Origin of the sequence: Streptomyces sp. NPDC012794, assembly GCF_042901085.1 — a bacterium.
GTDB lineage: Bacteria > Actinomycetota > Actinomycetes > Streptomycetales > Streptomycetaceae > Streptomyces.
Genome location: NZ_JBIBCI010000001.1, coordinates 447369 through 504545, shown reverse-complemented (window position 1 = coordinate 504545; position 57177 = coordinate 447369). Strand labels below are relative to the sequence as shown.

Annotated in this window: 48 protein-coding genes and 2 pseudogenes (1 of these 50 cut by a window edge); 35 read left to right on the top strand and 15 right to left on the bottom strand. The window is 72.0% G+C overall.

What is annotated here, in order from left to right; genetic code table 11:
* Positions 1-356 precede the first annotated feature (356 nt).
* Complete coding sequence (locus ACFY7H_RS02305) at positions 357-1721, bottom strand: APC family permease (protein WP_388931816.1); 1365 nt, start codon at positions 1719-1721, stop codon at positions 357-359.
* 699 nt (positions 1722-2420) lie between these two features.
* Between ACFY7H_RS02305 and ACFY7H_RS02300 the strand changes: the two genes are divergently transcribed.
* The 17 genes from ACFY7H_RS02300 (at position 2421) to ACFY7H_RS02220 (ending at position 23234) form a co-directional block, all read left to right on the top strand.
* A complete protein-coding gene (locus tag ACFY7H_RS02300; RefSeq protein WP_388931813.1) occupies positions 2421-3953 on the top strand; it encodes a flavin-containing monooxygenase in 1533 nt (510 codons plus the stop codon).
* Positions 3946-4881 carry an alpha/beta fold hydrolase gene (locus ACFY7H_RS02295; RefSeq protein ID WP_388931810.1) on the top strand — a complete coding sequence of 312 codons (936 nt, stop codon included), beginning with the start codon at positions 3946-3948 and terminating at the stop codon, positions 4879-4881. Before ACFY7H_RS02300 ends, ACFY7H_RS02295 begins: the two co-directional genes overlap by 8 nt.
* Positions 4865-6259, top strand: coding sequence for a flavin monoamine oxidase family protein (locus ACFY7H_RS02290; RefSeq protein ID WP_388931806.1), 1395 nt, complete (start codon positions 4865-4867; stop codon positions 6257-6259). Before ACFY7H_RS02295 ends, ACFY7H_RS02290 begins: the two co-directional genes overlap by 17 nt.
* Complete coding sequence (locus ACFY7H_RS02285; RefSeq protein ID WP_388931803.1) at positions 6256-6960, top strand: transporter; 705 nt, start codon at positions 6256-6258, stop codon at positions 6958-6960. Before ACFY7H_RS02290 ends, ACFY7H_RS02285 begins: the two co-directional genes overlap by 4 nt.
* Positions 6961-6986: 26 nt before the next feature.
* The gene (locus ACFY7H_RS02280) at positions 6987-8345 is read left to right on the top strand and encodes an NAD-dependent succinate-semialdehyde dehydrogenase (RefSeq protein WP_388931800.1); all 1359 of its coding nucleotides are present in this window, start codon (positions 6987-6989) and stop codon (positions 8343-8345) included.
* A 28-nt stretch (positions 8346-8373) separates the two neighbouring features.
* On the top strand, positions 8374-9489 hold the full coding sequence (locus ACFY7H_RS02275; protein ID WP_388931797.1) for a Zn-dependent alcohol dehydrogenase: 1116 nt from the start codon (positions 8374-8376) through the stop codon (positions 9487-9489).
* Between the two features lie 101 nt (positions 9490-9590).
* Positions 9591-10763, top strand: a complete 1173-nt coding sequence (locus ACFY7H_RS02270) for an aspartate aminotransferase family protein (RefSeq protein ID WP_388931794.1) — start codon at positions 9591-9593, stop codon at positions 10761-10763.
* A gap of 99 nt (positions 10764-10862) precedes the next feature.
* Positions 10863-12419, top strand: a complete 1557-nt coding sequence (locus ACFY7H_RS02265) for a long-chain fatty acid--CoA ligase (RefSeq protein ID WP_388931791.1) — start codon at positions 10863-10865, stop codon at positions 12417-12419.
* Positions 12420-12461: 42 nt separating this feature from the next.
* Positions 12462-14141, top strand: coding sequence for a class I adenylate-forming enzyme family protein (locus ACFY7H_RS02260; protein ID WP_388931788.1), 1680 nt, complete (start codon positions 12462-12464; stop codon positions 14139-14141).
* Positions 14142-14145: 4 nt separating this feature from the next.
* On the top strand, positions 14146-14928 hold the full coding sequence (locus ACFY7H_RS02255) for an SDR family oxidoreductase (RefSeq protein ID WP_388931786.1): 783 nt from the start codon (positions 14146-14148) through the stop codon (positions 14926-14928).
* 28 nt (positions 14929-14956) lie between these two features.
* Entirely contained in the window at positions 14957-16195 is a 1239-nt protein-coding gene (locus ACFY7H_RS02250) for an acyl-CoA dehydrogenase family protein (protein ID WP_388931784.1), read from the top strand.
* The gene (locus ACFY7H_RS02245; RefSeq protein WP_388931780.1) at positions 16195-17295 is read left to right on the top strand and encodes a phosphotransferase family protein; all 1101 of its coding nucleotides are present in this window, start codon (positions 16195-16197) and stop codon (positions 17293-17295) included. Before ACFY7H_RS02250 ends, ACFY7H_RS02245 begins: the two co-directional genes overlap by 1 nt.
* 96 nt (positions 17296-17391) lie before the next feature.
* Positions 17392-17667, top strand: a complete 276-nt coding sequence (locus tag ACFY7H_RS02240) for a hypothetical protein (RefSeq protein ID WP_388931778.1) — start codon at positions 17392-17394, stop codon at positions 17665-17667.
* The gene (locus ACFY7H_RS02235; RefSeq protein WP_388931776.1) at positions 17664-19268 is read left to right on the top strand and encodes a transporter; all 1605 of its coding nucleotides are present in this window, start codon (positions 17664-17666) and stop codon (positions 19266-19268) included. Before ACFY7H_RS02240 ends, ACFY7H_RS02235 begins: the two co-directional genes overlap by 4 nt.
* A 159-nt stretch (positions 19269-19427) precedes the next feature.
* Entirely contained in the window at positions 19428-20294 is an 867-nt protein-coding gene (locus tag ACFY7H_RS02230) for a phytanoyl-CoA dioxygenase family protein (protein WP_388931773.1), read from the top strand.
* Positions 20295-20342: 48 nt separating this feature from the next.
* Positions 20343-22556 carry a SpoIIE family protein phosphatase gene (locus tag ACFY7H_RS02225; RefSeq protein WP_388931770.1) on the top strand — a complete coding sequence of 738 codons (2214 nt, stop codon included), beginning with the start codon at positions 20343-20345 and terminating at the stop codon, positions 22554-22556.
* A gap of 51 nt (positions 22557-22607) precedes the next feature.
* A complete protein-coding gene (locus ACFY7H_RS02220) occupies positions 22608-23234 on the top strand; it encodes a TetR/AcrR family transcriptional regulator (protein WP_388931767.1) in 627 nt (208 codons plus the stop codon).
* A gap of 71 nt (positions 23235-23305) precedes the next feature.
* Here the strand turns inward: ACFY7H_RS02220 and ACFY7H_RS02215 are convergent, their stop codons facing one another.
* Positions 23306-26521, bottom strand: coding sequence for a bifunctional cytochrome P450/NADPH--P450 reductase (locus tag ACFY7H_RS02215; protein WP_388931764.1), 3216 nt, complete (start codon positions 26519-26521; stop codon positions 23306-23308).
* Positions 26522-26775: 254 nt separating this feature from the next.
* On the opposite strand from ACFY7H_RS02215, the gene ACFY7H_RS02210 reads away from it, so the two are divergent.
* On the top strand, positions 26776-27837 hold the full coding sequence (locus ACFY7H_RS02210; RefSeq protein ID WP_388931762.1) for a zinc-binding dehydrogenase: 1062 nt from the start codon (positions 26776-26778) through the stop codon (positions 27835-27837).
* A 546-nt stretch (positions 27838-28383) separates the two neighbouring features.
* Here ACFY7H_RS02210 and ACFY7H_RS02205 read toward each other — a convergent pair.
* Complete coding sequence (locus ACFY7H_RS02205) at positions 28384-29349, bottom strand: pirin family protein (RefSeq protein ID WP_388931759.1); 966 nt, start codon at positions 29347-29349, stop codon at positions 28384-28386.
* A 125-nt stretch (positions 29350-29474) separates the two neighbouring features.
* Between ACFY7H_RS02205 and ACFY7H_RS02200 the strand changes: the two genes are divergently transcribed.
* From ACFY7H_RS02200 to ACFY7H_RS02175, 6 genes are all read left to right on the top strand, one after another.
* A complete protein-coding gene (locus tag ACFY7H_RS02200; RefSeq protein WP_388932262.1) occupies positions 29475-30668 on the top strand; it encodes a methyltransferase in 1194 nt (397 codons plus the stop codon).
* Between the two features lie 40 nt (positions 30669-30708).
* The gene (locus ACFY7H_RS02195) at positions 30709-31491 is read left to right on the top strand and encodes a MerR family transcriptional regulator (RefSeq protein ID WP_388931756.1); all 783 of its coding nucleotides are present in this window, start codon (positions 30709-30711) and stop codon (positions 31489-31491) included.
* Positions 31492-31714: 223 nt separating this feature from the next.
* The gene (locus tag ACFY7H_RS02190; protein WP_388932260.1) at positions 31715-32272 is read left to right on the top strand and encodes a DUF6230 family protein; all 558 of its coding nucleotides are present in this window, start codon (positions 31715-31717) and stop codon (positions 32270-32272) included.
* Positions 32263-32700, top strand: a complete 438-nt coding sequence (locus ACFY7H_RS02185; RefSeq protein ID WP_388931754.1) for a DUF6114 domain-containing protein — start codon at positions 32263-32265, stop codon at positions 32698-32700. The genes ACFY7H_RS02190 and ACFY7H_RS02185 overlap by 10 nt, the downstream gene beginning before the upstream one ends.
* Positions 32697-33347 (top strand): hypothetical protein, encoded by a 651-nt coding sequence (locus ACFY7H_RS02180; RefSeq protein WP_388931751.1) that lies wholly within the window; start codon positions 32697-32699, stop codon positions 33345-33347. Before ACFY7H_RS02185 ends, ACFY7H_RS02180 begins: the two co-directional genes overlap by 4 nt.
* Before the next feature lie 104 nt (positions 33348-33451).
* Positions 33452-33784: a DUF2087 domain-containing protein gene (locus ACFY7H_RS02175; protein ID WP_388931749.1), complete on the top strand. Its 333-nt coding sequence runs from the start codon at positions 33452-33454 to the stop codon at positions 33782-33784.
* On the opposite strand, the gene ACFY7H_RS02170 is transcribed toward ACFY7H_RS02175, so the two are convergent.
* Entirely contained in the window at positions 33757-34521 is a 765-nt protein-coding gene (locus ACFY7H_RS02170; RefSeq protein ID WP_388931746.1) for a metallophosphoesterase, read from the bottom strand. The two genes, ACFY7H_RS02175 and ACFY7H_RS02170, sit on opposite strands and share 28 nt — an antisense overlap.
* Before the next feature lie 212 nt (positions 34522-34733).
* Between ACFY7H_RS02170 and ACFY7H_RS02165 the strand changes: the two are divergent.
* Positions 34734-35366, top strand: a pseudogene (locus ACFY7H_RS02165) (phosphoribosyltransferase); the annotation flags it as partial.
* A 190-nt stretch (positions 35367-35556) separates the two neighbouring features.
* Complete coding sequence (locus tag ACFY7H_RS02160) at positions 35557-36306, top strand: SDR family NAD(P)-dependent oxidoreductase (protein WP_388931743.1); 750 nt, start codon at positions 35557-35559, stop codon at positions 36304-36306.
* Between the two features lie 43 nt (positions 36307-36349).
* Here ACFY7H_RS02160 and ACFY7H_RS02155 read toward each other — a convergent pair whose 3' ends face one another.
* The 5 genes from ACFY7H_RS02155 to ACFY7H_RS02135 all read right to left on the bottom strand — a co-directional run bounded on the left by ACFY7H_RS02155 (position 36350) and on the right by ACFY7H_RS02135 (position 42269).
* Positions 36350-37786, bottom strand: coding sequence for a dihydrolipoyl dehydrogenase family protein (locus ACFY7H_RS02155; RefSeq protein ID WP_388931741.1), 1437 nt, complete (start codon positions 37784-37786; stop codon positions 36350-36352).
* 73 nt (positions 37787-37859) lie between these two features.
* Positions 37860-38240, bottom strand: coding sequence for a thioredoxin family protein (locus ACFY7H_RS02150; protein ID WP_388931739.1), 381 nt, complete (start codon positions 38238-38240; stop codon positions 37860-37862).
* Positions 38241-38365: 125 nt separating this feature from the next.
* Positions 38366-39805, bottom strand: coding sequence for an aldehyde dehydrogenase family protein (locus ACFY7H_RS02145; protein WP_388931737.1), 1440 nt, complete (start codon positions 39803-39805; stop codon positions 38366-38368).
* A gap of 156 nt (positions 39806-39961) precedes the next feature.
* The gene (locus ACFY7H_RS02140) at positions 39962-41161 is read right to left on the bottom strand and encodes a thiolase family protein (RefSeq protein ID WP_388931734.1); all 1200 of its coding nucleotides are present in this window, start codon (positions 41159-41161) and stop codon (positions 39962-39964) included.
* A gap of 445 nt (positions 41162-41606) precedes the next feature.
* On the bottom strand, positions 41607-42269 hold the full coding sequence (locus ACFY7H_RS02135) for a GPP34 family phosphoprotein (RefSeq protein WP_388931732.1): 663 nt from the start codon (positions 42267-42269) through the stop codon (positions 41607-41609).
* 291 nt (positions 42270-42560) lie between these two features.
* Here ACFY7H_RS02135 and ACFY7H_RS02130 point away from each other — a divergent pair, with 291 nt between their 5' ends.
* The gene (locus ACFY7H_RS02130) at positions 42561-43025 is read left to right on the top strand and encodes a type II toxin-antitoxin system PemK/MazF family toxin (protein ID WP_388931729.1); all 465 of its coding nucleotides are present in this window, start codon (positions 42561-42563) and stop codon (positions 43023-43025) included.
* A gap of 277 nt (positions 43026-43302) precedes the next feature.
* Here the strand turns inward: ACFY7H_RS02130 and ACFY7H_RS02125 are convergent, their stop codons facing one another.
* The gene (locus ACFY7H_RS02125) at positions 43303-44118 is read right to left on the bottom strand and encodes a TIGR02452 family protein (RefSeq protein WP_388931726.1); all 816 of its coding nucleotides are present in this window, start codon (positions 44116-44118) and stop codon (positions 43303-43305) included.
* A gap of 107 nt (positions 44119-44225) precedes the next feature.
* Here ACFY7H_RS02125 and egtA point away from each other — a divergent pair, with 107 nt between their 5' ends.
* The 4 genes from egtA to egtD are packed head-to-tail and all read left to right on the top strand — an operon-like array spanning position 44226 to position 48662.
* Positions 44226-45623 carry an ergothioneine biosynthesis glutamate--cysteine ligase EgtA gene (egtA, locus tag ACFY7H_RS02120; protein WP_388931723.1) on the top strand — a complete coding sequence of 466 codons (1398 nt, stop codon included), beginning with the start codon at positions 44226-44228 and terminating at the stop codon, positions 45621-45623.
* Positions 45620-46942: an ergothioneine biosynthesis protein EgtB gene (egtB, locus tag ACFY7H_RS02115; RefSeq protein WP_388931720.1), complete on the top strand. Its 1323-nt coding sequence runs from the start codon at positions 45620-45622 to the stop codon at positions 46940-46942. The genes egtA and egtB overlap by 4 nt, the downstream gene beginning before the upstream one ends.
* Positions 46942-47700 carry an ergothioneine biosynthesis protein EgtC gene (gene egtC / locus ACFY7H_RS02110; RefSeq protein WP_388931718.1) on the top strand — a complete coding sequence of 253 codons (759 nt, stop codon included), beginning with the start codon at positions 46942-46944 and terminating at the stop codon, positions 47698-47700. The genes egtB and egtC overlap by 1 nt, the downstream gene beginning before the upstream one ends.
* A complete protein-coding gene (gene egtD / locus ACFY7H_RS02105) occupies positions 47697-48662 on the top strand; it encodes an L-histidine N(alpha)-methyltransferase (RefSeq protein WP_388931716.1) in 966 nt (321 codons plus the stop codon). Before egtC ends, egtD begins: the two co-directional genes overlap by 4 nt.
* On the opposite strand, the gene ACFY7H_RS02100 is transcribed toward egtD, so the two are convergent.
* The 3 genes from ACFY7H_RS02100 to ACFY7H_RS02090 all read right to left on the bottom strand — a co-directional run bounded on the left by ACFY7H_RS02100 (position 48554) and on the right by ACFY7H_RS02090 (position 51899).
* On the bottom strand, positions 48554-49525 hold the full coding sequence (locus tag ACFY7H_RS02100; RefSeq protein WP_388931714.1) for a lysophospholipid acyltransferase family protein: 972 nt from the start codon (positions 49523-49525) through the stop codon (positions 48554-48556). The genes egtD and ACFY7H_RS02100 overlap by 109 nt on opposite strands.
* On the bottom strand, positions 49522-50379 hold the full coding sequence (locus tag ACFY7H_RS02095) for a GNAT family N-acetyltransferase (RefSeq protein WP_388931711.1): 858 nt from the start codon (positions 50377-50379) through the stop codon (positions 49522-49524). The genes ACFY7H_RS02100 and ACFY7H_RS02095 overlap by 4 nt, the downstream gene beginning before the upstream one ends.
* A 257-nt stretch (positions 50380-50636) precedes the next feature.
* Positions 50637-51899, bottom strand: coding sequence for an extracellular solute-binding protein (locus ACFY7H_RS02090; protein WP_388931708.1), 1263 nt, complete (start codon positions 51897-51899; stop codon positions 50637-50639).
* 162 nt (positions 51900-52061) lie between these two features.
* Here ACFY7H_RS02090 and ACFY7H_RS02085 point away from each other — a divergent pair, with 162 nt between their 5' ends.
* The gene (locus ACFY7H_RS02085) at positions 52062-52277 is read left to right on the top strand and encodes a dodecin (protein ID WP_388931705.1); all 216 of its coding nucleotides are present in this window, start codon (positions 52062-52064) and stop codon (positions 52275-52277) included.
* 31 nt (positions 52278-52308) lie between these two features.
* On the opposite strand, the gene ACFY7H_RS02080 is transcribed toward ACFY7H_RS02085, so the two are convergent.
* Positions 52309-52803, bottom strand: a complete 495-nt coding sequence (locus tag ACFY7H_RS02080) for a hypothetical protein (RefSeq protein ID WP_388931702.1) — start codon at positions 52801-52803, stop codon at positions 52309-52311.
* Between the two features lie 86 nt (positions 52804-52889).
* On the opposite strand from ACFY7H_RS02080, the gene ACFY7H_RS02075 reads away from it, so the two are divergent.
* The 3 genes and pseudogenes from ACFY7H_RS02075 (at position 52890) to ACFY7H_RS02065 (ending at position 55671) form a co-directional block, all read left to right on the top strand.
* A complete protein-coding gene (locus tag ACFY7H_RS02075; protein ID WP_388931699.1) occupies positions 52890-53882 on the top strand; it encodes an MsnO8 family LLM class oxidoreductase in 993 nt (330 codons plus the stop codon).
* Positions 53883-53931: 49 nt separating this feature from the next.
* Positions 53932-54524: pseudogene (locus ACFY7H_RS02070) on the top strand (transposase family protein); the annotation flags it as partial.
* Positions 54525-54597: 73 nt separating this feature from the next.
* Positions 54598-55671, top strand: a complete 1074-nt coding sequence (locus ACFY7H_RS02065; RefSeq protein WP_388931696.1) for an AraC family transcriptional regulator ligand-binding domain-containing protein — start codon at positions 54598-54600, stop codon at positions 55669-55671.
* A 162-nt stretch (positions 55672-55833) separates the two neighbouring features.
* Here ACFY7H_RS02065 and ACFY7H_RS02060 read toward each other — a convergent pair whose 3' ends face one another.
* Positions 55834-57177, bottom strand: partial view of a S1 family peptidase gene (locus ACFY7H_RS02060; RefSeq protein WP_388931694.1) — the 3' portion only. It continues 303 nt past the right edge of the window; 1344 of the gene's 1647 nt are visible here — the last part of the coding sequence; the start codon falls outside the window, past its right edge; its stop codon occupies positions 55834-55836.

Genomic DNA, 57177 nt, shown 5'->3' with positions numbered 1-57177 from the left:
CCCCTGGGGATGGTGCACGGCGCACAGGCCGATCGCGCCCCTGCGCTCGTACGCCGACCGAGCCAACGCCATGCCGACTGAGGTGTTGGACGCCGTCGAGGAGTTCGACGTGGTGACCATCGGAGCGGGAATCTCCGGGACCGGCGAGGCCACCCATCTCAGCCGAGAGCTCCCCGACAGGTCACCACGCCCTCTCGCTGAATGTCAGGCCCACATCAGCAGGTCGTCCAGCCGCTTCCGCCCGCGCAACGGCTCGGGCAACAACGGCCGGACGAACTCCCGCTCGGCATCAGACAGTTCATGGCGACATATCACTCCACTGTGATCCACCAAGCAAGATCATTTGAAGGCATCGCCTAGAGCCGCTCGTAGACGGCCGGGCGGCGCGCTCGCAGGACGAGGGCCTGCACCGCGCCGGCCACGGCCGAGAGGGCGACGAGCCCGCCGATCACCCAGGCGCCCGTGGTGGTGCCGACGAGGAGCGGGAAGTTGGCGACCATCAGGCAGACCACACAGGCCAGGCCGAGGAAGGCGCCGCCCGGGGCCACGACCGTACGCCACAACGACTGCCGCCCATCGGCGCGCCGGAAGAACCCGATGACCGCGAGGCTGGTGGCCGCCATCAGCAGGACGATGCCGAGGGTGGCGGCGCCGGAGAACCAGGCGTAGAGGTCCCCGATCGGGTCGAGGTCGAGCGCGGCGACGACGAGCGTGGTGACGAACGCGACCGTCGAGGCGACGGCCGAGGACGCTGACGGCGCGCGGTAGCGGGGGTGGACGACACCCAGCGGCGCCGGAAGCGCGCCGGCCCGGGACAGCGCGAACTGGTAGCGCGTCACGACGTTGTGGAAGGCCAGTACGCAAGCGAACTGGCTGGTGATCAGAAGTAGTTGCATGGTGTCGGCCCAGACGGACCCGACGTAGCTACGCGTCAGCGTGAGGACCAGGCCCTCGGGGTCGGCCTGCGCAGCTCCGACCACCGAGTCGACGCCGGCCCCCACCACGATCGCCCACACGGTGAACGAGTAGAAGGCCCCGATCACCAGGATCGCGACGTACGTCGCCCGCGGGACCGTGGCGTCGGGGTCCTTCGCCTCGTTGCGGAACACGGCCGTCGCCTCGAAGCCGATGAACCCGAAGATGGCGAACATGACGCCGAGGCCCAGGGAGCCGGTGCCCACGATCGAGGGCGACAGCGGCTCGGCCGTCAGGCCGTGGGCGCCGCCGCGGCCCACGATGCCGAGGTCCAGGACCAGGAGCAGCAGGGATTCCAGCACCAGCACGGCACCGAGCACTTTGGCGCTCAGTTCGATGTCTCGGTAGCCGAGGAAGGCGATGACGCCGAGCGAGACGAGCGCCCACGTCCACCACGGGGAGCCGGCATCGGCGTACCGCTCGATGACGTTGCTCGTCGCGACGCCGACGTAGGCGTTCACCCCGACGAGAAGCAGCGTGTAGGAGAAGAGCGCGAGGGTCGCGGCCGAGAGACCGGGGATCCGGCCCAGCCCCGCCTGGACATAGGCGTAGAAGGCCCCCGCGTTGCGTACCCGTCCAGCCATCAGCGTGAAGCCGACCGCGAAGACCAGCAGCAGCACGGTGGACAGCGCGAAGTACAGCGGCATCCCCGGGCTGCCGCTCACGGCGAAGGCGAGCGGCACCCCGCCAGCCACCAGCCCGAGCGGTGCCGCCGCGGCGACGACCATGAACACAATCTGCGACACACCGAGCCCACGGTTGAGCGGATTGCCCGATCCCGCTTCACCATCGGCTGCTTCGACGTGCCCTGTCTTGGAGAGGTCGGTCATCGCGACCACCTTTCGGCTCACGGGCCGGTACCGGCTCGTCATGGGTGGGTGAAGGGGTGCGTGAGGCGGTATGCCTGCGCGAAACGAACGGGTGCGGCTCCCTCGCGGCGGGCTGAGCCGGAGCGGGAAGAGGCGGAACCTCACGCGCGCGAAGACGTGGCCCCGTACGGGTTCCGGGTCGTCGGCCACTTCCGCTCGGCCGCGGTCGCGGGAGCGACGGCGGCGATCCCCCTGCGGCTCCATACACCCGGGGGCGCGACGCGCAGCGAGGTCGTGACGACAGCGGGTTCGGCCTCTGCGCACGACCGCGACGAGGCGTTCAGCACGACCAAACACCGGGGGCAAACCTCTATCACGCCGGTCTTGCTGCCGCAACGGTTGCGGCACGACCGGCCGCAGGACGGCTGTCTCCGGCTGCCCTGCTCCCAGAAGGGCCGGGCTGCGGGCTCGGCCGGGGCCTCCGCCCGAACGTCGGACACCGTCGGGGCGCGGCGGCCCGGCCCGCCTGTGCATCGTGCACCGAGCCCGGGCGAAGCAGGTGCCCGCTGTCGTTCTCGCAGGCGGTCGCGGCTCGCGACAGTGAGGTGACCGCCACAGGAACAGCGAGGAAACGCCATGACAGCTGAGGTGTTGGACGCCGTCGAGGAATTCGACGTAGTGATCGTCGGAGCCGGGATCTCCGGGATCGGCGCGGCCACCTATTTCAGCCGGGAGCTCCCCGAGAAGTCGCTCGCCGTGCTGGAAGCGCGCGACGACATCGGAGGCACTTGGGACCTGTTCCGCTATCCCGGCATCCGCTCGGACTCCGACCTCCACACCTTCGGATACGCGTTCAAGCCCTGGCGCCACGAAGCCGCGATCGCCGACGCTCCCCTGATCAAGGAGTACCTCCACGAGACCGTCGAGGAGAACGGCCTGGAGCGCGCCCTCAGGCTCGGCCACCGGGTCCTCCGCGCGGAGTGGTCCACGGCGGACTCACGGTGGACCCTCACCGTCCAGACGTCGGACCCCGCCACGGGAGCGACCCGGATCAAGACGATCCACGCGGGATGGGTCTTCGCCGCCACCGGCTACTACCGGTATGACGAGGGGTTCTCCCCCGAGTTCCCGGGGCGGGACGAGTTCGAGGGCCGGATCGTCCATCCACAGCACTGGCCCGAGGACCTCGACTACAGCGACAAGAAGGTCGTCGTCATCGGCAGCGGCGCGACCGCGATCACTCTGGTGCCGGCCATGACCACCGGGGCGGGCGCCGCCCGGCACGTGACGATGCTGCAGCGCACCCCCACCTATGTCATGGCGCTCCCCCGTGTCGACAGGGTCGCCCTGGCGCTCACGAAACTGCTCGGAGAAGAGCGCGGGTACGCCGTGACGCGGTTCAAGAACATCTGGACCGAACACGCCGTCGTGAAGGGCCTGCGGACCTTCCCCAAGGCCGGACGGGCCTTCATCCGGCGCGAGAACGTCAAGCGCCTGCCCAAGGGATTCGACGTCGACAAGCATTTCAACCCGCCGTACGACCCGTGGGACCAGCGGCTGTGCGTGGCGCCGGACGGGGACTTCTTCGACGCGATCAAGGACGGAAGGGCCTCAGTCGTCACCGACGCCGTGGCACGGTTCAGCAAGCGCGGCATCGTCCTGGCGTCGGGCGAGGAACTGGAAGCCGATGTCGTCGTCACCGCGACGGGACTGAACCTGCAGCTCTTCGACGGCATGCCCCTCGTGGTCGACGGACGCCAGGTCGACCTCGCGGACGCGCTCTGTTACCGCGGCATGCTGCTGAGCGGCATCCCGAACTGGGCGATGGCGATCGGCTACACCACCTCGTCGTGGACGCTCAAGGTGAGCCTGATGTGTCGCTACTTCATCGATCTGGTCAGGCACATGGACGCCCGCGGATACGACACGGTGGTTCCGGTGGCACCGTCGCGGACGGAGCGCAGGCCGGTCATGGACCTTCAGGCCGGGTACGCCAAGCGCGGCGAGAAGCTCATGCCCAAGCAGGGCTCCGAGAAGCCCTGGCGGATGGCGATGTCCTACCCCGAGGACTCCAGGGCCCTGCGCGGCCCGGTGGCGGACGAGCACCTGAAGTTCGGCGCCGCCCGGGCGGCCACGCGGCCCGACGGAAGGCGTGCGGCCCGTGCCTGAGACAAGCGCCGTCGAAAGCGTCGACCGGTACGCGACCCTGCCGTCCGGGATCACGATCTGCTTCCGGGACCACGGCGACAAGGACGACCCCGCGATGGTGCTCATCGCGGGACTGGGCGAGGACCTCACCTTCTGGTCCGACTCGTTCGTCGGCTCGCTCGTCGCCCGCGGCTTCCGGGTCGTCGCGATCGACAACCGGGACGTCGGCCAGTCGACGTTCGTCGCCACGCCCCCTCCCGCGCTCTGGCGTCAGATCGCCGCGCGTCCGCGCGGCGACGCGTACGCGCTGGCCGACATGGCCCGGGACGCCGTCGGCGTACTCGACCACCTCGGGATCGCGCGAGCGCACCTGGTCGGGCGGTCGATGGGCGGAATGATCGCGCAGACGATCGCGGCCACGGCGCCCGAGCGGGTCCTGTCGCTGGCCTCCCTCTACTCCACCACCGGAGGGCGCAAGGTCGGTCAGCCGGCTCTGTCGACGATCCGGCTCCTCGCCGCGCCGCCGGCGAGGAACAGGACCGCGGCGGTCCGTGCCCACCTGAGGCTCACCCGGCACGTCGCGGGAACGGAACATCCCATCGATGACGCGGCCGAGGCGGCCATCGCGGCTCGTGGGTGGGACCGCAGCGCCGGTGAACCGGCGGCCGGCACGGCGCGCCAGATCCAGGCGATCCAGCGCTCCGGAGACCGGACGGCCCAGCTGAGCAGGATCACCGCCCCGACGCTTGTCATCCACGGCGACCGGGACCCGCTGGTGCACCCGAGCGGCGGCGCCGCGACCGTCCGGGCGATCCGCTCGGCCCAGCACGTGGTCATCCCCGGCATGGGCCATCACCTCCCCGAGGCCCTCGTCGACCCCATCACGACCTACATCGCGCAGCACGCGAACCGCGTGGGCGAAGGAGGAAACCATGCCAGGATCTCGTAAGTCCGGCTCCAGGGACACCACGGTCGACGTCGTGATCGTCGGTGCCGGCTTCGCCGGCCTGAGCGCCGCCGAACGACTGGTGAGCACGGGACGGTCCGTCCTGGTCGTGGAAGGCCGCGACCGGGTCGGAGGCCGCTCGCTCTCCGGCGAGGTGGCAGGCGTGAAGGTCGACCTCGGAGCGACATGGGTGGCACGACGCCACACCGCCATCCGGGACCTCGCGAACCGGATGGGCTGTACCACGACCGGGCAGTTCGACCAGGGTCGCAACGTGCTGTGGCTGGCCGGCCGGCGCCGCACCTACAGCGGCACCATTCCCAAGGTCTCCCCCGCGACCCTGGTGGACATGGCCCGCATGCAGACGGCGGTGAACAAGCTGGTCGCGACGATCGACCTAAACGCCCCATGGGAGACGCCCGGGGCCGGCAGGCTCGACGCCATCTCGTTCGGCGAGTGGCTCGACCGGAAGAACGCGCTGCCCAGCACCCGTGCGCTGATGACCATCGTCAGCAAGGTGCAGTGGGGCTGCACCCCGGGAGACGTCTCCCTGCTGCACGTACTGCGCTACATCCGTGCGGCGGGCGGGCTCAACCACATGCTGGACGTCGAGGGCGGAGCGAACGAGGACCGGTTCGTCGAGACCACTCAGGAGATCGCCAAGCGGGTGGCGGAGCGGCTCGGCGACCGTGTGCGCCTAGGCACGCCGGTCCGCCGCGTCACGCAGGACGACGACGGCGTCACCGTCCACACGGGCTCCGGCGAGATCCACGCCGGGTACGCGATCGTCACGGCCGCGCCGGAGCACCGCGCCTCCATCGCCTTCGAGCCCGCTCTGCCCGAGCAGGCCGAAGGGCTCGCGCGAACCTGGCGCATGGGCGTGCTGAGCAAGGCGTTCGTGGCCTACGAGAGGCCGTTCTGGCGGGCCGACGGCTGTTCCGGCGAGGCGGTGACCGACACCGGAACCGTCTTCATCACCTTCGACGTGTCCCCCGCCCACAGCGGACCGGGCGTCCTGATGGCCTTCTGCGACCCCCGCGTCTTCGACGGCTTCGACCCTGAGACCCGACGCGACCTGGTCGTTCGGCAGCTCGTCGACCTCTACGGTCCGCAGGCCCGCACCCCGATCGACTACCTGGACCACTGCTGGGGAGCGGAACCCTTCGCCCCTGGCGGCCCCCACCCTGCCGCCGGCCCCCTCGCGACTGTGAGCTACGGCAAGGCGCTGACCGAGCCCCACGGGCGCGTCCACTGGGCCGGCACCGAAACCGCCGGCGAATGGGCCGGAACCATGAACGGCGCGGTCCTGACCGGCCAGCGCACCGCCGAGAGCATCCTCACCCTCCTGTCCCGCGACGTCCGAGAGGGGGCGTCTCGATGAGGGAGGCGCTGTTCCTGCTGGCCGACCTGTGGATGATCTTCGCCGGCTACTTCTACGGATGGAAGTTCATCCGCCGGTACGGCAACTACCTCCTCGGTCTCGAATGGATGGTCGTCGCCACGTCGGGCAGCAACTTCCTGCTCTGGTCGCTGCTCGGTGGCGACACCGGCAGCGTCCTCTACGACGTGGCGTACTTCTTCGACGCGTTCTCCAGGTCGGTCGGCATCACGTTCATCCTGATCATGGGCCTGATGAAGGTCACCCATCGCTACAAGCCGAGCCGGCGCGTCGACGTCGCCGTGTTCGGATGCGCCATCGTGGCCGGCCTGTTCCTCCGGCAGTACCACGGCGCGGATCTCCACACCGGCGGCACCGCGTTCTGGGTCGCCGTGTTCTACGTCGTCGCCAATCTCCTCACGGCGGTCTTCCTCGGGTACTTCGTCAAGCGGCTCTGGGACGCGGGCGCGAGGTGGCCGGCGGTCTGGACGGGACTGGTCACGGCCGCCGGGACCACCATCGCGATCACGTACGACTTCTCCCCGCTGCCGTTCGACGACGCGAACCGCACGATCTTCTACACCGCCGCGCTGGCGACCTGGGGCACCCAGGGATTCGTCTACTTCCGCGCCTACCGCGCGCTGCACGAGCGCAACGCGGCCTTGGACGCGAACCCGGCTCGCGCGACCGGGGCCCCCGCATGAACACGAATGACGACGAAGGAGTCAGTATGGCGAAGCGGCACGTGTACGCGGTGGTGGACCCCGCCAGCGGCAAGCTGGTCAAGGAGTACCCCACCGCGACGGACGAGGTCGTCGAGGCGGGTCTCGACGCGGCGGCGAACGCCTACGCGCACTGGTCGAGGCAGACCTCCGTGGCAGAGCGCGCCCACCTGTTGAACACCGTCGCCACCCTGCACGACGAGCGCAGCGGGCACCTCGCCGGAATCATCCACCGGGAGATGGGCAAGCCGGTGGACGAGGCAGTCGCGGAGGTCGAGTTCAGCGCCTCGATCTACCGGTACTACGCCGAGAACGCGGAGAAGTTCCTCACCGACGAACCGATCGAGCTGCTGGAGGGAGAGGGCACCGCTTTCGTCCGTCGCCAGCCGGTCGGCGTGCTGCTGGGGATCATGCCCTGGAACTACCCGTACTACCAGGTGGCCCGATTCGCCGCACCCAACCTCGCGCTGGGCAACACCATCGTGCTCAAGCACGCGTCGCAGTGTCCGGAGTCGTCCGCGGCTCTCCAGCAGCTGTTCACGGACGCGGGCTTCCCCGAGGGCTGTTACGTCAACGTCCACGCCACCGGCGAACAGATCGGTCGCGCCATCGCGGACCCCCGCGTGCAGGGCGTCTCCTTCACCGGTTCGGAGCGGGCCGGCGCGGAGGTCGCCGAGAAGGCCGGGCGCAGCCTCAAGAAGGTGGTGCTCGAACTGGGCGGCTCGGACCCCTTCATCGTGCTCTCCACCGACGACCTCGACGCCACCGTCCAGGCGGCGGTCGAGACGCGGTTCGAGAACGCCGGGCAGGCGTGCAACGCCGGGAAGCGCTTCATCGTCGCCGAGGACGTCTACGACGCCTTCCTCGACAAGTTCACCGAGAAGGTGCTCGCCCTGACCGACGGCCTGGCGCCCCTCTCCTCGGTCGCCGCCGCCGAGTACGTCGAGGAACAGGTCGGGCGAGCCGTCGACGAGGGGGCGACCTTCGTCTCCGCACGACAGCGCGAGGGGGCGTACTTCCCGCCCGGCGTGCTGACGGGCCTCTCCCCGGCCTCGCCGTCGGCCGCCGAGGAGCTCTTCGGCCCGGTCGCGACCGTCTACCGGGCCGGATCCGAGGACGAGGCCGTCGAGCTGGCGAACGACACCCCGTACGGGCTGGGCTCCTACGTGTTCACGACGGACGCCGAGCAGGCGCTGCGCGTCGCCGACCAGATCGACGCAGGCATGGTCTTCATCAACGGCGTCGGCCTCGAAGGCGCCGAACTACCTTTCGGTGGGGTCAAGTTGTCCGGTTTCGGCCGCGAGCTGGGCCGGGCGGGAATCGACGAGTTCGCCAACAAGAAGCTCATCCGCACCGCTCGGACGTGATCGCCCAGAACACGGAGGTAAGACTTTCATGACCATCGAATTCGACGCCGCTGTCTTCAGGACGCCGAACGAACCGCTGACCATCGAGAGAGTGACGATCCCCTCGACGCCTCCGCCCGGCGAGGTGCTCGTACGGCTCAAAGCGAGCGGGGTGTGCCACAGCGACCTGCATGTGCTCGTGGGCGACTGGAAGGTGCCCTCCCCGATGATTCTCGGGCATGAGGGCGCCGGGATCGTCGAGAGCGTCGGCGAAGGCGTCACGACGCTGAAGAAGGGCGACCACGTCGTGCTGTCCTGGACGCCCTCGTGTCGCCGCTGCCGCTACTGCATCAGTGGCAGGCCCGTCCTCTGCGACATGGTGAGCCAGCACTCGGCGAACCACCTGTCGTTCGACGGTCGGTCCCGGATCACGTCCGCCGGCGGGGGCGACGTCCTCAGTTTCGCGGGCCTCGGAACGTTCGGCCAGTACGCCCTCGTGCCCGAATCGGGTGCGATCGCCATCCGGGACGACGCCCCGTTCCCGCAGTCGGCTCTGGTCGGATGCGCCGTCACGACCGGCGTCGGCGCGGCCGTCAACACCGCCGGCGTGCGGCCGAGCGACACCGTGCTGGTCCTCGGCTGCGGAGGCGTCGGTCTGAACGCGATCCAGGGTGCCCGGCTCGCCGGCGCGCGGAAGATCATCGCCGCGGACATCTCCGACGAGAAGCTGGAGCAGGCCCGCGTCTTCGGTGCGACCGACCTGATCAACAACGCCCGCGAGGATTTCGCGGACCGGGTGCGACAGCTCACCGACGGACGCGGTGTGGAGATCGCCATCGAGGCCATCGGGCTGCCCCGCACCATCGAGGGGGCCTACGAGGTCCTGGCCCGGGGCGGCACGGCGGTGGTCGCCGGGCAGGTGGCGGACGGCATGAGGATCTCCATCGATCCCTTCGTCATGTCCGATCAGGAACTGTCGCTCATCGGCTCGAACTACGGATCGAGCAAGCCGGCGTCCGACTTCCCGTTGCTGATCGACCACTACATGAACAACCGCATCGATCTGGATTCCCTTGTGACGAGTGTGATCGGTCTTCAGGACATCAACGAGGCGTTCGACCAGATGAAGCGCGGTATCGGCATCCGCTCGGTGATCACGTACTGAAAGGCAGGGGCGATCTCATGGCCCTGGAATCATCACGCTCGGCCTTCGAGCGAGCCCGCCGCAGTGTCGGCGGGGGTGTGGGGTCGGGCCTGCGAGCCGCGATGCCTCCCCATCCGCTCTTCGTGCGCGAGGCGCGGGGCGCGTACGTCTGGGACCTGGACGGCGACCGGTACATCGACTACGTGATGGCCTGGGGCCCGCTCGTCCTCGGTCACAGCGACCCGCGCGTGGTGTCCGCGGTGTCCGAGGTCGCGACGAAGATGCAGGTCGTCGGCACCGGCCACCCGCTCGAGTACCTCGCGGCGGAAGCAGTCCTCGAAGCGGTACCGCACGGCGAGCGACTGCTGTGGAGCAACACGGGGACCGAAGCGGTGCAGGTGGCGTTGCGCCTCGCGCGCGCCGCCACCGGCCGGCGCCGCGTCCTGAAGTTCGCCAAGAGCTACCACGGCTGGCACGACACCGTGTACGCCGGGATGTCCGAGGACGACTGCGATCGCCCCGCCACCCCCGGCGGGCCGGGGCAGTCGGCCAGCGTGCTCGACGACCTGGTCGTGGCGCGCTTCAACGACGTACAGCTGGCCGAGCGCCTGCTGGGCGAAGCCGTCGAGCGCGACATCGCGGCCGTTCTCGTCGACCCGGTGATGAGCAACGCGGGCGTGGAAGCGCCCTCACCGCACTTCCTGTCGACGCTGCGGGCCCTCTGCGACCGGCACGGCGTCGTCCTCGTCTTCGACGAGGTGATCGCCGGGTTCCGGATCGCCCGGGGCGGGGCGGCCGAGAAGTACGGTGTGCTGCCCGACCTGTCCGTCTACGGAAAGGCGATGGCCGGCGGCTTCACCCAGAGCGCCGTCGTCGGCCGGGCGGAGCTGGTCGACCAGGTGACGTCCGGCGTCGTGCACGCCGGAACCTTCAACGCCAACCCGGTCGCGCTGGCGGCCGTCGCGGCGACGATGCGTGTCCTGGCCGATCCCGCGGTCTACGAGCAGCTCGACGGGATCTCGTCCGAGTTCGAAGCCCTCGTTGGCGCGGTTCTCGGTTCGTCGCCCGACTTCGGCAGCTTCAACCGGGTCGGCTCGCTCCTCCAGTACGTCCCCGCCGGTGGCGCCACCGGGCTCCACGGGACCAGCGGGCTCTGGACCGCGATCCTCGAGGGGATGCTGCGTCAGGGATTCCTGTTCATGCCGTCCGGCAAGGTCTTCCTCAGCACGGCGCACACCAGCGCCGACATCGAGGCGACGGCCGAAGCCCTCGACCGGCTCCTGCGGACGTTGTGACGCCCGCGTCGAGCCACGCGTAACCCCCACCCGCTCCGAGCCAGGCCGCGTGTTCTGTTCCCCCGCGGCCTGGCCCGGTCCACCTTCCCGGAAGACACCATGCTGAACCTCTCGGTCCTGCTCGAGGACTCCGCCCGCGCGCACCCGGACCGGGACGCCGTCGTCCTCGGCACGACGCGTCTCACCTACGCCCAGATCGACGCCGCCGCCAACCGGGTCGCCAACCTCCTGGTGGACCGCGGCATCTGGCCCGGCGACAAGGTGGCGCTCAGTTGTCCGAACGTGCCCTGGTTCCCGATCGTCTACTACGGGATCCTCAAGGCCGGCGCCGTCGTCGTACCGCTCAACGTCCTGCTCAAGGGCCGGGAGGTCGCCTACCACCTCGCCGACTCGGAGGCCAAGGCGTACTTCTGCTTCGAGGGCGGCGAGGGCCTGCCGATGGGTGCGGAGGGCCGCGCAGGGTTCACCGGGACCCCGGGCTGCGAGCACTTCTTCCTCATCACCGCCGACCCCGCGGCGGAGAGCCCGATCGAGGGCGCCGAGACCATGGGCGCCGCGCTGCGGGGCACCGCGACGACGTTCGACAGCGTCGGGACGTCCGGTGACGACCCGGCCGTGCTGCTCTACACGAGCGGTACGACGGGGCAGGCGAAGGGCGCCGAACTCAGCCACGCCAACCTGGTGCTGAACGCCCTTGCGGTCAATCAGCTGTTGGAGAACCGGCCGGCCCTGGACACCCATCTGGTCGTGCTGCCGCTGTTCCACTCCTTCGGGGCGACCGTCCAGATGAACGCCGGCTTCTCGACGGCGAGCACACTGGTGCTGCTGCCACGGTTCGACGCCCGGCAGACGGTGTCCCTGTTGCAGCGGGAGGACATCACCGTCTTCGCGGGCGTCCCCACCATGTGGTGGGGCCTGCTGCAGGCGCTCACCGAAGATGTCGACGTCGAGAGGATCGCGAGGAACCTGCGCGTCGGCGTCTCCGGCGGCGCCGCGCTCCCCGCGGAACTCGTCAAGCAGGTCAGGGAGCGACTGGGCGTCCAGGTCCTGGAGGGCTACGGCCTCTCCGAGACCTCGCCGGTGGTGACCTTCAGCGATCCGGCGCGGGAGCCCCGGCCCGGGTCGATCGGCGTGCCGATCTGGGGCGTCGAGGTCAAGCTCGTCGACTCGGACTGGTCGGAGGTCGAGGACGACGGCTCGGGCAGCGCCATCGGGGAGATCGCGGTCAAGGGCCACAACGTGATGAAGGGGTACCACGGCCGTCCCGAGGCCACCGCCGAAGCCGTCAGGGACGGCTGGTTCCGCACCGGCGACCTGGCCCGCAGGGACAAGGACGGCTTCTACTACATCGTCGACCGGGCGAAGGACCTGATCATCCGCGGTGGCTTCAACGTGTACCCGCGCGAGATCGAAGAGGTCCTGATGACGCACCCGGCGGTCGGCCTGGCCGCCGTCGTCGGCGTGCCGCACGAGAGCCACGGCGAGGAGATCAAGGCGTTCGTCATCCTCGACCAAGGCGCCGAGGCCCGTCCCGACGAGCTGATCGCCTGGGGCAAGGAGCAGATGGCCGCCTACAAGTACCCGCGCATCGTCGAGGTCGTGCAGACGCTGCCGATGACGTCCACCGGAAAGATCCTCAAGCGCGAACTCACGTGACCGGCGCGCCAAGCGCACGGACACGGGTGGGAAGGACGACAGATGACAGTGGATGAAGGTCGGCGGCGGGACACGTTCCCCGACGGGTCCGGTACGGGGACGGACGCGGCACCCGGCTCGCTCGTGGCCGCCTGGAAGGCACGCGTGGCGAAGAACCCGGAGGGCACCGCGCTCCGCTTCTTCGACGGTGCCCTGACCGCGCGGGAGGTGGACGCGGCGTCGGACGCCCTGGCCGCCGCGTTCGAGTCCCGCGGGACCGGCCGGGGCGACCGCGTCGGGGTGTACCTGCAGAACGTCCCGCAGTACGCGCTGGTGCTGCTGGCCCTGTGGAAGCTGGGGGCCACGGCACTGGGACTCAACCCGATGTACCGGCGCCAGGAGCTCCGCCGGATCATTGACGACTCCGGGGCGGTCGGGGTCATTTGCGCGGACGCGGACGTCCACGAGACGCTGGGCACGTTGGCGGGAAGCACCGTACGGTGGCTGGTCAGCACGTCGGCGCTGGACTACCAGTCGAGGAACGATCCGCGGGTCTTCGCGACGACGGATCGCCACGCTCCGGCGCCGGACGGCGATCTGGTGGCGCTGATCGGTGAGTTCGAGGGCCGCAGCCCCTCGCCCTTGAATCTGACCCGTGACGACGTCGCGTTCCTGACGTACACCTCGGGAACGACGGGGCCGCCGAAGGGTGCCATGAACACCCACGGCAACGTGCTGAGCGTGGTGGTGACCTGCGCGTCGTGGATGGGGGTGGACGACGGGGACGTCGTGTTCGCCATGGCGCCGCTGTTCCACATCACCGGGGCGGTGGTCAACGCGACGCTCTCGCTGCTCACCGACACCACGCTCGTCCTGGCGGGCCGATTCCATTCCGAGGTCGCCCTGGAGGCCTTCGCCGAGCACGGGGTGACCTACACGATCGGCTCCATCACCGCGTACAACGCGATCTTCGAGTTGCCCCAGGCCGGACCGGAGCACTTCGCGTCGGTGAAGGCCCTGTACTCCGGGGGTGCGCCGATCCCGCCGGCCACCGTCGTACGGTTCCAGGAGCGGTTCGGCGTCTACCTCCACAACGGCTACGGGATGACCGAGACGACGTCCGCCGTCATCGCGGTGCCGCCGGGGGCCAGGGCGCCGGTGCACCTGCCGAGTGGGACGCTGTCCATCGGCAAGCCCTTGCCGCACCTCACGGCACGCGTCGTGGGCATGAACGGCGACCCGGTGCCGAGCGGGGAACAGGGCGAGCTGGAGTTGAGCGGGCCGCAGGTGGTCCCCGGCTACTGGGGCAAGCCCGACGCCACTCGTCACACGATGCCGGAGGGCCGGCTGCGTACCGGTGACGTCGCGGTGATCGACGAGGAGGGCTGGGTCTACCTGGTGGACCGGCTCAAGGACCAGATCAACGTGTCCGGGTACAAGGTCTGGCCGCGCGAGGTCGAGGACGCGCTGTACGAGCACCCGTCGGTCCTCGAAGCCGCGGTCGTCGGCCGGCCGGACGACTACCGCGGCGAGACCGTCGTCGCCTACGTCTCGCTCAAGACGGGCCTGCACGCCACGGCCGAGGAGCTGATCGCCTTCTCCCGTGACCGACTGGCCGCCTACAAGTGCCCCCGCACGATCCACTTCGTCGCCGACCTGCCCAAGACCCAGAGCGGCAAGATCCGCCGCGCCGAACTCCGCAGGACAGGCGCCACCGAGCCGTCCGCCCCTTCGAAGGACTGATCCGTTGAACCAGAACAGCAGCGGTCAGGGCCGGTTCGCGGGCCGCACCGCCGTCGTGACCGGGGCGAGCCGGGGCATCGGTCTCGCCGTCGCGGAACGGCTCGTCGCCGAAGGCGCACGGGTCTGCCTGACCGCGCGCAAGGCCGGACCGCTCGAAGAGGCCGCCGCCGCGCTTCCCCCGGCGAGCGTCATCACGGTCGCCGGCAGGGCGGACGACCCCGGGCACCGCCGCGAGGTCTTCGACACGGTCGCGCGGGAGTTCGGCGGGCTGGACGTCCTGGTGAACAACGCGGGTATCAATCCCGCCTACGGTCCCGTCGTCGGCCTGGACGTGGACGTCGCCCGCAAGGTCCTCGAGGTCAACGTCCTGGCGACCCTCGCCTGGGTGCAGGACGCGGTGGCCCACCCGAAGCTCGGATTCACCGAACGCCGCGGCGCCGTCGTCAACCTCTCCTCGGTGACCGGCGACATCCCGTCACCCGGCATCGGGCTCTACGGGGTGAGCAAGGCGGCGGTGTCCCACCTGACCCGGACCCTGGCCGTCGAGCTCGGCCCGGAGATCCGCGTCAACGCGGTGGCCCCCGCCGTGGTGAAGACCCGGTTCGCCGAAGCCCTGTACGAGGGCAGGGAGACCGAGGTGGCCGCGGACTACCCCCTGCGGCGACTGGGCGAACCGTCCGACATCGCCTCCGCCGTGGCCTTTCTGGCCTCGGAGGACGCCTCCTGGGTCACCGGCCACGTCCTCACCGTCGACGGCGGCCTCACGGTCGCCGGCGGCACCGCCTGACGACCGCCCCACCCCCGAAAGGACCGTCATGACCTTCAGTGATCTCCCTCCCGAGGTGGAGGAACTGCGCGAGCGCACCCGCCGGTTCATCCGCGAGGTCGTCATCGACGCCGAGCCCGCACCGGGTGGACGTCTCGACCAGGCCACCCGCGACCGGTTGCAGACGGCGGCGAAGGAGGCCGGCGTCTTCGCGCCGCTCGTGCCGAAGGAGTACGGCGGGCAGGGCCTGCCCATCGAGCACTGGTCACCGATACTCCAGGAGGCCGGCTACTCGCCGATCGGTCCCGTCGCGCTCAACTGCATGGCCCCCGACGAGGGGAACATGCACATGCTCAACCTGATCGCGACCGAGGAGCAGAAGAAGCGGTATCTCGCGCCGCTGGCCGCGGGAGACGTCCGGTCGTGCTTCGGCATGACCGAGCCCCACCCCGGAGCCGGCTCCGACCCCGCGGCCCTGCGCACCACGGCCGTGCGTACCGACGGCGGCTGGATCATCGACGGTCACAAGCGGTTCACCAGCGGGGCCGTGGGCGCCGGGTTCTGCATCGTGATGGCGCGGACCCCGGCCGTCGACGGCTCCCCCGAGGGCGCCACCATGTTCCTGGTCGACATGACCAACCCCGGCATCCGGGTCGGCGAGGCGATCCACACCGTCGACCGTTCCATCGACGGCGGCCACCCGCACCTGTACATCGAGGACTGCTTCGCCCCCGACGACGCCGTGCTCGGTGAGGTCGGACTCGGCTTCCGCTACGCCCAGGTCCGGCTCGGGCCCGCGCGTCTCACGCACTGCATGCGGTGGCTGGGGCTGGCGCGCAGGGCGCACGACACCGCCCTTGACCGGGCCGCGAAGAGGGAGCTGTTCGGCGGCCCGATCGACACGCTCGGCCTGGCCCAGCACCTGATCGCCGAGTCCGTCATCGACATCGAGACCTCCGACGCCGTCATCACCAAGACCGCCGCGCTGCTGCACACCGACCCGAAGGCGGGCTCGGCGCTGTCGTCGGTCGCGAAGGTGCACTGCTCGGAGGCGATCTTCCGGGTGATCGACCGCGCCATCCAGATCTGCGGCGGCGACGGCGTCTCCGACGGGCTCCCGCTGACGCAGTACCTGAACGAGGTCCGCCCGTTCCGCATCTACGACGGCTCCAACGAGACCCACCGGTGGGCCATCGCCCGCCGGGCCTCCGCCGCCCGCGGCGCCGCCGTCCGGGCCGGCGAGCCGTACCGGGGCGACGCCGTCGTCGGCCGGGACGGGGGAGCGTGATGCACACCGTCCCCGACGGCATCGAGGTCGTCGCGAGTCGGGAGGGGGCCCGCCCCTTCGACAGCCCTCCGCTGCTGGTCCTCGACGCGGTCACCGGCTTCCTCGACGGACATGGCATCGGCAGCGGCCCGCTCGCCTGGCAGCGCATCGGCGACGGCCAGTCCAACGTCACCTATCTGATCGAGCGCGGCGGCGAGTCCGTCGTCCTGCGCCGCGGCCCGCGCCCGCCGCTGCCGAAGTCGACGCACGACATGGTGCGCGAGGCCCGCATCCAGAGGCTCCTCCACGGGCACGGGGTTCCGGTGCCCGAGATCATCGCCGTCTGCGAGGACGAAGCCGTCCTGGGCGTACCGTTCTACCTCATGTCCCGGGTCGACGGGACGGTCATCACCGACACGGTCCCGGCCCACCTCTCCCCCGCCGAACAGCGCCGGGCCACCAGCGAGGCGGTCGTCGACACCCTCGTCGCCCTGCACGGCATCGACGTGAGCCGGGGGGAACTCGCCTCCCTGGGCCTGCCCGAGGGGTACCTCCGGCGCCAGGTGGAGCGGTTCCGCGGGCTGTGGGAGGTCAACACCACCCGCAGCCTGCCCGCGGTGGAGCGCATCGCCGACTGGCTCGCCCGTAACCTGCCGACGAGCCAGGCCGCCTCGGTGGTGCACGGGGACTACCGCATGGGCAACCTCATGTTCGCGCCGCAGGCCCCGGCCAGAGTCCTCGCGATCCTGGACTGGGAGATGGCCACACTCGGCGACCCGCTCGCGGACCTGGGGTACCTCACCGCCACCTGGTCCGAGGCAGGCAGCCCTCCCACACCGCTCGAACTCACCAAGGTGACCCGGTCGCCCGGCTACCTCACCCAGCGCCAGCTGGCAGAGCGCTACCAACGTCGTACAGGCCTCGATCTGACCCCGCTCCCCTGGTACCAGACCCTCGCCCTGTGGAAGGCAGCGATCTTCTGCGAGGCCATCTACACCCGCTGGCAGCGGGGTGAGCGCCCGAACGACACGGCCTTCGGACCGTCGCTCGAAACGGGTGTCCCACGGCTCCTGGAGCGGGCCGGGCGATACGCCGGCCTGACGGTGACCAGCCGCCTCTGACACGCAACGCCGCGCGGTACGAGGCTCTTCATCGGCCTCACCGCGGCCGGGCCGCCTCGCGCCGTGTCTGCTTCCTTTTCTTCAGAGAGAGGTCCCGTGCCCTCCGCTTCCTCCCGGCATCCTTCCCGTGACACACGGGTGCTGGTCACCGGCAACGCGCTGCCGCTCGCCGTCGGCGTCCTGCTGTCCTGTTCCACGGCCCTCGGAGAGATCTCCGTGTACGGACGTCTCACCCTCGGCATCGCGTGGGCGCTCACGCAGCTCGCCGTCCTCATCGGCGGGACCTGGTGGTACGAGAACCGGGCCGCGTCTTCCTTCGAACCGGCCTCGGGGACGGCCGCCGCCGCTCGTTCGGCCGGGGGCGTGCGGTGACGGCATACCTCCTGAGCGTCGGCTCGCCCGACCTCATCGGCACCGACGCGAGGGGAGCAGTCATCAGCTCGTTCCTCGTCTTCATCGGCCTCTGCCTCCTGTGGGTCTTCACGCTCGCCACGCAGGACGACGACCCGGAACGCCTCTACGTCGCCGGCCGGTCCCTCCCGCCCGTCTTCAACGGCGTCGCGATGGCGGGGGAACAGATCACGGTCGTCCTTCTGGTCTCGCTGCCGGGAGCGATCGCCCTCTTCGGCTACGACGGAGTCTCGACCGCCGTGGACAGTGCCCTCGCACTCGGCGTCTTCCTGCTCCTCGCCTCCAGGATCCGCGCGACCCGCCGCTACACCCTGGGCGAGCTGTTCTCCCTGCGTGCCGAGGGGCCGGGAACACGGATCGCCGGTGCGGTGGTGACACTGTGCATCGCCGTACCCCTGCTCATGGTCCAACTGCGGGCCGGCGGCATCACCGCCGCTCTTCTGATCGGCATGCCGACCGAGCGGGCCCAGGTGGTGTGCACGGTGCTGATGGGGTTCCTGATCACGTGCTTCGCAGGAGTGGCCGATCTGCGCGGCACCAGTTTCGTCCAGGCCGTCAAGGTGCCCGTAGTCCTGGCGACGCTCGCCGCGATGTCCCTGCTGGCGCTCCGCTTGTTCGACTGGAGTCCTGGATCTCTCCTGTCGGCCGCCATGGACAAGAGCATGTCGCCGGACGAGTACCTCAGTCCCGGCCTGTGGACGCACACCGCCGGCTTCGGGACGCTCGGCACGCTCAGTGACCACATCGTCGTCATCCTGGGCACCGCGATGATGCCGCACCTGCTCCTGCGTGTCAGCGCCAGCCGGGACGTACCCGCCGCTCGGCGCTCACTGAGCGTCGCCGTAGGGCTGACCGGCCTCTTCTACCTGCTCCTGATCACGACCGGCTTCGCCGCGGCCGCGGTAGTGGGCGGCGGCCGGATCGGGGCGGTCGACGCGAAGGGGCAGGGAGCCCCGATCTTCCTGGCATCGGCGGTCCTTCCCCAGCACTCCACCGGCCGGGTCGTGCTCATCACCCTCGTGGCCTGTGTCGCCTTCCTCGCCGTCCTCACGGCCGTGGCGAGCGTGACCTTCGCCGCCGCCGTCTCCGTGATCCGCGACCTGGTGGGGCAGAAGGGCCGTACCAGGATCGGGATCGGAGAGCCTACAGTCCTGCGGCTGTCCGTCGTCGCGCTCTGCGCCGTGAGCCTTCTCCTCACCACCGCCGTACACCGCTACCCCATCGAGTTCCTCCTCGCCTTCTCGCTGAGCCTCGCGGCCTCGTGCGTGTTCCCCGCGCTCGTCTACTCCTTCCTTTGGAGCGGCTTCGACCGCCGGGGGCTGCTGTGGCTCGTGTACGGAGGGCTGTCCCTGTGCACCCTCCTGACCCTCGCCTCCCCCGCCGTGTCGGGAACGAGATACGCGCTGCTGCCGGAGCAGGACTTCAACCTGTTCCCGCTCCACACCCCCGGGCTGGTCTCCGTCCCGGCGGCTTTCCTCCTCGGATGGCTCGGCAGCGCACGTCCCTGGGAGCGGACCGCACCTGCCCGGCCCACGGTGCCGGGGGAGGCAGCGCGCGGCTGACGACAGCCGTAGGGGACAACGGTGCGACCGGCCTGTGCATCGTGCACCGAGCAAGGGCGAAGCAGGTGCCCCCTGTCGTTCTCGCCGGCATCGGGGCTGGCGACAGTGAGACGACCACCACAGGAACAACGCGGAAACGCCTTGAGGAAGAGGACTCACATGACGACACAGAACAAGGCCCAGACCCTGACGTCCGTGGCGAGCGACACGTCGGCGGAGGAGATCCTCAAGATCGTGACCCGTGACGGTGGCGTCATCATCAAGGGGTTCCTGACGCAGAAACAGATCACCCGCTTCAACGCCGAGATCCAGCTGCCGCTGCGGGCACTCGACCCGGGGTCGACCCACGAGGACGAAGTCGTGGCCGCGTTCCACGGCAGCAACACCAAGCGGCTCACGAACCTGGTGTCGCACAGCGCCACGTTCCGCAGCGAGGTCATCGACCACCCCCTGGTCCACGAGATCAGCGACCTGGTCTTCCTCCGGGAGTCGGGCACGTACTGGATGACCACCGCACAGGTGATCGAGATCGGCCCCGGCAGCCAGGCACAGATGCTGCACCGTGACCTGGAGAACTGGTTCCCGTTCATCGGGATGGGGCCCGGCGGCCCGGAGGTCACCATCAACTTCCTGGTCGCCCTGACCGACTTCACGGAGGAGAACGGCGCCACCCGCGTCATCCCCGGGAGCAACCACTGGAGCGACTTCGAGGACCGAGGGGCTCCCGAGCAGACGATTCCCGCGGTCATGGACGCGGGAGACGTCCTTCTGATCAGCGGCAAGACCGCGCACGGCGGTGGGGCGAACCGGACCGGCGACGAGTACCGGCGGGGCCTCGCCTTCACGTTCAACGCGGGCTTCCTCACCGGCGAGGAGGCGTACCCCTTCCTGGTGGACAGGGAACTCGCGAGGACGCTCTCGCCGCGTGTCCAGCGCATGCTCGGCTTCCGCTCCCAGTACCCCACGGGCTCTCCCGGCCTGTGGCAGGTCGACTACGCCGATCTGGGCGACCACCTCGGCCTCTGAGAACCGGGCCGACCAGAGGCCGCCGCAGCTGTCCGAGGAGCGTACGACATGGCTTTCCCGTACATTCGCACTATGGGAACCGATGTCGATGCGTTCCTTGGTCAGCTGGCCCGGCACCTCAGACCGCAGGTGAAGAAGCTGGCCGGCCTGCTGCTCCAGCGCCTGGACGGCGAGCTCCCCGAGCTGTGGGGGGACGCGGACATCGCGGCTCTGAGCGTCGAGGAGACGGCTCAGCACGTCACCGCCCTTCTGGATCTTCTGGAGGCCCACCCCGGTGGGAGCGCGCCGGAGCCTCCTGCGGCCGCCTTGGACATAGGTCGCCTCTACGCCCGGCGGGGAATCCCGGTGAGCAGACTCCTGCGTTCCTACCGGCTCGGCCATCTCAGCCTGCTCGAACAGGTGCAAGCCGAAGCCCCCCGCCTCACCAGCGACTGGCACCTGATCCACCTGGCCTCGACCAGGCTGGTCGCGATCGGTTTCGACTACGTGGACCGTTCCTCGGAAGAGGTCGTCGCCGCCTACCAGGAGGAACGCGACCATCTGTTGCAGCGTCGGCTCGCCCTCACCAACAGGGCGAGCAAGCGGATCGGGAACACGCTCGACATCACCCGCACCGCGGAAGAGTTGGCGGAGGTCTGCACCGAGGACTTCGCCGACCTCGTCATGGTCGACGTCTTCGACTCCGCCTTCGACGAAACGGGCCGGGGTTCGCCAGAGGCTCTGACGCAGCGCCGCATCGCCCAGCACTCCGTCCTCGACGGCTGTCCGGAGTCCCTGCTCCGCATCGGTGAGGTCCACGCCTACCCCGACGACTCGGAACCGGTCCGCGCCCTGGTCACCGGACGATCGTTCCTGCACCGCGTCACGGGGACCGCGATGCCCACGTGGGTGGCGCCATCGGAGTCCCACGGCCGGACACTGCGCGACCTCGGCCTCCACTCCGTTCTCCTCGTGCCCCTGCACGCCCGCGGAGACACGCTGGGCCTGGTGCAGTTCGTACGCCATCGCACCTCGGTCCCCTTCGACGACGACGATCTCCTGCTGGCGCAGGAGATCGTCTCCAGGGCGGCGGTGTCCATCGACAACGCCCGCCGGTACATCCATGAGCGTTCCACCGCGCTCACCCTCCAACGGACCCTGCTGCCACGGCACACGGTGAAACAGTCGGCCGTCGAAGCGGCCTCTCGTTACCTGCCCGCCGGATCCGGCGCGGGTGTGGGCGGTGACTGGTACGACGTGATCCCGCTGTCCGGGGCCCGCGTCGCACTCGTCGTCGGCGACGTGGTGGGTCATGGCCTGCACGCCGCCGCCACCATGGGCCGACTCCGCACGGCCGTCCGCGCCTTCGCCGACATCGATCTCATGCCCGATGAACTCCTCACCCATCTGGACGACGTGGTCATCCGGATGCAGCGCGAGGAGTCGCCGGACGAGGGCGAGACAAGCGCCACCTGCCTGTACGCGATCTACGACCCCGTCTCCCGCCTGTGCTCCCTCGCCAGTGCCGGCCATCTCCCGCCGACCGTGGTGGCTCCCTCGGCCACAGGCGAGGCCACCGGGACCTCCAGCGTGGTCGAGTCACCCGACGTACCGATCGGCCCGCCCCTCGGCCTGGGCGGATTCCCCTTCGAGACGATCGAGTTCGAGCTGCCGGAGAACAGCCTGCTGGTCCTGCACACCGACGGTCTGATCGCCGACCGTACGCGTGACGTGGACCTCGGACTCGCCACGCTGCACGATGTCCTCACCTCGGCGCCGGACTCGCTGGAGGAGACCTGCGACCAGCTCCTGGCCGCGCTGCTGCCCAGCCGCCCCGCCGATGACGTCGCTCTGCTCGTCGCCCGGACCCGTGCCCTCGACCCGGACCACGTCGCCACGATGGATCTCCCCTCCGATCCGGCAGCCGTGGCCGGGGCCCGCCGCTTCGCCTCCGACGTCCTGACGGCCTGGGGGCTGGAGGAGATGTCCTTCACCACTGAGCTGGCCGTCAGCGAACTGGTGACAAACGCCATCCGCTACGGCAAGAGCCCCATCCAGCTGCGCTTGATCCTCCAGTCGACGCTCACCTGCGAGGTCTCCGACGCCAGCAGCACCGCCCCGCATCTGCGCCGGGCCCGGATCTTCGACGAAGGCGGCCGCGGCCTGCTCCTCGTGGCCCAGCTCACCGAACGCTGGGGCACACGACACGGTCGCGCGGGAAAGGTCATCTGGGCCGAGCAGGCTCTCCCCGCAGGCAGCGCGTCGATCACCGAAGAAACGTGACGCCTGGTCCGAGCCGACTTGTTCGATCGACTAAGTCGATACACTGAGCGTATGGCTCATGTTTCCGCGGCGGAGCGCCGCCCCCAGTTGATCAAGGCGGCCATCGACCTCATGACCCGGGAGGGCGTCGCCGCGGGGAGTACCCGCGCCATCGCCGCGGAGCTCGGTGTCGCGCAGGCCACCGTCCACTACACCTTCGGTACGAAGGAGGACCTGTACCGCTCGGTCATGGACCAGATCACCGACGAGCTGGTCGCGCAGGTGCAGCGGGCGGCGCCGGAGGACGCGGGCTTCGAGGAGACCATCGCCGCCTTCGCGGGGGCACTGTGGGGCACCGTGCGCGAGCCGGCGTCGCACCACCAGCTGCTCAGTGAGCTGACCATGTTCGCCCTGCGTGTGCCCGGCCTCAACGAGGCCCGGCAGAGTCACTACCAACGGGTCGTAGAGGTGACCGCGCAGGTGATCGCCGAGACGGCGGAGAGGGCCGGGCAGGAACTGGCCGAGTGCCCGGAGACGGTGGCCCGGTTCTTCCTCTCCGGCTTCGACGGACTCACCATGCAGGTCCTCCAGTGCTTGCCGGACGAGACCACCGAGCGGACGGGCCTCAGTGCGCTCGTGGCCGCGACCGTGGCGCTGGCCAAGGGGGACCTCGGCCTCGCTGCCGTGCCGATGGCCTGACACGACGCGAGAACGGTTGTGGGCGCACCTTTCCAGATGCGCCCACAACCGTCTCTGCCTCCTCGCGAGGTTCAGCCGGCCCAGACGTCCTCGACGTAGCGTCCGGACGCGACGAGCTCGGCGAGCCATGCCACGGCCCGCTCATCGCTCGCACCGGTCCGCTCGCGGTGGATCGCCATGAACGCTTCCCGTACGGCGGGGGCCATACGGCGGCCGTCGCCGCAGATGTAGACGCGTCCGCCGGCCTCCAGGACGGACCACACCTCCTCGCCCTCGCGGGCGATGCGCTCCTGGACGAAGCGGGCGCCGTTCTCGGGCGCGTGCATGAAGGTGGGGCGCATGCTGACGGCACCGGCCGCCTCGGCCGCCTCGAACTCCTCCCGGTGCAGGAAGTCCACATCGGGGTGGTCGCAGCCGAAGTAGCAGAGCAGGGTGCCGGTCGAGCCGGTGTGGTGGCGGTCGAGGACCGCGCCGCGGAAGGGCGCGAGGCCGGTGCCCGCGCTGACCAGGATCACCGGCACGGAGGTGTCCTCGGGAAGGCGGAAGGACTCGCTGCACGGCAGGACCCGGGCCTGGATCACGTCGCCCGCGTTCACCGTCTGAAGGAAGTGCGAGGCGATGCCCCGGAAGGTGCCCTCCCCCGACCGGTGGGGCGCGGCGAGCAGCGACACCATCAGGTCCGCCTCGCCGGGCCGGGCGGTGGCGGACGACGAGATCGAGTAGTGCCTGGGACGCAGGACCGGCAGCAGCTCAAGGAAGCGCTCGAAGGGCAGCTCGCACGCACGGTAGCGCTCCAGGAGGTCCAGGACGCTGAGCCCCGCGACGGTCACCTGCTCCCGGAAGGTCTCGGGATCGGCGGTGGCAAGCGCGGCGAGCGGCTGCTTCTCGGGCGGGCAGGCGGTGTGCTCGGCAAGCACGGCGACCTGCTCCTGGGTGGCCGCGTCCTGGAGCTCGACGAAGTCGGTGAGCAGGCGGCGTAGGGGCAGCGGCCGGTCGACGGGCAGGGCGCCCCGGCTCCGGCGGCGGGCGCGCAGCCGGACGGTGCGGTCCAGGTCGAGGCCGAAGCGGTCGGCGACGCGCTGGACGAGGGCCTCGGGATTGCTGGGCAGGACGGCCAGGTGGTCGGCGGTACGGTAGGTGACGCCCTCGGGCAGCCGGAGCCGCAGGAACCGCTTGGAGCGTCCCAGTTCGTGGTCGGTGTCGACGAGTTCGTACGCTTCGAGGACCTCCATCGGCCGGACGCCGTGGCGCTCGGCGAGGCCGCCGAGGACCGACCCGGAGGTGTCCTCCAACTCGTACAGCCCCTCGCCTTCCGTCTCCGGTGCGGGGCCGGCCGCTTCACCGGCGACAGCCTCGCCGTACTCGTCCAGGAGCGCCTTCCACAGGTCTTCCGTCCACTGGTCGACCGCTCCGCCGAAGTCGCCGGAGGCGTCGGCGCTGCCGCGCTCCAGGAGCGGGACGGCGCCGGCGGCGGTCAGACGCTCGTCGATCAGGGTGGGGATCCGCTGGTAGGTGGCTGCCCAGTTGCGGTCGCCGACACCGAGGACGGCATACCGCAGCCCCGTGAGCGAGCCGGGGGCGAGGTTCTCCAGCCAGGCGACGAACCCGGCGGCGTCGTCGGTGGGGCGACCGTTGTAGGAAGCGGCGACGATGACGACGGGCCCCTCGGTGCCGGCCAGCCTTTCCGTGTACTGGTCGAGGGAGGCGACGGTCGGGGCGAAGCCGTGCTCCTCGCCGTCCGTGCCGAGGTCGCGGGCGATGCCGGCGCAGGTGCCGAGGTTGGAGCCGTGCAGCAGCGTCAGGGCGGTGCCGCTCGCCCGGCGCGTCACGGCCGTGGTCCGGCCCGCGACGGGGTCCGCCGCCGTCGCGGTGGGCAGGCGCCGTTCGTCGCCGGTGCGGCGCGCGAGCCGCAGGCTGAATCCGTCGGGCTTGATGGTCAGCGTCGACTTGATCTTCAGCTGGTAGTCGGTGTGGTCGATCAGGCGGTAGCGGTGCACCAGCAGGCCGAGCAGCAGGGTGGCCTCGTGCAGCGCGAACTGACGTCCGATGCACGCTCGTTCGCCGCTGCCGAACGGCTTGAAGGCGTGGACCGAGCGGGCCGCCTCCCGCTCGGGGGTGAAGCGCTCGGGATCGAACAGCTCGACGTTCTCCCCCCAGGCGGCGTCGCGGTGAAGGGCCGAGGTGATCACCATCAGCGACTCGCCCTTGCGTACGGGGTACTTGTCGCCGATGACGGTGTCCTCGATCGGCTCGACGGCATACGCGGGCGCCGTCGGCCACAGCCGCAGGCTCTCGTTGAGTATCTGACGGATGTAGGTGAGCTTGCCGATATCACCGTACTGGGGATCCGGGGAGTCGGTATCGCCCCACAGGGCGTCCACCTCGGCCTGGGCCCGGGCGAGCACCTCGGGATGCTTGGTCAGGTAGTACAGGGCGAAGGAGAGCGCGCTGCTGGTGGTCTCGTGGCCGGCGATGAGGAAGGTGATCACCTGGTGCCGGATGTTGACGTCATCCAGCGGCTCGCCCGTGACGGGATCCTTCGTGTGCAGCATCAGCCCCATCAGGTCGTCCGTGCTGGTGTCACCGGAGGCGCGGCGCTCCCTGATCACGTCGTCCACGAGGTCCGTCATCAGGTCGATGTCCGCGCGGAACTGCTCGGCCTTCTTCCTCTTGAAAATCTCGGAGCCCGGGATGGACTCGCCCTTCTCCTGTGCGAAGACGAGGGCCCGGGCCATCGCCTCGACGAACGGATGCAGGTCGTCGCGGCGGAAGGACTCGAAGTCGTAGCCGAAGCCGCACAGGCCGATGGTGTCGAAGGTCAGCCGGGTCATCTCGTCGGGCACGTCCACCGACTGCACCCCGGCCAGCCGGTCCCACTTGCCGATCAGCGAGCGGGCGACCTTGAGCATGGGGTCGTGGTAGCTGCGCATCGCGCCGAGTGAGAACGCGGGCATCAGGATGTCGTGGGCCTTGCGCCAGTTCGGTTCGTGGTTGTAGGCGGTGAACAGGCCGTCCCCGGCCAGGGCCCGGACCTCGACCAGGTCGGCGTGGACGTGCTTGTGGAAGCGGGTCTCGTCCGACAGTTCGGTCACGAGGTCCAGACCGCCGACCATGACGGTGTCCCTCCCGAAGATGCGCAGCCGGTACACGGGGCCGAACTCCCTGAACTCCTTCAGCAGGTAGGCCAGGAAGTCCGCGCCCGCGGGAACGTTGAACGCGTGGCCTACGAGGGGCAGCGGGGGGCGCTCGGGGATCGCCCGCGCCGCGCCTACGGACACCTGAGTCATGAGCGTGCCTTTCGTTGCACTCCAGCAGTCGCCAACCAACTTACATGCGACTTTGTCGAGTGAACATGTCGATTGACTGTATTAAAGGACACAGTCATTCGACGGAACTCGACACACCTCGCGAACGTCCACCGGAAGCAGCTTGACAGACGACCTCGTCAATAGACACGGTTGTTCGACATGGTCAGTCGACCATGTCGAGCGCATGAACCGCGTGCGCGCTTCTCCCCACCGAGCACAATCGAGGAATCCGCATGAACACCATGCTGGCCGGGCGGCTGCGCCTGGACACCCGTACCTTCGCCGTCGAAGAGGTCCCCATCCCCGTCCCCGGCCCGGGCGAGGTCCTCGTCGAGGTGCGGGCCGCGGGCGTCTGCCTGTCGGACGTCCACCTGATCGACGGCAGCCTGAGCCCCTTCTTCCCCACCGACGCGGTCACCGAGGCGGGCGCCGTCACCCTCGGCCACGAGGTCGCCGGCGTCGTCCACGCCCTCGGCCCGGACACGAAGGGCGACTGGACGCCCGGGCAGCGGGTGGTCCTCCAGGCCGGCGAGGCGTGCGGCGACTGCGCCGGCTGCCTGCGCCGCATGCTGTGCCACCGCCCCCTCACCCGCGGCCTGGACTACGACGGTGGCTGGGCGCAGTACACGATCGCCCGCGAGGGCACCCTGCTCCCCATCCCGGACGACCTGCCCTTCGACCAGGCGGCGATCATCCCCGACGCGGTCTCCACCCCGTACGCCGCGATCGTGGGCACCGGCGCCGTCCGCCCCGCCCAGGCGGTCGGCATCTGGGGCGCCGGCGGCCTCGGCGCCCACGCCGTACGGCTCGCCCGGATGGTCGGCGCGGCCCCGATCCTCGCCATCGACCCGCTGCCATCGGCCCGCGAGAGGGCCCTGCTCTTCGGCGCGGACTTCGCCCTCGACCCGCTCGCGCCGGACTTCGCGGAGGCGGTGCGGGAGGCGACGGCCGGGCGCGGCCTCGACGTCGCCTTCGACTTCGCCGGCGTGGGCGCCGCCCGCGCCCAGGCCGCGTCGGTCCTCGGCCCGTTCGGCTCGCTCGTCCTCGCCGGACTCACCCCGGAGCCGGTCACGATCGCCGACAGCATCGGATTCTGCTTCAACGTCAACCAGGTCCGCGGCCACTACGGCTCCGAGCCCGAGCACGTCGAGCAGCTCGTCGGCCTGGCCTCGGCCGGACGCATCGACCTGGCCCCCTCCATCACGGCCCACGTCCCGCTGGCCGAGGCCGCGGACGCCGTCGCCCGCCTGGAGAACAAGACCGGCGACCCGATCCGCCTCGTGCTCACCCCCTGAGCGGGAGGGCGGTGGCCGGCTCGCCGCGCCCGGCGCGGGCGTTCCGGCCACCGACCCCGCTGTCAGGCGCCCTTCTCGCCGTCCAGTGCCGCGACAGCATCCTGGCGAAGTGCTCGGAGGGCGCCCCGGGGCCCCACTGACCCGACGACGTCTTCAGCCACCTCCACCTCCCAGCCGCGCAGCGCCCTTTGTCACCCGTGTACAAGATCCGACAGGCGCCCGCTCGCACACTGCGGCGACGGATCGCACACCCCGGTCGGATCCCGTATCGGCGCTGTAGCAGCCCGGGGCGAGCGAGCTGCCTCCGACGCTCTCCACTGGCAAGTCGATAGGACGCAGCCCGAAACCGAATCTAACTACTCGTCAGTTAAGTCGGCAAAAGGTCAGCATCCGTCCGACCAAAGTTGATTACAGCCTGCAACACCTGAGACCCGACCTCCATCACCCGGAGGCCGTCGCGGCACCGCTGGCAGCCTCACGCCAGGAGTCGGAAACGGAGGGTTGGCGCGCGCCCGCACCCAACCCGGGTCGATGTAAAGCAGCAGGTCAGCGGACTCTCCCCCTGGGCTTCAGGTGCGTGGGGGGCAGTTCCGGGGCGGGAATCGGAGGGCCGCCGTAACCCTTCACCTCGCCGAAGCGGGTGCCGTTCGTCCAGTCCTCGCGAGCCTGCGCGATGTCCTCGTGCGAGCGGCCGATCCAGTTCCAGAACATCACGATCTCCTCCTCGAACGGCTCACCGCCCAGCAGCATCAGGCCCGCGTCCGAGGCCGCGCGCAGCGGGAGGTCCGTGCGCCCGCAGCCCAGGTAGAGCATCGAGCCCGGCAGGACCGGGACGCCGTCGACGTGGGCCTCGCCGGACATGGAGAGGACCGCGTACTCGAAGTCCGGATTCAGGGGGAGGCGGGTTTCGGTGCCGGCCGTCAGGGCGAGGTCCGCGCCGACGATGGGGGTGTACGCGGTGCCCGGGGAGGCCGCCGTGTCCAGGGTGCCCAGGATGACCGTCGCGTCCAGGCCGGGGGCCGTGACCCGCGGGAGTTCCGCGTGGTGCTCGAAGCGCGGGGCGACGTCGCGGTGGGCGTCGGGCAGGGCCACCCAGAGCTGGGCGCCGTGCAGGAAGCGGGCGTGGGGGCGCGGGCTCTCCTCGGAGTGACTGATGCCGCGGCCGGAGGTCATCAGTCCCAGCTCGCGCGGGCGGATCGTGGCGAGGCTGCCCGTGCTGTCGCGGTGCAGCACCTCGCCCTCGTGCAGCCAGCTCACGGTCTGCAGCCCGCTGTGGGGGTGGGGCGGGACCTGCATGCCGGGTTCGTCGGCGATGTCGTCCGGGCCGTAGTGGTCGACGAAGCACCAGGCGCCCACCATGCGGCGGCCCAGGTTCGGCAGGAGTCTGCGGACCTCGGAGGATTCCCCGAGCCTGACCGTGCGCGGGCTGAGGAGCTCGCGCACCGGCTCGGCCACGACGAAGCCGCGGCCGCCGCAGGCGGAGAGAGCGGGCTGGCGATCGAGATTGCTCATGCCGCACAACTTAGTCCTCGCGGGTGCGGTCCGGCGCCGCACCTTCGCGGGATATGTCAGGGCACGGGGTGCGGCCGGACGCGGGGCGGGGCCGTCTCGGCTAGCCTGGGTGCCATATGAACCGCCTGACCACGCCTTTCGGCTCCTACGAACTCACCCGCTTCCCCGCCGACCCCCGCGACCGGCTCCGCGCCTGGGACGCCGCGGACGAGTACCTGCTGCAGCATCTCGACGCCGGTACCGGCGAGCGCGGACCGGTGGACCTGGCCGGCGCCGGGCAGATCACGGTCGTCGGCGACCGCTGGGGGGCGCTGACGACGGCCCTGGCCGCGTACCGCCCCGCGCAGATCACCGACTCCGCGCTGGCCCGCGCCGCGACCGAGGCGAACCTGGACCGGGCCGGGATCGGCACCTCCAAGTCCACGGTGACCCTGCTGACCACGCAGGACGCGCCGCCCGCGCGGATCGACGTGCTCCTCGTACGGGTCCCCAAGAGCCTGGCGCTGCTGGAGGACCAGCTGCACCGGCTGGCCCCGCACGTGCACGAGGGCACGGTGGTCGTGGGCACCGGCATGGTCAAGGAGATCCACACCTCCACGCTGAACCTCTTCGAGAAGATCCTGGGGCCGACGCGGACCTCGCTCGCGGAGAAGAAGGCCCGGCTGATCTTCTGCACCCCCGACCCGGCGCTGCTGGCCGCCGCCGGCGCCTCGCCGTGGCCGGTGACGTACGAGGTCGACAAGGACGGGGGCTCCGGGGCCGGGCTGACGGTGGTCAACCACGCCGGGATCTTCTGCGCGGACCGCCTGGACGTCGGCACCCGGTTCTTCCTCCAGAACATCCCGACCAACACCGACGGGGCCCGGGTCGTGGACCTGGGCTGCGGCAACGGTGTGGTCGGCACGGCCGTGCAGGTCGCCGACCCGGACGCGGAGGTGGTCTTCACCGACGAGTCGTACCAGGCGCTCGCCTCGGCCCGGGCCACGTACGAGGCCAACGTGCGCCCGGGCCGGCGGACGGCGGAGTTCCTCGTCGGTGACGGGGTGGCCATGCTGGCCCCGTCCTCGGTGGACCTGATCCTGAGCAATCCGCCCTTCCACTCCCACCAGGCGACGACGGACGCCACGGCGCTGCGCATGTTCGCGCAGTCGCGCAAGGCGCTGCGCCCGGGCGGGGAGCTGTGGGTGGTCGCCAACCGGCACATGGGCTACCACACGCACCTGCGCCGCCTCTTCGGCAACAGTGAAGTCGTGGCGAGCGAGCCGAAGTTCGTGGTGCTGCGGGCGGTCAAGCGCGAGGCGCGGCCCCGCCCCATGTGACCTGCCGGTACACCCGTCGGTAGGTCCTACACTCGGCCGCGTGAGCACCGAGGCGCAGACGGACGGCAGGGCGGACGGCAGGGCGGAGGGCGTCGGCGGGCAGCGGCGCTACCGCCGGGAGGACGTGGCCCGCGCGGCCGGGGTCAAGGTGCGCAATCTGCGCTACTACCAGGAGCGCGGGCTGCTCCCGCCGCCGCGCCGCGAGGGCCGGATCGCCTGGTACTCCGACGACCACCTGATCCGGCTGCGGCTGATCAGCGACCTGCTGGGGCGCGGATACACGGTCAACGGCATCGGCGAGCTGCTGGCCGCCTGGGAGCAGGGCGGCGGGCTCTCCCAACTCCTCGGGCTGGAGCGGGAGATGACCCGGGGGTGGGTGCAGGAGGAGCCGGTGACCATGACCCGGGCCGAGCTGCGCGAGCTGTTCGGCCCGGGGGCGACGGCCGAGCACACCCGGCGGGCGGCCGAGCTGGGCTACGTACGCCTGGAAGGCGAGCGGGTCACGTACCCGAACCGGCACCTGCTGGAGGCGACGGTGGCGCTGGTGCGCCAGGGGGTGCCGCTGGGGGAGATCCTGGACGCGGGGGATTTCGTACAGGTCCAGGCGGCGGCGCTGGCGGACCGGTTCGTGGCGCTGTTCCGGCGGCATGTGATCGGCGCGGAGGGCCTGGGGCCACTTTCGGCCAGCCAGCTGGATCATGTCCGGGAGGCGGTGGCGGCACTGCGGCCGGTGGCCGGTGAGGTGGTGGCCACGGAGTTCGCCCGGGCGATGGGGCGCCGGGTGGAGGCGGAGGTCGCCGAACTCCTGCGTACGGAGCAGTAGGAGTCGGCCTAAAGGGTGCGCTCGCACAACCTTGCCAACCACCATTGGCACTCTTACATTCAACTCGTCGGTAACAAAGGTGCACAGCCGAGATAAGGACCATCTCATGGCAGACTCACCGAACTTATCCGAGGCCGGATCAGGCTCCCCCTCCCAGGCGGGACCGCCCGGCGACGAGCTCGTCAGAGACGGCGGCCGGGTGCGCTGGCGTCGGTTCGTGCTCCTGACCGCACCCGCCGTCGCGGTCACCGCGGGCCTCGGCATCGCCCTCGCCGAGGGCGCTCTCGCCGCCTCCTTCGCGGTGTCGGGCCAGCAGTTCAAGGTGTCGGCGAGGAGCCTGGAGGGCGAGGGCTTCGCCCAGTACGGCAGCGTCGACGTCAACGCCCGCCAGGAGCTTATCCCGGTGGCGGTCACCGCCATCAGGGAGGCCAAGCTGCACCACCTCTGCCAGTCGGTGGTCACCACCCTCCCGGTCATCGGGGACATCTCGCTGAATCTGACCGCCGGTCAGAAGTCCCCCGTCGAAGCCTCCAACCTGTTCGTGGACGCCACCCAGCTCGCCGGCGACGCGGAGTTCACGAACATCGAGATCGGGCGCGACGCCTCCACCCTCGACAAGGGCCCGGCCGAGGCACAGGGCATGCAGGACCTGTTCGCCCAGCAGGCCGACAAGGTCAGCATCAGCAATCTCCAGCAGACGGCGTGGGCGACCAACGCCGGCACCTTCAAGCTCTCCGGGCTGAGCATGAACATCAGCAAGGGCAAGAAGGAATGCTTCTGAGCCGCTGGCGGCGGTGGCGGCGCGGCAGGCCCTTCTGGGGCGGCCTCTTCGCCGTGCTGGCCGGGGTGTGGATCAGCGTGCTGCCGCTGGCCCCACTGAAGATCATGCTCCAGCAGGGGGTGGCGGGCATCCCGTCCGTCCTGATGGGTCTCGTCATGATCGTCCTCGGTCTCACCGCCTGGTTCTCCCCCGCACAGCGCACCCTCGCCGGGATCCTCACCACGCTCGTCGCCACCGCCGCGCTGGTCATGTCGAACCTCGGCGGGTTCCTGATCGGCACCCTGCTCGGCATCCTCGGCGGCGGGCTGATGTTCGCCTGGCAGCCGTACGCCGCCCCGCGCGCCGGGGGCTCCGCCGCCCCCACCCGGCCCTCCCCCGCCGGGAAGTTCCCCACTCCGCACCCCGATCCCCAAGGAGCACAGCCATGAGCCGAACGCGCACCGCGCTCGCCCTCGGAATGGCCGCCGCCGCCGCACTGACGGCGGCCTCCGCCACCGCCACCGCCGCGCCGTTACCGGTGGCCGGGTCGACGACCGTCACCCCGGCCGGGCACGCCTTCAAGGCGACCCTCAGCGGGAAGGCCACCCTCAAGGCCGGTTCGGTCACGGTGACCTGCACGGTCTCCGTCGCCGCCGGTTCGGTGCCGGCCGCCCCCGGCAACCAGAACCCGGCCGGTCCGGTCTCCTCGCCCATCTCGCCGCCGACCTACAGCTCCTGTACGTCCAGCATGCCGGGCGTGACCCCGACCGTGACGACCAGCGGGTCCTGGTCGGTGTCCATGCAGAACGGCTCCCCGATCACCGCGACCATGACGGTCCCGGCCGGCGGGCTCGTCGTGCAGACCACCGGCCTGGCCAACTGCACCGTCACCACCGCGCCCGGCGGCCCGGCGAACGTCCCCGGCAGCTGGGCGAACGGCGCCCCGTCGAGCCTGACGTTCACCAACGCGGTGGTACCCGTCACCGTCACCGGCGGCTTCGGCTGCCCGACCAGCGCGACCACGTCCACCTTCAACGCGGTCTACAAGGTCACCGACACCACCAACCCGGCCCAGCAGATCACCGTCACCCCCTGAGGCCCGGCACCTCCGGCTCCGCGTCCCCGTTCCCCGGGTCGGTCGTCCCGGGGAGCGGGGAAAACGCGTTGCGCGTCCCGGCAGCGGCGGGCAAAGCTCGGGGCATGTCACAGAACACCGCTCAGCACAGCACCCAACACAGCGCCGGTCAAAGGGAATCCTTCGGCACCCAGAGCCGGCGAGGGGTCGCCGACCTCTTCTCCGGCGGGCGGCTCATCACCATCCCGCGCAAGGCGGCCCGGCGCGAACAACTGCTGGAGCACCTGACCGAGACCCTCTTCGCGGCCGGCCGGGACTACTCGGAGCCCGAGGTCAACGACGCCCTGCGGACCGTGCACGAGGACTGCTCCGCCCTGCGCCGCTACCTGATCACCTCGGGCCGGCTCACCCGGACCCGGGACGGCAGCAGCTACCGCCGGGCGACGACCACCCGGTAGTGGGTCGTCAGCCGCCCGTCGCCGCCCAGCACGTGGAAGGCGACGGCCGGCGGCTCGTCCAGGTGCACGTGGTGGTCGGGGGCCGTCCGCGTCTCCCACGGGAGCCGCAGGGTGGACACCACCCCGGGCGCCACGAGCAGCGGCCGGCCCGCGAAGGTGGTCGCCGCCGCCGTGTGCGCGTGCCCGCACAGGAAGGCGCGCAGGTGGGGGTGGCGTACGGCCAGGCCCTCCAGGCGCTCCTCGCCGAACTGCCGGATCTCGTCCACGTACGGGGTGTGCAGCGGGACCGGCGGGTGGTGGAAGGCGACGAGGACGGGCACCTCGTGCGGGGTCCGCGTCAGAATGCCGTCGAGCCAGTCGAGGGTGGAGTCCTCCAGCCGGCCGTGGTCCTCCCCCGGGACCGAGGAGTCGCACACCGCCAGGACGAATCCCTCCCCGCGCAGCACCTGGTCGACCGGGGCCGCGGAGGGCTCCTCCTCGTCCAGCAGCACCCGCCGGAAGGCGAGCCGCTCGTCGTGGTTGCCGGGGCAGATGACCAGCGGGTGCCGCGAAGTGAGCAGCTTGCGGGCCTCCTCGTACTCGGCCGGGCTCCCGTGATCGGTGATGTCCCCGCTGACCAGCACCGCCGCCAGGTCGTACGGGAGGCCGTCCAGGTACTCCATCACGGCGCGGGTGCGCTCGGCGGCCCGGGGACCGCCGTCGAGGTGGACATCACTGAGCTGCGCTATCACGATCACGGGCGGTGGCTCCTTCGTCGCTGGTGCGGTCCGGCGGCTGCCGGTGACGATCCGTCACTGTGGCGTAAGCCGGGGTGTGTTCAACCTATCCGACACGATCTTCGGCGGTGGCTGGTCCCGTGGCCGGGGAGTGCCCGTGCCGCCCCCGGTTGCGGGAGGCCGGGGGATGGGGTTCGTTCGAAGGGAGGCCCGGAACGGACGGGGTGAGCACTGTGATCTTCACCGACCGTGCGGACGCGGGACGGCGTCTCGCGGACGCACTGCGTCACCTGCGGGGCGAGGATCCCGTCGTACTCGGCCTGCCGCGCGGCGGGGTGCCCGTGGCCTTCGAGGTGGCGCGGGCCCTGGACGCCGCCCTCGACGTGATCGTGGTCCGCAAGCTCGGCGTCCCCCACCACCCGGAGCTGGGCTTCGGCGCCATCGGCGAGGGCGGGGTACGGATCATCAACGAGGACATCGCCGGACGCAGCCGCGCTTCGGAACGGGAACTGGCCGAGGTCGAGCTTGCCGAGGAGGCCGAGCTGGAGCGGCGGGCCCACCGGTTCCGCGAGGGCCGGGCGCGGGTGCCGCTCGACGGCCGGACGGTGATCGTGGTCGACGACGGGATCGCGACGGGCGCCACGGCCGCGGCCGCCTGCGAGATCGCCCGCGCGTCGGGGGCGTCACGGGTCGTGCTGGCCGTCCCGGTGGCCCCTCCGGACGCGGTCGCCCGGCTGCGCGGGGCGGCGGACGAGGTGGTGTGCCTGTCGTCGCCGCCCGCGTTCCGCGCGGTCGGCGAGTGGTACCGGGACTTCTCGCAGACGCCGGACGAGGAAGTGGTCGCCGTGCTCGCCGAGGCGGCGGCCCGGCACGGATCCGTCCCGGGAGCCGCGGAGGGGCCGGCGGCCCCGCCGGAATCCGGATGATCACGGTGCGCTGCCGTGATGGGATGGCGGGGTCGAGACCAGCCGCTCCGGAGAGCGTCCGCGAAGGAGTCCCCGTGCCCCTGTCCCCATCCGTCCCACCCCTGATCCCCGCCCTCCGGGAGGTGGCCGCATGAGCCGGGGCGTACTGGTCACCGGCGCGTCCCGGGGCATCGGGCGGGCCGTCGCCGCGGCCTTCGCCCGGCAGGGGGACCGCGTCGCCGTACACTCCTCCGCCCGGCACGCCGACGCCGAGGAGACCCTGGCCCAGCTCGACGGGACCGGCCACGCCCTCGTCAGCGGGGACCTCGCCGACCCGGCCCGCGTAGAGGCCCTGGCCGCCGAGGCCGCGGAGGCGCTCGGCGGGGTGGACGTCCTGGTCAACAACGCCGCCGCGATGGTCCGGCACCCGCTGCCCTCCACCTCGTACGCGGACTGGCAGGAGGCCTGGCAGCGCACGGCCGGGGTGAACCTGTTCGGCGCCGCCAACCTCAGCTACTGCGTGGCCCGCCGGATGATCGACGACGGCCGGACCGGGCACATCGTGAACGTCGGCTCGCGCGGCGCGTTCCGCGGTGAACCCGACCACCCCGCGTACGGGGCCACCAAGGCCGCCCTGCACGCCTTCGGCCAGTCCCTGGCCGTCTCCCTCGCCCCGCACGGCATCGCGGTCGCCTCCGTGGCACCGGGATTCGTCGCCACCGAACGGGTCTTTGGCCGGCTGGGCGGCGCGGAGGGCGAGCGGATCCGCGCCCAGAGCCCCTTCGGCCGGGTGGCGGAACCGGAGGAGGTCGCGGCCGCCGTGCTGTACCTGGCCTCGCCGGCGGCGGTGTGGAGCTCGGGCGCGGTGCTCGACGTCAACGGGGCCTCGTACCTGCGCTGAGCGCGGCCCCGGGGGCTCCGTACGCGCGCCGGGTGCGCGGGGGTCACCCCCGGTAGGCCTCCAGGAGCCGGAGCCACACCTCGCTGATGGTGGGGAAGGCGGGGACCGCGTGCCACAGCCGGTCGAGCGGGACCTCCCCCGCGACGGCGATCGTCGCCGCGTGCAGCAGTTCGGCGGCGCCGGGGCCGACGAAGGTGGCGCCCAGCAGCACCTGCCGGTCGAGGTCGACGACGATCCGGGCCCGGCCCCGGTAGCCGTCGGCGTACAGCCCGGCGCCGGAGACCTTCCCCAGGTCGTGGTCCACGGCGCGGACCCGGTGGCCGGCCCGTTCCGCCTCGGCGAGGGTGAGGCCGACCGCCGCCGCCTCCGGGTCGGTGAAGACTGCCTGCGGCAGGGCCGCCGTGTCGGCGGTGGCCGCGTGCGCGCCCCAGCGGCCGGTGTCGGGGGCGGGGGCGCCCGGCCCGGCCGCCCGGGCGGCGATGGCGGCGCCCGCGATGCGGGCCTGGTACTTGCCCTGGTGGGTGAGGAGCGCGCGGTGGTTGACGTCGCCGACGGCGTACAGCCAGTCGTGGCCGGTGACCCGGCAGCTCTCGTCGACCCCGATCCAGTCGCCGGGCGTCAGCCCGACGGTGTCCAGCCCGATGTCCTCGGTCCGGGGCGCGCGGCCCGTCGCCATCAGCAGTTCGTCGCCCTCCAGCAGCTCGCCGCCCTCCAGGACCACCGTGACCGGACCGGTCGGACCCTCCCGTACGACCGCTTCCACCGACACCCCGGTACGGACCACCGCGCCGGCCTCGGCCAGCGCCCCGGCGACCAGCTCGCCCGCGAAGGGCTCCATCCGGGGCAGCAGCCCGGAGCCCCGTACGAGGACGGTGACCCGGGAGCCGAGGGCCTGCCAGGCCGTGGCCATCTCGGCGGCCACGACGGAGCCGCCGACGATCAGCAGCCGGCCGGGCACCTCCCGGGCGGAGGTCGCCTCGCGGCTGGTCCACGCCCCGGCTCCGGCGAGGCCGGGCACGTTCGGGAGCACGGCCCGGCTGCCGGTCGCGACGACCACGGCGTGCCGGGCCGCGAGCACGTGGTGCACGCCCTCGGGGCTGGTGACGGCGACCTTGCGGATGCCGTAGAGGCGGCCGTGGCCCCGGTAGAGGTGGACTCCGATGGAGTCGAGCCAGTCGAGCTGGCCCTCGTCGTTCCAGTGGCCCGTCCAGTAGTCGCGGTGCGCGAAGACCGCTTCGGCGTCGAGCGGCCCCCGGACGGATTCGGCGAGCCCCGGCACCCGGCGGGCGTCGGCGCGGGCGAGCGCGGGGCGCAGCAGGGCCTTGCTGGGGATGCAGGCCCAGTACGAGCACTCGCCGCCGACGAGCTCGCTCTCCACCAGGGCCGTGCTCAGCCCGGCGGCGCGGGTCCGGTCGACGATGTTCTCGCCGGCCGGTCCCCCGCCGAGCACCACGACGTCGTACTCCACGGCTTCGGTCATGCGGTCCAGTGTCACCGCAGTCCAGGGGCGGCGTGCGGCAATCCCGGGCCTGCGGCGTGCCGGGGGCCGCGGGCTACTCTGCGGGCCCGTCCTTCGGCTGGGAGGCGGCGATCTGCGCCCGGACCTCGTCCATGTCGAGGGCGCGCGCCTGGCCGATGAGATCGCTGAGGGCGGCCTCCGGCAGGGCTCCGGGCTGCGCGAAGACCGCCACCTGGTCCCGGACGATCATCAGCGTCGGGATCGAGGTGATCTGGAAGGCGGCGGCCAGCTCCTGCTGGGCCTCGGTGTCCACCTTGGCGAAGAGGAGGTCCGGGTTGGCCTCCGCGGCCTTCTCGTAGACCGGGGCGAACTGGAGGCAGGGGCGGCACCAGCCCGCCCAGAAGTCGATCAGCACGAACGCGTTCTCGCTGACCGTCTCGTCGAAGTTCTCCTTGGTGAGCTCGACAGTAGCCACGGTGTCCAGACCTCCTGTTTGCGGGATGTCCTGAAGGAACGAACGGCCGCCCTTCCGCATTCCTGACGGGCGGGACGGGCAGGGCCGGGGCGGGGGAACCTCCTGGGCCCCCCTGGCGGATCCCGTCAGAAGGGGTGACCGGGCGGGGTGGGGCGGGCCGTGGTCCAGCGCAGTTCGGTGAAGGCGTCCAGGTTGGCCTCCCCGCCGAACCGGGCCCCCGTACCCGAGGCGCCGACCCCGCCGAAGGGGGCCACCGCCTCGTCGTTCACGGTCTGGTCGTTGACGTGCACGATCCCGGTCGGTATGCGCCGCGCCAGTTCCAGGCCGTGCGCCGCGTCGGCCGTGACGATGCCCAGGGAGAGCCCGTACGGGCCCGCCGAGGCCAGCTCCGCGGCCTCCTCCTCCGTCGCGAAGGAGCGTACGGGCGCCACGGGGCCGAAGACCTCCTCCGCGTAGGCGGGGGTGTCGTCGGCCATGCCCGCCAGCACGGTCGGCCGGTAGAAGAGGTCCCGGTGCGTGCCGCCCGCGAGCAGCTTGGCACCCTGCTGGACGCTGGCCTCGACCAGGCCGTGGACCCGCTCCAGCTGGCTCCGGTCGATCAGCGGGCCCAGGTGGACGGGCTCGCGGAAGGGGTCGCCGACGGTGAGGGCCTCGGCTCGGGCCGCGAGCCGCTCCACGTACTCGTCGTACAGCGAGGTGTGGACGAGGTGGCGGCCCGCGGTCATGCAGATCTGGCCCTGGTGGAAGAAGGAACCCCAGGAGGCCTGTGCGACGGCGGCCCCGACGTCGGCGTCGGCCAGTACGACGAGGGCGGAGTTGCCGCCCAACTCCAGGTGGGCGCGCTTGAGGTGACGGCCCGCCAGTTCGCCGACGGTCCGGCCGGCGGTGGTGGACCCGGTGAAGGAGATCACGCGTACGAGCGGGTCGGCGACCAGCGCGGCGCCCGTATCGGCCCCGCCGGGCAGTACGTGGAGCAGCCCGGCCGGCAGTCCGGCCTCCGCGAAGACGGCGGCCAGGGCGAGGCCGCCGCTGACGGCGGTGCGGCGGTCCGGCTTGAGGAGGACCGCGTTGCCGAGCGCGAGGGCGGGGGCGACGGAGCGGATGGAGAGGATCAGCGGGGCGTTGAACGGGGCGATGACGCCGACCACCCCGGCGGGGACGCGGCGGGTGAAGGAGAGGCGTGGCGCCTCGCTCTGCAGGACCTGCCCGGCCGGGCGTGAGGCCAGCGCGGCGGCCTCGTAGCACTCCTGGGCGGCGACGTGCAGTTCGAAGTCGGCCTTACCCGGTATGGATCCCGACTCCCGGACCAGCCACTCGCGCAGCTCGTCCGCGTGGGCCGCGAACAGGTCCCCGGCACGGCGCAGTACGGCCGCCCGCTCCAGGTGGGTCGCCCGCTCCCAGTCCCGCTGCGCGGCCCGGGCCCGCAGGGCCGCCTCGGCGACGTCGGCGGGGGCGGCGAGGTCGACGGTGGCGAGGGTACGGCCGGTCGCCGGTTCGACGACCGGGCCGGTACCGCCGGTGAGTGTGGGTCCGTCCTGCCAGAGGGTCGGGTCGAGCAGCGGCATGGCGCGGGGCCTCCGGGTGGGGATGGGCGGGCGGGGCGGTGGGGCGGCGGCAGGCGCCATCGTGCCAGACCGGAGGCATCATCTCTGTTCAGTTATTGGGCAGTTGAGGGCAAGGCGTGACCGGAAATGATCGACGCGGTCCCCGGGCCCGGGGGCTCAGCGTTCCAGGACGAGGGCGATGCCCTGACCCACGCCGATGCACAGCGCCGCCATCCCGGTACCCGAACCGGCCGCTGCCAGCTGGTGCGCCACCGAACCCGCCAGCCGGGCGCCCGAAGCGCCGAGGGGGTGGCCGATGGCGATGGCACCGCCGCGCGGGTTGACCACCGCCGGGTCCAGCTCCGGCCAGGCGGCGAGACAGCCCAGCGCCTGGGCGGCGAACGCCTCGTTGAGCTCGAACGCGGTCAGGTCCGGGAGGGAACGGCCCGCCTTGGCGAGGGCCCGCTCCACGGCGTCGACCGGGCCGAGGCCGAAGAGCTGCGGCTCGATGCCGGTGACGGCGGAGGCGCTGATCCGGGCGAGCGGCTCGCGGCCCGTGGCCGCAAGGCCCTCCTCGTCGGTGAGCAGCAGGGCCGCGGCGCCGTCGTTCAGGGGGGAGGCGTTGGCGGCGGTGACGGTGCCCGAACCGTCCGTACGGAAGGCCGGCTTGAGGCGGGCGAGGGCCTCGGGGGTGGAGCCCTCGCGGATGCACTCGTCGCGCGGGAGGTCCGCGCCGGGGTAGGGGACGACCTCGTCGGCGTACAGCCCGCCGGCCCAGGCGGCCGCGGCCTTGCGGTGGCTCTCCAGCGCGAAGGCGTCCTGGGCCTCGCGGGTGATGCCGTGCTTCTCGGCGACGAGCTCGGCGCCCTCACCGAGGGAGGCGGTCCACTCGGCGGGCATCCGGGGATTGGTCATCCGCCAGCCGAGGGTGGTGGACCACATCTGCTGGTGTCCGGCGGGGAACGTGCGCTCGGGCTTCTCCACCACCCAGGGGGCGCGGGACATCGACTCGACACCGCCGGCGATGGCGATGGAGGCGTCGCCGAGAGCGATGGCGCGCGCCGCCTGGATCACGGCCTCGAGGCCGGATCCGCAGAGGCGGTTGACGGTCACGCCGGGGACCGTCACCGGCAGGCCGGCCAGCAGCACGGCCATGCGGGCGACGTCACGGTTGTCCTCGCCGGCACCGTTGGCGTCACCGAAGACGACGTCGTCGATGCGGGCGGGGTCGAGGTCGGGCGTACGGTCCACCAGCGCGCGCACGACGTGCGCCGCGAGGTCGTCCGGGCGGACCCCGGCCAGGGCTCCGCCGAACTTGCCGATCGGGGTGCGGACGGCGTCGACGACGTAGACGTCGCGGACGGTGCGGATGCTCATGGCGGCTCTCCTGGCGGCTCCGTACGGCCGGCGGCGGGCCGGTGCCGAAGTGGGGCACCGGGACACACCCCCGGGCACGCCCGGTGGGGCGCGCCCGCAGTCTCCGCCGCGGCGTCGGTGCGTGTCAACGGTGGACGGGGTGGCCCTTGCCCCGGCCGGGCGGGGTGCGAGTGCCCCGTGGGGCGGGCCGGGTCCGGTGTGCCGACGCCGGCGTCCGGTCCGGCCGCGGGTGGCCTCGCCGGCGCCGGGGGCGGGGCCTGCGTCCTGGGCACGGCCGAGGCGTCCGCCGCACGGGCCGGCGACGAGGGGCAGGAACTGCCGGCTCCCTCGTTCGGGGCGACGGTGGAGCCCCCCGGCCGGGGGTTCACGATCGCCCGGCGCCCGCCCGGCGTCGGCATCGCCCGACCGGATGCCGCGTCGCGGTCGGTGGCCGGGCGGAGCGGGCTCAGAGGAGGATCGTGGTCGCCGTCACCAGCGTGATCGCGACCATGGCCGCCTGGGTGTCACGGATGGCGGCGCGAACGCTCTCGGCCGCCCACTGGCCCTCGGCTATCTCCGCCATCCGCGCGGCCACCGGCTTGCGCGGACCGTCGGGGAAGGCCAGGCCGTGCAGCTTCGTGGAGTGGATGAGGGCGATGAGGCCGGCCGTGCGGGTGTCCGGCTCGGCGCCGTCCAGCACGACGGCGCGGAGCCGGTCGCGTAGCTCGCGCTCGACCGTGCCGTCGGCTTCCGGGTAGCGGCGTACCGGGAACACTCCGAGCACCTTGCGCTTCTCCTCGGCGACCACCCCGCGCTCGCAGAGGCGCGCCACGGCCGCCGGGACGGCCTTGGGCTGGTCCTTCGTCAGCCACTCCGACACACCGTGCTTGGCGCGCTGCCGCAGCCAGGTCCCGATCAGTTCCGTACGGCTGTCCAGCAGCGGCTCCCCGGTCGGGGTGTCGTCCGTCAGCTCGAGGCGCTTGCCGGTGACCGAGACCTTTCCCTCCAGGACCAGTTCGAGCAGCAGACCGCCCGCCACGGCCCAGCCGGCCGACTGCCGCTGCTGCGTCGAGCCGGACTCGTCGTCCAGGGACAGCAGAACGACCTCTTCCGCCAGTGTGATCGCCATTCCGCTACTCCCGCACGCTCAGTGATCTTCTTCTCATGGGGTGAGACGCCCCGGGGACGGGAGAAGTTCCCCGGGCGCTCCCGACGTTTTTGGGGGAGTTGACGACAACTTGCCCCCCCGGCACACGGATACCGCCCCAAGCTCGCCGCGAGTTGCCCCCTCAGGGGGTGGCCGGCTTCCTCGCCCCCGGGTGCGGTGATGTCCGCGTCGGCGGGGAGGGCGGCCGGGAGGAGGAGGACGGCGCGCGCCGCGCGGGGCCCGTGGTGTGCGGGAGCCACTAACCTCGCCCGCATGACGGCACCTTCGCAGCACGGCAGCAGCCACCTCGAGCAGCCCGGCCGGGACGGCCTCACCGCCACCGCCGAGGCGGATCCGCGCGCCATCGGCCCGGTCCGGACGGAGTACGCCCCCGACCCGGACGGGGACCCCGACCCGGGCGAGATCGTGTGGACCTGGGTCCCCTTCGAGGAGAACGACGGGCGGGGCAAGGACCGTCCCGTGCTGGTGGTCGCGCGGGAGGCGGGCGGGGCGACGCTGCTCGCGGTCCAGCTCTCCAGCAAGCGGCACGACTTCGACCGGGAGTGGGTGCCGATCGGATCCGGACCCTGGGACGGCACGGGCCGGGAGTCCTGGGTGAACCTGGACCGGGTGCTGCGGGTGCACGAGTCGGGGATGCGGCGCGAGGCCTGCGCGCTGGACCTGCCGCGCTTCCGCCTGGTGGTGGACCGCCTGTGCGACCGGTACGGCTGGCAGTAGCGCGCGCCCGGGGGCCGGACGCGCGTGCCCCGGTGCCGGGCCCGGGGCTCCACGGTTGCGGGGCCAGGGCCTGATCGGGCCCGTGCGGTGGTGTGCGCCGCCGTGGGCTGGGGATCCGGGCCGGGGCGGCAGAGGCGTCGGCCCGCCGTGGGCCGGGGATCCGGGCCGGGAGAGGCATCGGCCCGAGCGGCGGTGCGTACGGCTTCCCGTCGCCCGGACGGACCAACCCCTCGGCGCCGGGCTGGAGCGGCGCTCCTCCCGTCGGCCCGGCGCCGGCTCAGCAGCCGGCGAAAGCCGCGGCGAAGGCCTGACGGGTGCGGGGGTCGCGGTCCAGGATGCCGAACACCACCCGTTCGAAGACTCCCGCGAAGCGGCCGGTCAGCGCCGCCCGGAAGGCCTCCGCCACCTGCCCCGGGTCGTTCTGGAACACCCCGCACCCCCACGCCCCCAGCACCAGCCGCCCGTACCCGTGCAGCGCGGCCACCTCCAGGACCAGCCCGGCCCGCCGGGCGAGGGCGGCCGGGATCTCGTGGGCGCGCTCCGGCTCCTGGCGGCGGATGGTGCCCGCGTTCGGGGCCGGGGAGGTGAGGAATCCGGCGCGGAACGGGGTGTCCAGCAGTCCGCCCCGGTCGTCGCGGAAGACCGGCACCCCGGGGCAGTGAATCACCCGGTCGGTGTAGAAGGTGCTCTTTCCCGCGCGGTGGACCTCGTAGTACTCCGGGGCCTCCAGCAGGGTCTCGTACAGGGCCGAGGCGCGGCACAGGGCCTCCTCCTGGGCCTTGGCCCCCCTGACGTAGCCGCCCCCGGGATTGCGGGCCGAGGCGAAGTTCAGGACGGCCACCCGGCCCTCCGCCGCGAGGCGGCGCGCCGCGACCGTGCTGCTCTCCCCCGTGACCTCGAAGACCGTCGGGTGGCCACCTCCAACGGACTCCCCGTCTGGAATGACCTGTTTCGGCCCATATATTCTGGTTCCGGCCTTGGCTTCCGCCAGGTCGGCGGCGAGGGAGACCCGCCGCCCCGACCGCGTCCGGTACTCCCCGGACGCCACGATCAACGCGTTCTCCCGCGCGATCTCACGCAATCTGCCGCTCACGCCCCCATCCTGTGACGCAGGGCCCGCGGCGGCAAAGGAATTAGCGCTCCGATGACGGGTAGGCACGGGTGACATCACGGCCGACGACAGGAGACGAGGTTCCGGCCATGCCCGAGGACTCCCCCGCTCCATTCGCCCAGAACGCCGAGCAGAACCCCCTCACCGAGGCGGCCGCCGAGGACCTCGTCCACGGCATCTGCTTCAAGACCGGCCCGCCCCGCCTCCTCGGCGCCGAGCTGGAATGGCTCGTCGTGGACATCGAGCGGCCGTGGCTGCCGCTGACCCCCGAGAGGCTGACCGCCGCCCACGCTGCCGCCCGCGCGCTGCCCCTGAACTCCCGGCTCACCGTCGAACCGGGCGGTCAGCTGGAGCTCAGCTCGGCCCCCGCCGACTCCCTCGCCGCCTGCATGGACGGCCTGCGGGCCGACCTCACCGCCGTGCGCGGCACCCTGCGCGGCCAGGGCCTCGCCCTCCGCGGCCTCGGCCAGGACCCCCGGGAGCCGCTCGACCGCCTGCTGACCAGCCCGCGCTATGACGCGATGGAGACCTACTTCGACCGCACCGGCCCCGCCGGGCGCGCCATGATGCGCTCCTCCGCCTCGGTACAGGTCTGCGTGGACGCCGGCCACGAGGAGCCGGGTCCGCTCGGGTACGGCCGCCGCTGGCAGCTCGCCCACCTGCTGGGCGCCGTACTGGTGGCCGTCTTCGCCAACTCACCCGGCCGCGAAGGCCCGTACCGGGGCTGGCGGTGCGCCCGGCAGGGGATCTGGAGCGACATCGACCCGCGGCGGGCGCTCGCCCCGCCCCTGGACGCCGAGCCCCGCGCCGGCTGGGTCCGGCACGCGCTGGACACCGAGGTGATGTGCGTACGGTCGCCGGGCGACGGCCCCTGGGCGGTGCCGAGCGGGCTGCGCTTCCGCGACTGGCTCCGTACGGGCGGCGAGCGGCGGCCCACCGCCGAGGACCTGGAGTACCACCTCAGCACGCTCTTCCCGCCGGTCCGGCCGCGCGGTCACCTGGAGCTGCGGATGATCGACGCGCAGCCGGGCGAGAACGGCTGGCTGGTCCCCGTGGCACTCGTGCACGCGCTCTTCGACGACCCGGAGGCCTCGGAGACCGCCTACCGGGCGGTGAAGGCTCTGGCCGACGCGTACGGGCCCCGGTGCGCGCCGCGCAACCCCCTGTGGCGGACCGCCGCCCGGTCGGGGCCGGCCGATCCGGAGCTGCGCGCGGCCGCGGCGCTCTGTTTCCGGGCGGCGGGCGAGGCGCTGCCCCGGCTCGGGGCGGACACGGAGGTCCGGGACGCGGTGGGGGAATTCGCGGAGCGCTACGTACGGCGCGGCCGCTGCCCCGCCGACGACGCCGAAGCCGCAGCCGCCGCCGGAACCAGAGCCGGAACCAGAGCCGGAGCCGGAGCCGGAGCCGGTGCCGGCCAGGCCGATGTCACCGCCCGAGCCGGGGAACACCGGCGACGGCCGCCCGCCGCGAAGGGACCGCGCCCGTGACCACCGAGACCCGCCCCCAGATCCATCCGGAGCCGCTGCGCGAGCGCGCCGTGGCCGCCCTGACCGCCGCCCGGGCCCGCACCGCCGCGCTGACCGACGTGGTGAGCGACCGGGACCTGACGGCGCAGCACTCCCCCCTGATGTCGCCCCTGGTCTGGGACTTGGCGCACATCGGGAACCAGGAGGAGCTGTGGCTGCTGCGCCACGTCGCCGGCCGCGAGTCCATGCACCCGGAGATCGACTCCCTGTACGACGCCTTCGAGCACCCCCGCTCCGAGCGGCCGAAGCTGCCCCTGCTCGGCCCGGAGGCGGCCCGCCGGTACGCGGCCGAGGTGCGCGGCCGCGTCTTCGCCCTGCTGGAGCGCACTCCGCTGGAGGGTACGGCCCTGCTCGACGAGGGGTTCGTCTTCGGGATGATCGCCCAGCACGAACAGCAGCACGACGAGACGATGCTGATCACGCACCAGCTGCGGGCCGGTGCCCCGGTGCTGACCGCGCCTGACCCGCAGCCGCCGCAGGGCCCCCCGCCGCCGACGGCGGAAGTGCTCGTCCCGGGCGGCCCGTTCACCATGGGCACCTCCGCCGAGCCGTGGGCTCTGGACAACGAACGGCCCGCGCACGTGCGGGAAGTGGCGTCCTTCTGGATCGACACGGTGCCCGTGACCAACGCCGCGTACCAGGCCTTCATCGCGGACGGCGGCTACCGGGAGCGCCGCTGGTGGGCCGCCGAGGGGTGGGAGCAGATCCGTGCGCACGACATCGGGGCGCCCCTGTTCTGGCACCGCGAGGGCGGCCAGTGGCTGCGCCGCCGCTTCGGCGTGACCGAGCCGGTGCCCGATGAGGAACCGGTTCTGCATGTGAGCTGGTACGAGGCGGACGCGTACGCTCGCTGGGCCGGCCGCAGGCTGCCCAGCGAGGCGGAGTGGGAGAAGGCCGCCCGCCACGACCCGGCCACCGGCCGCTCCCGCCGCTACCCCTGGGGCGACGCCGACCCGACGCCCGCGCACGCCAACCTGGGCCAGCGCCACCTGCGACCGGCCCCGGCGGGCGGCTACCCGGCCGGGGCCTCCCCGCTCGGGGTGCGCCAGCTGATCGGCGACGTGTGGGAGTGGACGGCCTCGGACTTCCTGCCCTACCCGGGATTCCGCGCCTTCCCCTACCGGGAGTACTCGGAGGTGTTCTTCGGTCCGGCGCACAAGGTGCTGCGCGGCGGCTCCTTCGCCGTGGACCCGGTGGCCTGCCGGGGTACCTTCCGCAACTGGGACCTGCCCGTGCGCCGGCAGATCTTCTCCGGCTTCCGCACCGCGAGGGACGTCTGATGTGTCGTCATCTCGCCTACGTCGGACCGCCGGTGGCCCTGGAGCGGCTGCTGAGCGAGCCGGAGCACTCCCTGGTCCGCCAGTCCTGGCAGCCGCGCCGCCAGCGGTCCGGCACGGTCAACGCGGACGGGTTCGGCGTCGGCTGGTACGCCGAGGGCGATCCGGTCCCGGCCCGCTACCGGCGTTCCGGGCCCGTATGGAGCGACCCGACCTTCGCCGACCTCACCCGCGTCGTGCGCAGCGGGGCGTTCCTCGCCGCCGTACGCGACGCCACGCTGCCGGGCGCGGACGGGGAGGCCGCCGCGGCCCCCTTCGCGTCGGGGCCGTGGCTGTTCAGCCACAACGGGGCGGTACGGGACTGGCCCGACGCGGCGGCCCCGCTCGCCGCCGGCCTGCCGCCGCGGGACCTGCTCCAGCTGGCGGCGCGTACCGATTCGGCGCTGGTCTGGGCGCTGGTGCTGCACCGGCTGCGGCAGGGCGACGACATGGGCACGGCCCTGGCGGAGCCGGTCCGCGAGCTGTCCTCGGCGGCTCCCGGCTCGCGGCTGAACCTGCTGCTGACCGACGGCGCGACCATCGCGGCGACCGCCTGGGGCGACTCTCTGTGGTACCTGGCCGACCCGGCGGCGGGGCGCGTGGTCGTGGCGTCCGAACCCCATGACGACGACGCCCGCTGGAACGAGGTGCCCGACCGGACCCTGCTGACCGCCACCCGCACGCGGGTCGCCCTGACCCCCCTCAAGGAGACCTCCCCGTGAGCGACTTCCACATCACCCGCACCCTCGACGAGCACGCCGCCGACAAGGCGCTGCGCGCCGACGTGCTGAACGGACTGACCCGCTTCCCGAAGGAGCTGCCGCCGAAGTGGTTCTACGACGCCCGGGGCAGTGAACTCTTCGAGGAGATCACCCGGTTGCCCGAGTACTACCCGACCCGCGCCGAGCGGGAGATCCTGCTGGAGCGGGCGGTGGAGATCGCGGCGGTCAGCGGTGCGCGCACCCTGGTGGAGCTGGGCTCGGGCTCCTCGGAGAAGACCCGGCATCTGATCGAGGTGATGCCCGCGCTGCGGACGTACGTGCCGGTGGACGTGAGCGAGAGCGCGCTGACCGGTGCCGGCGAACTGCTGCCGGCGCAGCATCCGGGGCTGGAGGTGCACGCGCTGCTGGCCGACTTCACGAAGCCGCTGCACCTGCCGGACTCGCCGGGTCCCCGGCTGGTGGTGTTCCTGGGCGGCACGATCGGCAATCTGCTGCCGCTGGAGCGGGCGGTGTTCCTGGAGTCCGTACGGGCGATGCTCTCGCCCGGGGACGCGCTGCTGCTGGGCACCGATCTGGTGAAGGACGAGGCCGTGCTGGTGGCCGCGTACGACGACGCGCGGGGGGTGACGGCGGAGTTCAACAAGAACGTGCTGGCGGTGATCGACCGGGAGCTGGGCGCGGACTTCCACACCGCCGACTTCGACCACGTGGCGGTGTGGAACCGGCAGCACGAGTGGATCGAGATGCGGCTGCGGGCCCGGCGGGCGGTCACGGTCAAGGTGCGGGCGCTGGACCTGCTGGTGCCGTTCGAGGCGGGCGAGGACATCCTGACGGAGATCTCCGCGAAGTTCCGTCAGGACGGCGTGCGCGAGGAACTGGCGAAGGCCGGGCTGGAGCTGACGCACTGGTGGACGGACGCCGCGGGCCGCTTCGCGCTGTCCCTGTCGGTGGCCGGGGGCTGATCCGGCGCCGCGCCGGGCCGTCGCCGTGCGGGTACGCCCGCCGGCGGCGGCAGCTCCTGCGCGGCGTCGCCGAGGACGGCCCGCCACGCCGCCTCCGCCAGGTCCCGCCGGGCGCTGTGGCGGCCCGGCGGGATCCGCGGCAGCAGCCGTACCTCGGCCCGTATCCCGCGCGCCCGGGCGATCCGCCACAGGGAGGCCGTCAGCGGGTCCTCGCCTACGAAGGCGGGTGCCCCGGCGGGCTCCCCGTCCGCCAGCCGGTACGCGATCCGCACCGGCTGTACGGGTACCCGCGCGTCCAGCGCCGACTGGAACGCGGCCCGCCGGAACGGCCCCTGGGCGCGGCCGCACCAGGTGGAGCCCTCGGGGAAGACGGTGACCCGGTCCCCGGCCCGCAGCGCGCCGGCGAGGGCCTCGACGGTGCGGGGAAGCGCCCTGATCCGGTCGCGTTCGATGAACAGGGTGCCCGCCCGGGCGGCGAGCCGGCCGAGCACCGGCCAGCCGCCGATCTCGCTCTTGGCCAGCATCCGGCCGGGCAGGACGGCGGCGACGAGCGGGACGTCCAGCCAGGAGATGTGGTTGGCGACGATCAGGCGGCCCTCCGGTGCCCCGTCCGAACCCGCGGTGCCGCGCACGGTGATCCGTACGCCCATCGACCGCACGAGCGCGGCGGCCCAGGCCCGGACCAGGGCGCGCCGGGGCCGGTCGGGAAGGAGCCGGACGGGCGGGGTGGCGGCGACGGCGAGCAGGACCAGGGTGAGGGCGGTGCCGAGCCGGAACGCCGCGCGGGCCGGGCTCGCGCTCTTCCCCGGGTGTCCGGCGCAGGCCTCGGGGGTGCAGGGCGAGGTGGGCAGCCAGCCGCTCATGCGCCCGGGGCGAGGGAGAGGAAGTGGTTCAGGTAGCGCGGGTTGGTCCGGCGCAGGGAGAGCAGTACGTACAGGTCGGCGCAGCCGAACCCGGCGTCCAGGGCGGGCTCCCCGCAGACCCAGGCGCCGAGGCGGAGGTATCCGCGCAGCAGGGGCGGCAGTTCCATGCGCCCGGGGACGGTGATGCCCTCGGGGCTCCACGGCAGGTGCGGGGTGACGCGGTACTCCTGCGGGGCGAGGTTGCGGGCGAGGACGGCCTCTCGGGTGGCGGCGGCCAGCACCCCGCCGTCGGCGAGCGGGATCGAGCAGCAGCCGGCGAGCCAGTTGTGGCCGCTGCGCTCCATGTAGCGGGCCAGGCCGGCCCAGATCAGGGCGATGACGGCGCCGTTGCGGTGGTCGGGGTGCACGCAGGAGCGGCCGACCTCGACCAGGTCGGGGCGGATCGGGGCGAGGGCCGAGAGGTCGAACTCGCCCTCGGAGTAGAGGCGTCCGGTGACGGCGGCGCGCTCCGGGGGCAGCAGCCGGTAGGTTCCGACGACCTGCCCGGTCTCCTCGTCGAGGACCAGCAGGTGGTCGCAGTACGCGTCGAAGGCGTCGGTGTCCAGGCCGGGCTCCGGGCCTTCGAGGCGGGCGCCGAGCTCTCCGGCGAAGACCTGGTGGCGCAGCCGCTGGGCGGCCCGGACCTCGTCCTCGTTCCGGGCGAGGCGGACGGTGTAGCCGGGGGCCGTAGCGACGGCGGGGGCCGTGGGGACGGCGGGGGCCGTGGGGACGGCGGGGGCGGCGGGGGCCGTGGGGACGGCCGCGGCCGGGACTCGGTGTGCGAGGGGGGACGGGGACAGGGGGGCGATGGTCATGGCTGCTCCTGATCCGGGCACGGGGAGCCGGGCCGCAGGTGGCGGGCCCGGCTCCTCTACTTCTTCCGTGACCGGCTGGATTCGGCGTGACCACCCAGCGGCACCCGGATGTGCGGAGGCTGAACTCGGCGGGTGACTCGGAGGACGACGCGGCGGGCGGGCGCCCGGCGTGGCCCCGGCCGGAGTTCCGGCGGGATCGCGGGCCGGCTGTCCCGGGCCACTCCGGGCGGCTGCCCCAGGCCGCTGCCCCGGACGGCTCAGCGGTCGGAGCTGAGGATCCGGCCGAGGGTGTCCGAGGCCGCCTTCGCCGCCTGCCGGGGGTCCTGGCCGGTGAGCACGGCCGTCATGTACGGCTTGATCGGGTTCTTGGCCTCGACCTCGGCCCAGCGTGCGGACTTCGGCGTGGCCCGGCCCTGGGCGGCGCCGGGCGCCATGGCGGCCGCGCCGTCGTTGCCCTCCACCACGCGCGCGAGGGTGGTCTTGTTGGGGACGTAGCTCATGGTGCGGGCGAGTTCGGTCTGCCACTTCTCGCTGACCAGGGCGGTGATCACGTCCACGGCGCGGGCCCGGTTGCGGGTCTTCTCCGGGATGATCAGGTCGGAGCCGCCGGTGAGGACGGCCCCCGCCTTCTCGGAGGTCTTGCCGGGGATGGGGAAGAAGCCGAGCTTGCCCTTGAGCGCGGGGTTGGCGGCCTCGATCTGGGCCGCCTGCCCGGGCGTGGCGATGATCTGGGCGACCTGGCCGCGGGCGAAGACCTCGTACTGCGGGGGCGTCTCCTCGTCGGCGGACTTGGGGCCGTCACCGAGGGCCTGGAGCTGCTTGTAGAAGTCCATCGCGGCGAGGGCCTTGTCGTCGTCGAGGCCGCCGACCCACTGGCCGCCGGTCTCGACGGCGAGTTCGCCGCCCTCGTCCCAGACGAACCCGGCGAGGACGTACCAGTTCTGGCCGGGGAGGTAGATGCCCTGCTGCTCGCCCTTGTCGAGCCTCTGGGTGGCGGCGATCCACTCCTGGCGGTTCCTGGGCGGGGTCTTGATGCCGGCACCCGCGAACAGGTCCTTGTGGTAGATCACCACCCGGTTGGCGGCGTACCAGGGCACTCCGTACTGGGCCCCGTTGACGCTTCCCGGGTCGGAGAGGCCCTTGAGCCAGTCCTTGCTGCCCCATGCGCGCAGGCCTTCGAGGGTCACCTCGGAGACGCCGCCGGTCTCGACGTACTGGGCGACCTGGGTGTTGCCGACCTCGATGACGTCGGCGCCGTCCTCGGCCTTCCCGCTGAGGACGGCGTTGACCTTGTCGCCGATCCCCTTCCACTCCTGGATCCGCACGTCGAGGTCGGTGCCGGGGTGCCGCTTCTCGAAGTCGGCGGTGAACCCGGCGATGAAGTCCTCGGAGGCGCTGCCCCTCATCAGCCACAGCGTCACCTTGTCGGCGCCTCCACCGGATCCCGCCGATCGGCCGCATCCGGTGAGGGCGGCGGCGGCCACGAGGGCCGTGCACACGGCGAGGAAGCGCATCTTCACGGGGTCACCTTCGGGGGACGGATCTCAGATGGCTTGAAATTGGCATAGACCAATGGCCGGGTCAACCCTCTTTCACCCGGGATTGTTCGCGCAAAGTTCGCGGACCCGGCCTTACTGGGGCACCTTGGAACAAGGCAACAGCGACGACTGGCGGGAGACCCCATGTCCAACCACACCTACCGGGTGACCGAGATCGTCGGCACCTCCCACGAGGGCATCGATCAGGCCATCCGGAACGGGATCGCCCGTGCGGGGCAGACCCTGCACAATCTGGACTGGTTCGAGGTCACACAGATGCGCGGGCACATCGAGAACGGTGAGATCGCGCACTACCAGGTCGGACTGAAGGTGGGCTTCCGCCTCGACGGCGAGAACTGAGGCCGAGGACTGGGCTACGGACAAGAGCCGGTCAGGTGCGGCCCTCGCCCTCCTGCGCCTGCTTCAGCTCCGGCGCGTCCGCGGCCCAGTCCGCCAGCAGCACCCGGAAACCAGCCGCCCGGGCGGCGTCGCAGACGAGCTCGTCGTCGTCGACGAGCACCCGCACCTCGCGGTCGCGGGCGATGCGCCTGAGCACGTCCAGCTTGGTCACCCTGGCCGGGCGCCGGTCCTGGTCGCCGCGCATCCACACCCGGCCTTCGGGCAGCCCGTGCCGGGACAGCCAGTCGGCGGTGTCGGCCCGGTAGCGCTCGGGCCTGCCGGTCAGGTACATCACCTCGCAGTCGGCCGCGCTCTCCACCGCCAGCGCCACGCCCCGGGCGAGCGGCGGATCGGCGGGGGCCGCGCCGAAGAAGCCCGCCCAGTCGCGGGGCCGGCCCTCCAGGAAGTGCTGGCGGTGAGTCGTGTCCGCGAGGGTGTTGTCGATGTCGAAGACGGCCAGCGGCCGGCGGGATGCGGTCTTGGTCATGTACGCAGCCTAGGTCCCGCCTCCGACAGCGCACCGGCCAGCGCACCGGCGGGGAATGCCTCCAGCCGCCGCGCGTTGAGACCTCTGTGATCCCAAAAGTCTCGGTACTCGACCGGTCCCGCATCCGCGAGGGGCACACCGCCCCGGAGGCCCTGCGGGACACCGTGGAGCTGGCCCGCGCGGCGGACGAGCTGGGCTACCACCGCTTCTGGGTGTCGGAGCACCACAGCGTGCCCGGGGTCGCGGGTTCCGCTCCCACCGTGCTGGCCGCCGCCGTGGCCGCCGCCACCCGGCGGATCCGCGTCGGAACCGGCGGGGTGATGCTGCCCAACCACCAGCCGCTGGTGGTCGCCGAGCAGTTCGGGGTACTGGAAGCCCTCTTCCCCGGCCGGATCGACATGGGGCTCGGCCGCTCGGTCGGCTTCACCGGCGGCATCCGGCGGGCCCTGGGCCGTGACACCGCCGATGCCGACCGCTTCGAGGAGCAGCTGGCCGAGCTGCTGGGGTGGATCGACGGCAGCCAGCGGGTCCACCCCGAGGTGCACGCCCGCCCGGCGGAGGGGCTGCGGATCCCGCCCTTCGTGCTGGCCACGGGGAACGGCGCGGGGATCGCCGCCCGGGCCGGACTCCCGGTGGTGGTCGGAGACCTGCGCGGCCGCGCCAGGGTCACCGAGGTGGTGCGCCGGTACCGGGAGGAGTTCCGGCCGTCCGCGTGGGCGGCGGAGCCGTACGTGGTGGTCTCGGGGACGGTCGCGGTGGCCGCCACCGAGGAGGCCGCCCGGCGGATGCTGCTGCCGGAGGCCTGGGCTCTCGCGCTCTCGCGGACCCGGGGCAGTTTCCCGCCGTTGCGCCCGGCCGAGGAGGTCGCGGCGCTGGAGATGGCCCCGAAGGAGCGGGAGCTGTACGAGGGGGGCCTCGCCGGACACATCGCCGGTACCGCCGAGCAGGTCGCCGCCGCGCTGGCCGAGGTCGCGGAGACCACGGGTGCGGACGAGCTGCTGGTCACCACCTCGACGTACGACCGGACCGCCCTGCTGGACTCCTTCACCCGGCTGGCCCGGATCGGCGGGCTGGGCTGAAGGGTGTTGCGGAAGGCTCAGTGTTGGCCGTTTTGCGCGTGCGGGTGCGGTGTTGAGGGCTGAGCCAGTGTGGGTGGAGACGTTCACGGGCTTGCGGATCGAGCGGTTCGCGAAGCTGGTGAGAGTGGTGCGGGAGCGCGGTGGGAACGGGCCCGGCGGTGGCCGGCCATGGTGCCTGCCGCTGCCCGACCGGGGGCTGCTGGTGGCGGTGTACCACCGCACCAACCTCACGATGCGGCAGCTCGGCCCGCTCTCCGGGACCTCCTCGGCCGCCGTCTGCCGCGTCGTCCAGCGTCTGCGGCCTCTGCCGGCGCTGGAGCCGGCGCCGCGGCCCGTTGCCGACGTCGATCAGCTGTGGATCGTGGACGGAACCCTCATCCCCGGGCACGACCGCACGGGTGGCGCTTCGTCGAGGAACTACCGGTCCTCAGCGAACGTGCGGGGCGTCATCGACGCGGACAGCCGTATGGTGATCGCCTCCGCCCGGCCGGCGCCGGCAACAGGGCCGACGCCCACCTCTGCGGGAGTCGAACCTTCCGGCCGCAGCCGCCGGAACGACAGTCACCGGACGGAGCCTGCCTCGGCACCGGCCTGATCATCCCGCACCGCAGACAAGCCGGACGTCCTCTCCTGCGCGGCCAGGTCGCCCTGGCAGGGCAGGCGACGGTCTCCGGTCGATGATCTGATAATGCATGCTGCTCTATGCTCAGCCCCCGTGGTCTCGCATACGCACCAGGGGACAACCTCCTCGGCCCTCACCCGTCTGAACGTCAACGCTGCACGCCGGCTCGGCATACCCCCCGACCAGTACGCACACCTGCTCGGCCTGGCACCCGAGCACCTCAACGACGACCTCTGCCGAACCCCCGCGGCCACGAGCATCCGCATCACGGAACTCACGACCCTCCGGACCCCTTGGACCGAGCTCTCCCTGCTCCTTGCACGGCAGTCGACCCTCGGCACCCTCGGAGTCTGGGACTACCTGATCACCTCCGCGCCCACCCCGCACGAAGGGATCCAGGACGCCGCCGCCTACATCGCCACCGTCGCCGACTCAGGCACAGACACCCTCCGCATCGCCGAAGACGGCCGGCAGGTCACCCTCAGCCACATCAACCAGGCCGATCTGACCCACGACGCCGCTTGCGCCGTCCGCGCCTACGCGCTCGGCCTCTACCAGCGGCGTCTCAGCGAAGCCGCGCAACGCCACCTCGTCCCCATCCGCGTCACCCTCGCCGCCGCCGCCCCACACCACCACCACGCCCTGATGGAGCTCTACGGCACCCGCACCATCGACCTCGAAGCCCCCGTCAGCTCGATCACCTTCCTCGCCACCGACCTCAACGCCCCCACACCACGCACTCAACCCGGCCTGAGCACCGTGCTCCGAAGACACGCCCAGCAGACGCTCGCCGCAGCAACCCCCCTCCACAGCTGGCTCGACCTGTTCCGCACCGCCCTCGCCTCCATGCACGACGAGACCACACCCACTCTGGCCACGGTCGCCCGACGCCTGGCCATCAGCACACGAACCCTCCAACGCACGCTCGCCGAACACAGCACCACCTGGAGCAACGAGCTCGAGACCATGCGCCAAGACCACATCACGCGCCTGCTCCACAACACCGACCTCAGCCTCGACGCGATAGCCGCCCGAAGCGGCTACGCCGACGCCCGCGCCCTGCGCCGCGCAGTCCAACGCTGGTACGGCACCACACCCGCCGCCCTGCGCCGCACCGGCCGCCCGCCGAGAACCTCCGCCGGCCCCGCCCAGACCGACAACGGATGAGCCCCCGCCCCAGAGGCCACGGCGGGCGGGCAGCAGGCCGGGTCGCGGGGGCTGGACGCGTTGTGCGGTAACGCGCGTTGTGCTTCAAAGGCAGACCTGCGGCCGCCCGCCCGCCCGAAGGGGAAGGGGCGGGCGGGCGGGTGTGGAGGGCCGGCTCGGGGGTCAGGTCGTGCCGGCGAGGGCGATGGAGCCCATCGGGGTGGCCGCGATGCCCTGGATCGTGGGCACGGTGACCGGGTTGGTGAACGTGGCACCGGCGGTGTTGCGGGTGGTCTGCACGACTCGGTTGTCGCTGGTGGTGAAGGCGAAGTCGACGTTGCGGTCGACACCGGCCGCGCCCACCGACGTGACGGTGATGTTGCCGAGGTGGGCCGTCAGCTCCTTTATGGTGCTCCAGCTGCCGGTGCCGAGCCGCGCGGTGTGGTACTGGCGGGTGCCGTTGTCCGTGGCGAGGACGACGTGGACGGTGCTGCTCGAGCCTGCCATGGCCACGGAAGAGACCGGCCCGGTGGCGCCGGTGGCCTGGGCTACGTCGCCCCAGGCGGTCCAGTTGCCGGTGGTGTCGCGCAGGGAGTGGTAGGCCTTGCCGCCGGTGACGGCGATGACCTGGAGCGCCCCCCCGGTGTGGGCCGTGGCGATCGAGGTCACACCGCTGATCGGGCCGCTCACGGCGGCGACGTCGCCGAAGGGGGCCCAGGTGCCGTCCGCGCGGCGCATGGAGTGGAAGACCCTGCCGTTGGAGACCGCGACCAGCTGCATCTCGGTGCCGGTGGCGACGGCGGACACCTGGGTGACGTTTGGAAGAACACCGGCTTCGCCGCCGACGTCACCGAACCGCAGCCATGTGCCGTCCGCCTTGCGGATGGTGTGGTAGATGCGGCCGTTGGTGCCGAGCGCCACCACGTGGGTCTCGGCGTCAATGCCGGCGACGGTGGCCGTGCGGATGCCGCCGACGTCCCCGGCCTTGGACTGGACGTCGGTGAAGCCGGTCCAGGAGTTGTCAGCCAGGTTGATGCCCTGGTAGACGGACGTGCCCGCCTGGACGACGGCCTCGGTCTTCCAGCCGGGCGTCAGCGAGCGGACCTCCGCCGCCCAAACCCGCAGGTTGTCGGCCCGCGCGGAAATGGCGCCGGTCCGGGTTTCGGTGGCCGGTGTGGCCAGGCAACCACCTTGCCAAGAACGGCTGTTGATACCGACGAGCCAGCCGGCCGCGTCGAAGAGCGGACCGCCGGTGTCTCCCTTGCAGAGGACGTCGGTGCCCTTGCCGGTGATGGTGAGGGTGCCGTCGGCGGACGCGTTCGTGATGAAGGTGCCCGTGTGGAGCTTGTCGGGTACCCACTCCGTCTTCGTACGTCCGAACCCCATCGCGGTGAGTTCGGCGCCGACTGCGGGACCGTTCTGGCCGATCCTGGCCCACGGGAGACCGGCGGCGGGGCTGGCCAGCCGGCCCAGGACCAGGTCGCGGTCGGTACGGGGTACGAGGTCGACGACCTCGACGGCCCTGCC

Bases quoted from the DNA above. Each gene is read 5' to 3' on its own strand.
- ACFY7H_RS02300 (WP_388931813.1), top strand. From the start codon at position 2,421: ATGACAGCTGAGGTGTTGGACGCCGTCGAGGAATTCGACGTAGTGATC.
- ACFY7H_RS02290 (WP_388931806.1), top strand. From the start codon at position 4,865: ATGCCAGGATCTCGTAAGTCCGGCTCCAGGGACACCACGGTCGACGTC.
- ACFY7H_RS02285 (WP_388931803.1), top strand. From the start codon at position 6,256: ATGAGGGAGGCGCTGTTCCTGCTGGCCGACCTGTGGATGATCTTCGCC.
- ACFY7H_RS02280 (WP_388931800.1), top strand. From the start codon at position 6,987: ATGGCGAAGCGGCACGTGTACGCGGTGGTGGACCCCGCCAGCGGCAAG.
- ACFY7H_RS02275 (WP_388931797.1), top strand. From the start codon at position 8,374: ATGACCATCGAATTCGACGCCGCTGTCTTCAGGACGCCGAACGAACCG.
- ACFY7H_RS02270 (WP_388931794.1), top strand. From the start codon at position 9,591: ATGCCTCCCCATCCGCTCTTCGTGCGCGAGGCGCGGGGCGCGTACGTC.
- ACFY7H_RS02265 (WP_388931791.1), top strand. From the start codon at position 10,863: ATGCTGAACCTCTCGGTCCTGCTCGAGGACTCCGCCCGCGCGCACCCG.
- ACFY7H_RS02260 (WP_388931788.1), top strand. From the start codon at position 12,462: ATGACAGTGGATGAAGGTCGGCGGCGGGACACGTTCCCCGACGGGTCC.
- ACFY7H_RS02250 (WP_388931784.1), top strand. From the start codon at position 14,957: ATGACCTTCAGTGATCTCCCTCCCGAGGTGGAGGAACTGCGCGAGCGC.
- ACFY7H_RS02245 (WP_388931780.1), top strand. From the start codon at position 16,195: ATGCACACCGTCCCCGACGGCATCGAGGTCGTCGCGAGTCGGGAGGGG.
- ACFY7H_RS02230 (WP_388931773.1), top strand. From the start codon at position 19,428: ATGACGACACAGAACAAGGCCCAGACCCTGACGTCCGTGGCGAGCGAC.
- ACFY7H_RS02225 (WP_388931770.1), top strand. From the start codon at position 20,343: ATGGCTTTCCCGTACATTCGCACTATGGGAACCGATGTCGATGCGTTC.
- ACFY7H_RS02220 (WP_388931767.1), top strand. From the start codon at position 22,608: ATGGCTCATGTTTCCGCGGCGGAGCGCCGCCCCCAGTTGATCAAGGCG.
- ACFY7H_RS02215 (WP_388931764.1), bottom strand. From the start codon at position 26,521: ATGACTCAGGTGTCCGTAGGCGCGGCGCGGGCGATCCCCGAGCGCCCC.
- ACFY7H_RS02210 (WP_388931762.1), top strand. From the start codon at position 26,776: ATGAACACCATGCTGGCCGGGCGGCTGCGCCTGGACACCCGTACCTTC.
- ACFY7H_RS02205 (WP_388931759.1), bottom strand. From the start codon at position 29,349: ATGAGCAATCTCGATCGCCAGCCCGCTCTCTCCGCCTGCGGCGGCCGC.
- ACFY7H_RS02185 (WP_388931754.1), top strand. From the start codon at position 32,263: ATGCTTCTGAGCCGCTGGCGGCGGTGGCGGCGCGGCAGGCCCTTCTGG.
- ACFY7H_RS02180 (WP_388931751.1), top strand. From the start codon at position 32,697: ATGAGCCGAACGCGCACCGCGCTCGCCCTCGGAATGGCCGCCGCCGCC.
- ACFY7H_RS02175 (WP_388931749.1), top strand. From the start codon at position 33,452: ATGTCACAGAACACCGCTCAGCACAGCACCCAACACAGCGCCGGTCAA.
- ACFY7H_RS02160 (WP_388931743.1), top strand. From the start codon at position 35,557: ATGAGCCGGGGCGTACTGGTCACCGGCGCGTCCCGGGGCATCGGGCGG.
- ACFY7H_RS02155 (WP_388931741.1), bottom strand. From the start codon at position 37,786: ATGACCGAAGCCGTGGAGTACGACGTCGTGGTGCTCGGCGGGGGACCG.
- ACFY7H_RS02145 (WP_388931737.1), bottom strand. From the start codon at position 39,805: ATGCCGCTGCTCGACCCGACCCTCTGGCAGGACGGACCCACACTCACC.
- ACFY7H_RS02140 (WP_388931734.1), bottom strand. From the start codon at position 41,161: ATGAGCATCCGCACCGTCCGCGACGTCTACGTCGTCGACGCCGTCCGC.
- ACFY7H_RS02135 (WP_388931732.1), bottom strand. From the start codon at position 42,269: ATGGCGATCACACTGGCGGAAGAGGTCGTTCTGCTGTCCCTGGACGAC.
- ACFY7H_RS02130 (WP_388931729.1), top strand. From the start codon at position 42,561: ATGACGGCACCTTCGCAGCACGGCAGCAGCCACCTCGAGCAGCCCGGC.
- egtA (WP_388931723.1), top strand. From the start codon at position 44,226: ATGCCCGAGGACTCCCCCGCTCCATTCGCCCAGAACGCCGAGCAGAAC.
- egtC (WP_388931718.1), top strand. From the start codon at position 46,942: ATGTGTCGTCATCTCGCCTACGTCGGACCGCCGGTGGCCCTGGAGCGG.
- ACFY7H_RS02100 (WP_388931714.1), bottom strand. From the start codon at position 49,525: ATGAGCGGCTGGCTGCCCACCTCGCCCTGCACCCCCGAGGCCTGCGCC.
- ACFY7H_RS02095 (WP_388931711.1), bottom strand. From the start codon at position 50,379: ATGACCATCGCCCCCCTGTCCCCGTCCCCCCTCGCACACCGAGTCCCG.
- ACFY7H_RS02085 (WP_388931705.1), top strand. From the start codon at position 52,062: ATGTCCAACCACACCTACCGGGTGACCGAGATCGTCGGCACCTCCCAC.
- ACFY7H_RS02080 (WP_388931702.1), bottom strand. From the start codon at position 52,803: ATGACCAAGACCGCATCCCGCCGGCCGCTGGCCGTCTTCGACATCGAC.